Here is a 54,468-nt window from a genome sequence, read left to right on the forward strand (position 1 = left end):
CCCGTCCGCCTTCACCCGGGCCTTCACGTTGTAGTCAATCACCCGCTTCACGGGCACGAGGATCTTCATGGGTTATGCCCCCCTTATCTACGTGTCGGGGGCAGTGTTAACGGCTGGCCGGCGCGATGCACAATACAAAAGCGTCCCCCGACGCTGCGTTTGCGGCGGCCCCGGTGCGCGGGGGCGTCAGCGGCTGGCGCCCGGCACCCACAGGATGTCGTCGGCCCCGCCGTTGTTGGCGACGCGGGCCGCGACGAACAGCCAGTCCGACAGGCGGTTGAGGTAACGGACCGCCGCCCCGTTCACATCGCCGCCCGTCGCAAGATCGGTGGCGCGGCGCTCGGCCCGGCGGGCAACGGTGCGCGACAGATGCAGATGCGCGGCGAGGGCCGATCCGCCCGGCAGGATGAAGCTGCGCAGCGGGTTCAGGCCCGCATTCATCGCGTCGATCTCATGCTCCAGCCGGGTCACCTGCGCGTCGATGATGCGCAGCACCGGATAGCCCGCCTGACCGTCGGCCGCCATGTTCGGTCGCGCCAGGTCGGCGCCCAGATCGAACAGGTCGTTCTGGATCACCGCCAGCCGGTCGGCCAGTTCGCCCTCCGCATGAAGGCGGCAGAGGCCAAGGGTCGCGTTCAGCTCGTCCACGGTGCCATAGGCCTCGACCCGCGGGTCGTGCTTGGCCACGCGGCTGCCATCCGACAGGGCGGTGTCGCCCCCGTCGCCGGTGCGGGTATAGATCCGGTTCAGGACGACCATCAGCGGCCCCCCAGCCAGACGAACAGCATGATCAGCGCCACGGCAATCGCCTGCGCGATGAGCCGCCAGCGCATCATCCGGTTGCCGTGCCTGCGGTTCCATTCGCCGCCCTTGGCAAACCCGCCGATGCCGGTGGCCAGGATCACCAGCACCGCCAGCATGGCCAGCGCGATCACATAGAACAGGGGTTCGTCGGTCATGCTGCCGCCTTTCGTTGGCAAGGACCCTAGCCGTGGCGCATGAGCCAGTCCAGTGCGCGCGTGGGCAGGACCCTGCGGCTGATCCCCGAGATCCAGGTGGGCGTCGTCACGTAATAGCGCGTCCGCGGCCGCGGGGCGGTCAGCGCATGGACGATCCGGTCGCTGACGGCCGAGGGCGGCAGTTCGAACCTGTCCTTGCCCGAGGGCTCGTAAAGCCGCTTCAGCAGGCTGGCGCGATATTCGTCGGCCCGCGCGCTGTCCTGCCAGTTCACCCAGCGTTCGAAATGGGGGATGGCGTTCACGCGGATGCGGCTTGCGATCGGGCCGGGCTCGATCAGGATGACCTTGACGGGCGTGCCCTGCATCTCCAGCCGCAGGACATCGGTCAGTCCTTCCAGCGCGAACTTGGTCGCGACATAGGGCCCGCGCCAGCGGATGCCGACCAGACCCAGGACCGAGCTGATGTTGACGATCCGCCCACCCCCCTTGCGGAAATGCGGGATCAGCCGGACGGTCAGGTCATGGGTGCCGAACAGGTTGGTCTCGAAGATCGCGCGCAGGGCGCCGCGCGGCATGTCCTCGACCGCGCCGGGCAGGGCGAAGGCGGCGTTGTTGACCAGGGCGTCCAGCGGCCCGCCCGCCAGGACCTGATCGGTCAGCCGGGCCACGCTGTCGCCGTCGGACAGTTCCAGATGGTGACACTCCATCCCCTCTGCCCGGCGGGCGGCGATGTCCTCGGGGCGGCGGCAGGTGGCCACGACCTGCCAGCCGATCGCCTGCATCCGCCGCGCGGCATCCAGTCCGATGCCGGAGGAGCAGCCGGTGATCAGGACGCGTCCGCTCACGGGGCGGCCTGCGACAGGAAGCGGCTTGCGACATAGCCCACCCGGCCATCGGTGTCGCGGATATTGACCCATTCGGCATCCGTGGGTCCAAGCGGCTGGACCGCCGCACCGCGTGTCAGGGCCGTGACGACCCGGTCGCCGGTCGAGGGGCCCGCCCGCATGTTTACCCGGTCGCCGGTGACATAAAGCACCGGACCCTCGGGCAGGGGCGTGGCGACGGCGGCAGGGGCCTCGCCCGCGTGTTCGGGCGAGGGGCGCAGCACCGGGCCGGGAAAGCGCTGCACCTGCTGGGGGGTCTGCGTCGAGGCCTGCACCACGGCCGGAGCCGCCGGCGGTTGGGCGGCCGCCGGGGGGGGAGGAGCCTCCTGTTGCGCGGCGGGTTGCAGCGCGGGCGCGGGCGCGGGCGCGGGACGGCGTTCGGCGCGCAGGTTGCCGTCGCCCCAGATGGACAGGACCAGGAACAGCCCTGCCAGGGTGGCCAGCATCAGCGCGACCAGTCTGATCATCAATGCCCCCAGCGATCCCCTTGCGGGTCTTTTTATCCCATGATGCATCGCAACGCCAAAGCCCGCCCGGCCGTTCCGCGATTCACGCTGGACCGGGCGCGCGCTGCGTCCTATCTGATGGCGCATGTCCGAACCGCATATCGACCCCGACGACAACACCCAGTCCGAACCGCTGAGCCGCGCGATCGGCGAGCGTTATCTGACCTATGCGCTCTCCACCATCATGCACCGGGCGCTGCCCGATGCCCGCGACGGGCTGAAGCCGGTCCACCGCCGCATCCTTTATGCGATGCGGGAATTGCGGCTGGCGCCCAACGGGGCGTTCCGCAAATCGGCCAAGATCACCGGCGACGTGATGGGCAACTACCACCCCCACGGGGACGCGGCGATCTATGACGCCATGGCCCGCCTGGCCCAGGATTTCGCCATGCGCTATCCGCTGGTGAACGGGCAGGGGAACTTCGGCAACATCGACGGCGACAACCCGGCGGCCGCGCGATACACCGAGGCGCGGCTGGCGCTGGCATCCGAAAGCCTGATGGACGGACTGGCCGAGGACGCGGTCGATTTCCGCCCGAACTATGACGGCACGCTGCACGAACCGGTGGTCCTGCCCTCGGCCTTTCCGAACCTGCTGGCCAACGGCGCATCGGGGATCGCGGTCGGCATGGCCACGAACATTCCGCCGCACAACCTGCACGAGGTGATCGACGCCTGCCTGCACCTCATCAAGACGCCGGATGCGCGCGACGACACCCTGGCGGGCATCATCCAGGGGCCGGATTTCCCGACCGGCGGCGTCATCGTGGAAAACCGCGAGACGATCGCCGAGGCCTATCGCACGGGCCGCGGCGCCTTTCGCGTCCGCGCCCGCTGGATGCAAGAGGATCTGGGCCGGGGCCTGTGGCAGATCGTCGTGACCGAGATCCCCTATCAGGTCCAGAAGTCCAAGCTGATCGAACGCCTGGCGGAACTGATCCAGACCAAGCGCATCCCGATCCTGGCCGATGTCCGCGACGAATCCGCCGAGGATATCCGCATCGTGCTGGAGCCCAAGGCCCGCACGGTCGATCCCGAGCAGCTGATGGCCGCGCTGTTCCGGGTCAGCGACCTTGAGGTTCGTTTCAGCATGAACATGAACGTGCTGATCGACGGGCGCGTGCCCAAGGTCTGCTCGCTCAAGGAGGTTCTGCGCGCCTTCCTGGACCACCGGCGCGAGGTGCTGGTGCGCCGCGCGAATTACCGGCTGGACAAGATCGCCGCCCGGCTGGAGGTGCTGGAAGGCTATCTGATCGCCTATCTGAACCTTGACCGCGTGATCGAGATCATCCGCCACGAGGATGAGCCGAAGGCCGTGATGATGTCCGAATTCGCCCTGACCGAGGTGCAGGTCGAGGCGATCCTGAACATGCGTCTGCGCGCCCTGCGCAAGCTGGAGGAAATCGAGCTTCGCGCCGAACGCGATGCCCTGCTGGAGGAACGGCAGGGGCTGGAGGCGATGCTGGCGGACGAACGCGTGCAATGGGCGCGGATCGCCGACCAGCTGAAAGAGGTGCGCAACCTCTTCGGCAAGTCCAAGCCCGCAGGCCAGCGCCGCACGCAGATCGCCGAGGCGCAGGAGATCGCGCCCATCGACCTCGACTCCATGATCGAGCGTGAGCCGCTGACCGTGATCCTGTCGAAGATGGGCTGGATTCGCAGCATGAAGGGCCACCAGCCCCTGGATGCCGAGGTCAAGTTCAAGGATGGCGACGGCCCCGGCCTGGCTGTTCATGCCGAAACGACCGACAAGCTGATCATCTTTGCCAGCAATGGGCGTTTCTACACGCTGCCGGCCAACAACCTGCCCGGCGGCCGCGGCATGGGCGAGCCGCTGCGCCTGATGATCGACCTGCCGAACGAGGCCGAGGTGATCACCATATTCCCCTGGCGGGCGGACCAGAAATACCTGGTCGCCTCGAAGGCGGGGGACGGCTTCATCGTGGGGGCGGGCGACATTCTGGCCCAGACCAAGACCGGCAAGCAGGTGCTGAACGGCGACGCGCTGCTGTGCCGCCCTGTCAGCGGCGATCATGTCGCGGTGGTCGGCACGAACCGCAAGATGCTGGTGTTCCCCCTGTCCGAACTGCCCGAGATGTCCAGGGGCAAGGGCGTGCGTCTGCAGAAATACGGCAGCGGCGGCGGGCTGGTGGCGGGCGACACGTTGTCCGATGCGGCCTTCATCACCCTGGCCGACGGGCTGCGCTGGCAGGAAAGCGGCGGGCGCACGCGGACCGAACCTGATCTGACCGAATGGCTTGGCAAGCGCTCCAGCGCCGGGCGCATGGCACCACGCGGCTTTCCGCGCGACAACAGGTTCAACTGACGAAGGGCTGACGCCCTTCGGCGCCGGTTGGCCGGGGGGCTTCGCCCCGCCCGCCGGGGCGGGCTCCCCAGGATATTTACAACCAAGATGAAGGGGCGGCCCCCCGCCGCGCCGGCATGATGCAGCAGGCAGGGGGCTTTCACCTTGGACGGTCATCGGCGTCCCCGCCTGTACCGTGCCTTCAGGATGGACTCGAAATTCTTTCAGCTTGGTTAAGATATCCCCGCCGGAGGCAGGAATCTTCTGGCGCTACAGCCCCGCGCCGCCGACCGATCCGAAATACTCGCCGGTGATGTAGCTCGCCTCGTCGGACGCAAGCAGCACATAGATCGGCGCAAGCTCGACCGGCTGGCCGGGGCGGCCCAGGGGCTGCTTCTTGCCGTGTTCCGCCGCCTTTTCGGTCGGTTGCCCGCCCGAGATCTGCAGGGCCGTCCAGAAGGGGCCGGGGCAGACCGCGTTCACGCGGATCCCGCGCGGGGCAAGCTGCTTGGCCAGCGATTGCGCAAAGGCGACATTGGCGGCCTTGGTCTGCGCATAGTCGAACAGGATGTCGGATGGCGAGAAGGCCTGCACCGACGAGGTGATGATGATCGACGCGCCCGGCTTCAGATGCGGCAGCGCGGCACGGGTGACCCAGAACGGCGCATAGACATTCGTCTTCATGGTCGCGTCGAAATCCTCGGTCGTCAGATCCTCCAGCTTTTCGCAGAACTGCTGGCGGCCGGCATTGTTGACCAGGACGTCCAGACCACCCAGGCCTTCGGCCGCCTGGCTCACCAGGGACTTGCAGAAGGCCTCGTCCCGCAGATCGCCGGGGATGGCGATGGCCTTGCGGCCCTCGGCCTCGATCAGGGCGATGACCTTGTCGGCATCCTCCTGCTCCTCGGGCAGGTAGTTGATCGCGACATCCGCGCCTTCACGGGCAAAGGCGATGGCGGCAGCTGCGCCGATGCCGCTGTCGCCGCCGGTGATCAGCGCCCGCTTGCCCGACAGGCGGCCGGTGCCGCGATAGCTGGTCTCGCCATGGTCGGGCAGGGGATCCATGCGGCTGGCGAGGCCGGGGGCGGGCTGTTCCTGTTTGGGAAAATCAGGCCGGGGCAGGCGCGGATCTTCGATCGCGCCGCTGCGAAAGGGTTGGTCGGTGGTGTCGGAAGACATGGGCTTTCCTTTCCGGTTGCCCTGCCCAACATGCCGCGGCGGCAAGGGTTCCACCCTAGCGCCGCCGCACCCACTTCCAGCCGGTGATCATCGGATCGACCAGATTCTCGCGCTTCCACAGGCGATAGAAGAGGATCACCGCCCAGTGCAGCAGGACCAGGATCAGGATCAGGTCCGCCCCGCGATGGTGCCAGCGCAGGGCGGCGCGCGACGTGGCCGAACTGACCTGCGAGGCCAGCGGCCCGACATTGATATAGTCCTCGGGATCGGCGAACAGGCCGGTGATCACCTGCAGGATCAGCACCACCAGCATCGCCACCACGGCCAAGGCGCCAATCGGGCTGTGGCCCGGCCAGTTGCTGGGCCGCGGGCGGACCATCTCGCCGGCATAGGCCAGCACGGCGCGGGGGCCGCGGACGAACTGGCCGAAGCGCGCCGAGGGCGGGCCGACAAAGCCCCAGACCAGCCGGAACAGCAAAAGCCCGATCACGGCGTAGCCCAGCCAGAAATGCAAGGTCATGTCCGAGGGGCCGATCTTGCCCAGCAGCCAGTTGGCGACCACCAGGATCGCCAGCGTCCAGTGAAAGGCGCGCAGCGCCGGATCCCAGATCCGTTCGCGATGCGCAGGGCCGCCAGCCATCAGTCTTTCTTGCGGTAATCGTCGTGGCAGGCCTTGCAGGCGCCGCCCAACTTCTGCACCACCGCGCCTACATTGCCCTGGCCGCCCTTCACGGCATCCGGGCTGCCGGCCGCAGCCTTGCTCAAGTCCGCGAACTTGGCACCGAAATCATCGGGCTTTTCCCAGATGGCAGGCAGGGCATCGGACTCATCGATCTCCTCCGAGGAGGTGCCCGGGGTGAACAGCGCAGGCGCATCGTATTGCGTCAGGGCCAGGATATTGGCCGCGGCGCGGCTGGCCAAGGCCTCGTCATAGGCGACCTCGCCCTTCGCCATGCCCGCAAGCTGGCCCATGTTGATGCCCAGCATCGTCATGTAGCCATGCCGCGCCTCCAGCGCTTCCTTGGCGGCGTCGTCGGCGGACTGGGCGACGGCAAGGGTCGGCAGGGCAAGGACGGCGGCAAGGGTGAAGGCTTTGACGGGGATCATGACGGGCTCCTGCAAGGGCTGGCGGTGGGACTCTGACACGGAGAGTGGCAGAGGCAAAAGCCCGGATCAATCGTCCTGAAGTCGGTCACTTAATGGCGAAAGGGCCCCTTGCGGGGCCCCTTCGTGGATCAGGCCTGCGGCGCGGCGATCCCGACCTGATCGTGGATTTCCTGGACCGCCGGGCGATCAAGCTTCAGCGCCTGCGCCAGCCGGCCCAGGTAGCGGACCTCGTCCTCGTGATCCAGGTCGATGGCCAGAAGCGACATCAGGTAAACCTGCGATTCCAGGCCCTGCGGGACATCGCGGGCCAAGGCCTCGGGATCGACGGGTGCGGCCATCTGGTCGCGGATGAACTGGCGTTCCTCGTCATCCAGGTCATCGCCCAGCTTGCCCAGCAGGCGCTGCTTTTCCGCCTCGTCGATGGTGCCGTCGGACTTGGCCGCCTGGATCATCGCGCGCAGCATGAGGCCGGCGACCGCATTCTGTTCCGGAGTGGGCGCGACCTCGGGTTCGCCCTGCTTGACCACCGCGTCGTTGAACAACTCGCCAAAGCTTGCGTCATTCGTCGGCTGCGAGTCCTTGCGCGCGAGGTTGCCCGCCATGCCGCCCGCCGCGGCACCGCCCAGAAGGCCGCCCAGAATATCGCCAAGCCCCCCGCCGCTGCCGGCGCTCCGGGTCTTGCTGCCGCCGCCAAGCTGGCCCAGCAGGTCTCCAAGGCCGCCGCCGCCGCTGCTGCCGCTGCGGGCACGGGTCGTCAGACCATCCAGAAGCCCGCCAAGCCCGCCCGAGGCGCCGGAAGACTGAGGGCCGCCATAGCGCGTCCCGGTTCCGGGACGGCCGCCGCCGAGGACCTGGCCCAGCATGTCGTTCAGGCCGCCGCCCGCGCCCGGGCGGCTGTTGTTGCCGAACAGCTCGCCCAGAAGGCCGCCTTGGCTGCGGTTCCGGGTCACCTGGCCGGGCCGGCCCTGCTGGTGCTGCTGCATCGCCGCGCCGATGCCCTTGGCAAGAATGACGCCGGCTGCGACCCGGCCCAGGGTTTTCATCAGGCTCATGGAAAAACCTCCTCCGATACTCGGTGTACGGACGGCAACGCCGCCCCGTTCTGCGTTCCCCGAACAGAACTGTGCCGCGAATGGTTCCGGCGGGCAATCGGCGCGTGCCCCCTCCCAGCCACAAGGCACCCGCGCGCCCTTGATTTTTCCCGGTCCGGCTTATAAATCGCGGCGCACGTCAAATTCGGGGCCGTCTCGCCATGCCCCGCGATCAGGAGAGGCCGTAGATGGCAAAGGCAAAGTTTGAACGGACGAAACCGCACGTCAACATTGGCACGATTGGTCACGTTGACCACGGCAAGACGACGCTGACGGCTGCGATCACGAAGTATTTCGGTGAATTCAAGGCCTATGACCAGATCGACGGCGCGCCGGAAGAGCGTGCGCGCGGGATCACCATCTCGACGGCGCATGTGGAATACGAATCGGAAGCGCGCCATTATGCGCACGTGGACTGCCCGGGCCACGCCGACTACGTGAAGAACATGATCACCGGCGCGGCGCAGATGGACGGCGCGATCCTGGTGGTGAACGCCGCCGACGGCCCGATGCCGCAAACGCGCGAGCACATCCTGCTGGGCCGCCAGGTGGGCATTCCCTACATGGTCGTCTACCTCAACAAGGTCGACCAGGTCGACGACGAGGAGCTGCTGGAACTGGTCGAGATGGAAGTGCGCGAGCTGCTGAGCTCCTACGACTATCCGGGCGACGACATTCCGATCATCAAGGGCTCGGCGCTGGCGGCGCTGGAAGGCCGTGATCCGGAGATCGGCGAGAACTCGATCCGCGCGCTGATCGCCGCCGTGGACGAATACATCCCGACCCCCGAGCGGGCCATCGACCAGCCGTTCCTGATGCCGATCGAGGACGTGTTCTCGATCTCGGGCCGCGGCACGGTTGTGACGGGCCGGGTCGAGCGCGGCGCGGTCAACGTCGGCGACGAACTGGAGATCGTGGGCATCCGCGACACCCGCAAGACCACCTGCACGGGCGTCGAGATGTTCCGCAAGCTGCTGGACCGCGGGGAAGCCGGCGACAACATCGGCGCGCTGCTGCGCGGCGTCGACCGCGACGGCGTGGAGCGCGGCCAGGTGCTGTGCAAGCCGGGTTCGGTCAAGCCGCACACGACCTTCGAGGCCGAGGCCTACATCCTGACCAAGGAAGAGGGCGGCCGCCACACGCCGTTCTTCGCCAACTACCGCCCGCAGTTCTACTTCCGGACCACGGACGTGACCGGCACCGTGAAGCTGCCCGAGGGCACCGAGATGGTGATGCCGGGCGACAACCTGAAGTTCGAGGTCGAGCTGATCGCCCCGATCGCCATGGAAGAAAAGCTGCGCTTCGCCATCCGCGAAGGCGGCCGCACCGTCGGCGCCGGCGTGGTCTCGAAGATCCTGAAGTAAGGATCGCCGGGGCAGGGGTGCGTGTGAACACGCGCCCTGCGCCAAGCTTGCAGGCTGCGTGCTGGCACGCACCATGCCACAGGGCAAAGAGCCGCTCCCGAAAGGGGGCGGCTTTTTGCATCGGACAGAAGGATGGTCGTAAGGTGGGCCTGTGCCTCGCCCAAAAGGGAAGGATGCCATGACCGTCTTTCGGGCCGCCTTGATCTATTACGCCATCATCTTCGCCTGCGGCACGGTGCTGGGCATAGTGCGCAACATGCTGCTGGTGCCGCGCCTTGGTTCCACGGCAGCCGTTGCCTTGGAAATCCCCGTCATGCTGGCGCTGTCCTGGCTGGTCTGCGGCGCGATCCTGGGGCGGCTTGCCGTTCCCGCACCCATCCCCGCCCGCATCGCCATGGGCGCGACCGCCCTGGCATTGCTGTGGCTGTCCGAGGCGCTGCTTGCCATGGTCTTGGGCGCAGGCGCGTCCAGCTTCTTCACCGCGTTCACGACACCCGCGGGCGCGCTTGGTGCCCTTGCGCAGCTTGCCTTTGCGGCATTCCCGGTGCTGCGCCGCCAGACGGGCCGGGTGGCGCGGGATGACCAAAGGTTGCATTGACCCATCGCCCGTGATGCCGCAGGATCGGCCCACAGGAACTGCCGGATCAAGCCCATGTGCCAGATCTTCGCGGGGCAACGCCCCGAACGCTATGAAACCGTCACCCGCAGGCTGCGGCTGAACGGGCAATCCACCTCGATCCGGCTGGAACGGGCATTCTGGGGCATCCTTGACGAGATCGCCGCGCGCGAGGGGGTTTCCACCCCCGCCTTCATCTCCAAGCTGCATGCCGAGGTTCTTGAACTGCATGGCGAGGCGCGGAATTTCACGTCCTTGCTGCGTTGCGCCTGCACGATCCACCTTGGCGAGGACCAGCACCTGCCGCAGGCCTTCGCCGCCGAATAAATGCGCCTGTAGTAATCCGATACTACCCGCGCCCGCGTACGATCCCCTAGCCTTGGGAGAAGAAAAGGCTACGGAGGCTTGGCATGGCGAAATATGTCCACTCGATGATCCGCGTTCTGGACGAAGCGCGTTCGCTTGAATTCTACGACCGCTGCTTTGGACTGACGGTGGCCGAGCGGCTGGATTTCCCGGAATTCACGCTGATCTACCTGGCCAATGGCGAAAGCGAGGTCGAGCTGGAACTGACCGTCAACAAGGGCCGGACCGAGCCTTATGCGCTTGGCGACGGCTATGGCCATGTGGCCTTCACGGTCGATGACGTGGATGCCGAACACGCCCGCATCACGGACCTTGGCTATGCCCCGCGCAAGCTGGTCGATTTCGCGCCCGGCGGCGAGGTGATCGCAAGGTTCTTCTTCATCGCCGACCCGGACGGCTACCAGATCGAGGTGATCCAGCGGGGCGGCCGCTACAAGTAATCGCGCCGCCGCGGGAGGGGAGCCCGCCGCGCGCGACAATGACAGGGGAGGAGAGAATGTCCCAACTACGCAAACAGGGGCTGACCCGGCGTGCGCTGCTGTCGCGCGCCGTGGCGGCCGGGGCGCTGGCCGTTGCCGGGCCCGGTTTCATCGCGGCCCCGGACGCCGCCTGGGCGGTTGAGGTCGCTGCCATCAGCGAACACGAGATGGCGACGCTGCTGCAGATGACGCGCGACATCTTTCCGCACGACCGGGTGGGCGATCGGTATTATGCGGTCGCGGTCAAGGGCTATGACAGCGAGGACCAGAAGGCCGATGTCGCCCAGGGCATCGCCGCCCTGGATGCCGCCGCGAAACAGGCGGGCTTCGACAGCTATCTGTCGGTGGGGTGGGAAGCGGACCGCGTCGCCATCCTGCGGATGATCGAGGACACGCCCTTCTTCCAGACGGTGCGCGGCGGGCTGGTGACCGGACTCTACAACCAGAAAGAGGTCTGGCCGATCTTCGGATACGAGGGCGAGTCCTTCTCGCAGGGCGGCTATATCGCCCGCGGCTTCGACGACATCGACTGGCTGTAAGGGGGAGGACAGCAACCATGGCAAAGGCAGCCAAATTCGATCTGACCGACGACAGCGTGGTCGTCATCGTGGGCACCGGCGCGGGCGGCGGGGTGCTGGCCAACGAACTGGCGCAGAAGGGCGTCAAGGTCGTGGCCCTTGAAGCGGGCGGGCGCTATCTGCCCGAGGATTACGTCAACGACGAATGGGAAAGCTTCGGCCAGCTGGCCTGGACCGATCCGCGCACCACCAGCGGCGACTGGCGGGTGGCCAAGGATTTCTCGGGCCTGCCCGCCTGGATCGTCAAGGCCGTGGGCGGCACCAGCGTGCACTGGGCCGGCGCGTCCCTGCGGTTTCAGGACCATGAGTGGAAGGCGCTGTCGAATTACGGCACGGTCGAGGGCGCAAGCCTGCTGGACTGGCCCATCGACGGCGCCGAGATGGCGCCCTGGTATGACAAGGCTGAGACCAAGCTGGGCGTGACGGGCGTGGGCGGCCGGGCGCGCCTGCCGGGCAGCAACAACTACAAGGTGTTCGAGAAGGGCGCGCTGGCGGTGGGCTACAAGGACGTCCACACCGGCAACATGGCGATCAACAGCGCCGATTACGACGACCGGATGGCCTGCCAGCAGACCGGCTTCTGCTTCCAGGGCTGCAAATGGGGGGCAAAGTGGTCCACCGCCTATACCGACATCCCGCGCGGCGAGGCGACCGGCAACCTGGAGGTCCGCGACCACGCCCATGTCGCCCGCATCCTGCATGACGACAGCGGCAAGGTCACGGGCGTCGAGTACTTCGACAAGGACGGCAACCTGCAGATGCAGAAGGCCCGGATCGTCGCGGTCGCTGGCAACAGCTTCGAATCGCCGCGCCTGCTGCTGAATTCGCACAGCAGCATGTTCCCGGACGGGCTTGCCAACCGCTCGGGCCAGGTGGGCCGCAACTACATGCGCCACACCACCGGATCGGTCTATGCGACCTTCGAGCATCCCGTGCGGATGTGGCGCGGCACGACCATGGCAGGCATCATCCGGGACGAGGCCAAGCATGACCCGTCGCGTGGCTTCGTGGGCGGCTATGAACTGGAAACCCTGTCCCTGGGACTGCCCTTCATGGCGGCTTTCCTGGATCCCGGTGCCTGGGGGCGCGAGTTTACCACCGCGCTCGACAGCTATGAGAACATGGCGGGCATGTGGATCGTGGGCGAGGATATGCCCCAGGCCGAGAACCGGGTCACGCTGTCCGATACCGAGGACAAGTTCGGCCTGAAGGTCGCGAACGTCAACTTCAGCGACCATCCGAACGACATCGCGATGCGCAACCATGCCTATGCGCGGGGGCAGGCGATCTACAAGGCCGTGGGCGCGACGCGCACCCTGCCGACGCCGCCCTATCCCTCGACCCACAACCTGGGGACCAACCGCATGTCGGAAAAACCCGAGGACGGCGTGGTCAACAGACACGGGCAAAGCCACGACATCCCCAACCTGTTCGTCTCGGACGGCAGCCAGTTCACCACGGGGGCTGCGGAAAACCCGACGCTGACCATCGTGGCTCTGGCGATCCGCCAGGCCGATCACATCGCGAAGGAAATGGCGGCCGGAAACGTCTGAACCCCTGCTGACAGGATTTGTCAGGGCCGGCGGCCTATGCTGCCGGTCAGGAGGTTTCCGCCATGATCGACCATATCGGCATTCCGACGCGCGACAGCGGCGCGGCCCGAAGGTTCCACCAGACCGCGCTGGAGCCCTTGGGTATCCGTTTGACGAAAGAGGACAGGGACGCGCCTGTGCTGCATTTCGGCACGGCTCGTCCCGCCTTCCCGCCAAGGGCCGCCAAGCCGATCCATTTCGCCTTTGCCGCCCTGGATCGCGCGCCATGAGGACCTATCGCGGAAGCTGCTTCTGCGGTGCCGTCGCCTTCGAGGCGGATGGCGACCTGGCGGACGGGACCATGCGCTGCAACTGCCGGTTCTGCCGCAAGATGCGCTATTGGGAAATGCGCCTGCCCGATGCCGACGGGCTGCGGGTCCTGCGGGGCGGGGACGCCATTGCCGAAACGCCACGCGCGCAGGACGACAGCGTGGACATGCACCATGTCTTTTGCAGCCGATGCGGGACGCGGCTGTGGACGACGGGCGATATCGCGCAGATGGGCGGGCCCTTCACGATGATCTTCATCCCGGCCCTGGACGATGTTCCCGAGGCGGAACTGGCCACCGCGCCAGTCTTTTACGCCGATGGGGTGCATGATGACTGGTGGAACGAGGCCGCCGAGACACGGCATCTGTAGCACTTGCGCCGCAGCCTTGTGCCAGGGCTGCGGCGTATTAGCCCGATGGGCGCCTGTCAGCCGTTCGCCGCGGCCTGGTTGACGCCGCCCTCGGCGATGCGGGTCATGTGTTTGTCGCCTTCGCGCGTGTTGTCCAGGCAGTCCTGCAGGGCAGCGCCGTCATCGTCATGGCCCAGGCGATTGGCAAAGGTGCGAACGCAGCCATAGCCCGCGATCGCGTAATGGGTCAGGCGCTGATACTGGGTGATGATCGCCGCGTCCTGGGTATCCTCGTCGCCGAAGTCGGTCTCGATCGCGTGCTTGCGGGCCTCGACGACCAGCCCCTCCATTCCCCGGCAATGCTCGCCGGTGGGATCCGCATCGTGCCGGGCGCAAACGCTGGCCAGAACCTCCATGCCGCGGGCGATGCCCTGGTTGCCGGCGATCAGCGCCTCGGACAGTTCGCGCGACTTGGCGACGCGGCCCATTTCGGTGACCACCGCCATGGACTGCTTGCAGGCCGAGTAAAGGTCCTTCAGCTGGTGAAGGTAAAGGTCGTTCAGGTTCTTGATCGCCATGGCGGTGTCCTTTCGGGAGGCATCATTCTTCCTCTGTGCAACGTGCGGCCTGTCGCATCGTTCCAGAAGCGCGACTTGACATGCGACGCCGGAAGGTCCAGCAAACGCACCCTTGCCTGACCCCGTTCACGACATTCCGGTGACACCATGTTCTCGTGGTTCGAGCAACGCATTGATCCCTATCCGACCGAGACGCCGGACATGCCGCCCCGATCGCTGGTCCGCTTTGTCCTGTATTACAGCCAGGGCGCTATCCCTTGGCTGCTGCTGGTCGGCGTCAGTTCCGCGCTGATCGCGATCGTCGAGGTCGTGCTGTTCGGCTGGCTGGGGGATTTGATCGACCAGTTGTCGCGGGTTCCACGCGACCAGTTCTGGGACAGTCAGGGCGGGCGGCTGGCCTTCATGGCCGTGGTGCTGCTGGTGCTGCTGCCCGCGCTGCACCTGCTGGCGTCCCTGGTGCTGTACCAGGGCCTGATGGGCAATTTTCCGCAGCGCATCCGCTGGCGGGCGCATCGCTACCTGCTGCGCCAGTCGGTCGGCTATTTCCAGGACGAATTCGCGGGCCGGATCGCGCAGCGGCTGATGCAAACGGCGCTTGCGGTGCGCGAGGTCGCGATGAAGGCCATGGATGTCGGCAGCTATGTCGTAATCTATTTCCTGGGCGCGCTGATCCTGGCGGCCAGTCAGGACTTGCGGCTGGCGCTGCCCTTCCTGGCCTGGGCCACGGCCTACGGCGTCATGCTGTGGCAGATCGTCCCCCGCCTTGGCCGGGTCGCGCAGGAACAGGCGGATGCGCGCGCGCAGATGACGGGCCGCGTCGTGGACAGCTATACCAACATCGCCACCGTCAAGCTGTTCTCGCATTCCTCGCGGGAGGAGGGCTGGATGCGCGAAGGGATGGATGCCTTCCTGCGCACCGTCCATCTGCAGATGCGGCTGTCCTCGATCCAGGACATCGCGCTGAACACGATCAACGTGGCCCTTGTCGCCTCGGTGGCGGGACTGGGGTTGTGGCTCTGGACGCACGGCCTAGTCGAGGTGGGCGCAGTCGCCGTGGCCGTGCCCCTGGCGCTGCGGCTGAACAACATGGCCCACTGGATCATGTGGGAATTCGCAGCCCTGTTCGAGAACATCGGCACCGTCCGCGACGGCATCGCCAGCCTTGCCCTGCCGCGAGAGGTCAAGGACGCCCCTGACGCTAAACCTCTGGTCCGGGGTCCGGGCGCGGTCCGCTTCGACAACGTCACCTTTCGTTATCGCGGGGTCCGGGGCGCGCGGCCCATGGCGGTGCTGGACGACCTGACGCTGCATGTGGCCCCGGGCGAGCGGGTGGGGCTGGTCGGACGGTCCGGAGCGGGCAAATCGACGCTGATCAACCTGCTGCTGCGCTTCCACGACATCGAATCGGGCCGCATCACGATCGACGGGCAGGATGTGTCAAGGGTCACCCAGGACAGCCTGCGCGCGGCCATCGGCGTGGTCACGCAGGACAGCTCGCTTCTGCATCGCTCGGTCCGCGACAACATCGCCTACGGCCGCCCCGACGCTACCGAGGAGGAGATTGCCGCCGCCCTGCGCATGGCCGAGGCGCAGGACTTCGTGCCCCTGCTGTCGGACAGCCATGGCCGCCGGGGGCTGGACGCGCATGTGGGCGAACGCGGGGTGAAGCTCTCGGGCGGGCAGCGCCAGCGCATCGCCATCGCGCGGGTGGCGCTGAAGGACGCGCCGATCCTGATCCTGGACGAGGCCACGAGCGCGCTGGACAGCGAGGCCGAGGCCGCGATCCAGTCGCGGCTCGATGTACTGATGGCAGGCAAGACCGTGATCGCCATCGCGCACCGCCTGTCCACCATCGCCGCCATGGACCGCCTGATCGTGATGGACGGGGGCCGGATCATCGAGCAGGGCAGCCATGCCGAGCTGCTGGCCCGGGGCGGGCTTTACGCGCGGCTCTGGGCGCGCCAGTCGGGCGGTTTCCTTTTGGAGGATGTGGAGCTTGAGGGGGCTTGATCCGCATCCGCCGTCATGCGCTGATCGCCGGGCAGCGCCAGCCAGGAACCTGCCATGAGCCAGACGCAGCCGCCCGGTAGCCCGACGATCCGCACCATCGCCATGCCCGCCGACACCAACCCGGCGGGCGACATCTTCGGCGGCTGGCTGATGAGCCAGATGGACCTGGCCGCCGGATCCGTCGCCACCCAGGCAGCGCGCGGCCGCAGCGCCACCATCGCGGTCGAGGGGATGAAGTTCCACCGCCCCGTCAAGGTGGGCGACGAGGTCTCGCTTTACGCCGAGATCGTGCATGTCGGCCGCACCTCCATGCGCATCCATGTCGAGGCCTGGCGGCGCGAGCGTCACCGCGACGATGGCGAACAGGTGACCGAGGCGACCTTCACCTTTGTCGCGCTGGACGCGAACGGGGCCGCGCGCCCGGTCAAGGGTGACTAGGCCCGCTTTCCCCGCTTGACGCGGCGGGCGGCAGATCCTATCAGGACCGCACCGCAGGGGTTTAGCTCAGTTGGTAGAGCATCGGTCTCCAAAACCGAGGGTCGTGGGTTCGAGTCCCCCAACCCCTGCCAGTCGGACCTATCCGACAGGATTTCCCGCCATCAGTGCTTCAGGGTTCCGGTGATTCTCGGGACGCAGGCTTTCGCGGGCCAGCGCGGCGATCAGATCCGTCCGCGTGACGATGCCGACAAGCCGTTGATCATCCAGAACGGGCACCGCGTCGGTGTCGCTGGCGGCCAGCCAGGGCAGCAGGGCTGCAATCGGCGTATCGGGCGCGGCCACCGGCAGCCGGGCTTGCATGATATCGGCGGCCCGCAGGTCGTCATCGGCCCGCGACAGCCTGCCATCGGGGCGAAAGTCGGCATGGGCCTTCATGATCAGGTGAAGCTGGAAGATGACGCCCAGGTAGCGGTTGGTCCCGTCCACCACCGGCAGCGAGGTGAAGCTGTGGCGCACGAACAGCCCCGCGACATCGTGCAGCGGCGTATCCGGGCCAACGGTCACCAGATCGCGCGACATGATGTCGCCAGCGCTCTGCGCCCTTGTGTGGTGGCTGGCTGCCTGCAATTCGGCGGCGGCGATCAGGCGGGCCAGATCCTCCACGCCCAGGTTCAGCGACTGGTTGTAGCGCACAAGGATGCCTGACAGCTCGTCCTCGGTCAGGCCCAGCCGTTCAGGCGGCTCGGGATCGGCAGTGCCGTGCACGTTGGCTTCGCCGAACTGGCGGAAGGGATAGCGCCGCCCGGTCGCGTGGGCATAGACAAAGGCGATTGCCACCAGCAGCGTGGTTCCGGCAGCCACGGGCATGAAGGCGAAGCCCATGCCCATCGGGGCAATCGTCTCGGCCCCGATTGCGACGGTCATCGCCACAGCACCGCCCGGCGGATGCGTCGCGCGGCACAGCGCCATTGCGGTGATCGCAAGGCCCACCGAGGCAGGCACCGCGATCATGGGGTTGGCGACCATGCGGCAGACCAGCAGCGCGACCAGGGCCGAGATCGTGTTGCCGACGATCGCGGGCCAGGGCTGTGCCAAGGGGCTGTTCGGCGCGGCGAAGATCAGGACCGAAGTCGCGCCGAACGGGGCGATCAGATAGATGCCCAGCCACAGGTCGGGCGAAATCGCCAAGGCCAGCCCCGCCGCCGCCGCAAGGCCGATCAACGCGCCGATGCCGGCGCGCAAGGCCTCGGTCGCGGGGACGGCGGCGGTGGAAGGCCCGAGCGCGCGAAGACGGGAATGGCCATGAAAATCGGCAGAACTGCGCAAGTCCGGTTCCTTTCTGCTGGCGGAACGATCACTAGGAAGATGCGGGGCAGGCTGCAAGCAGCCTCGGGCCCGTCCGGGACCTTCGGCGGGGTGGCGCTTGAATTGCGGCGCCCGGCGCGCTATGTGCCGCGCTGCAAAGATCAAGGAGCGCCGCCGTGGCCAATCCCGTCCAGTTCATCAACCAGGTCCGCGCCGAGGCCGCAAAGATCGTCTGGCCGACGCGCCGCGAGGTGGTCACGACGACCATCATGGTGCTGATCCTGGCGGCGCTGTTCAGCGTCTTCTTCTCGCTGGTGGACCTGGCGATCCGTTTCGGGATCACCGAAGGGCTGCGTCTGATCAGCAACTGATCGGGTCTTGCATTTTGGACCGTGCGGGGGTATTTGCCCCCGACTGTCCGACAAGCGGCGTGCATCGAATCCGCATGCGCGCCGATTTCAATTTTGGCGGACATGCAGGAATTCAAGGGGTTGCCCGGCGTCCCGGGTGATTCCCCCGCAGATGAACAGGGGTCGATCGGAACATGGCAAAGCGTTGGTATTCGGTCAGCGTCCTGTCGAACTTCGAAAAGAAGGTCGCCGAGGCGATCAGGCAGGCCGTCGCCGAGAAGGGTCTGGAAGACCAGATCGACGAGGTCCTGGTCCCGACCGAGGAAGTGATCGAGATCCGGCGCGGCAAGAAGGTGACTTCGGAACGCCGCTTCATGCCGGGCTATGTTCTGGTCCACATGGACATGTCGGACCGGACCTATCACCTGGTGAACTCGATCAACCGGGTGACGGGCTTCCTGGGCGCGCAGGGCAAGCCGATGCCGATGCGCGATGATGAAGTGAACGCCATGCTGAACCGCAGCGGCGAGGGCGAGAAGGCGGCGCCGCGCAACCTGATCCGCTTCGACGTGGGCGAGAAGGTGAACGTGACCGACGGCCCGTTCGAAGGCTTCTCGGGCATGGTCGAGGAGGTGGACGAGGTGTCCTCGCGCATCAAGGTCACCGTGTCGATCTTTGGCCGGCCGACGCCGGTCGAACTGGAATTCACGCAGGTCGCCAAGACCGCGTGATGGGTCGCGGGAGGCGCGGGGTCCCCGGGACCCAAGCCGCACCGCTAAGTCGGCCCCGATCCGGGGCGTGATGATGAAGGAGAAGGCCAGATGGCCAAGAAAGTTGTCGGCAGCCTCAAGCTGCAAATCAAGGCGGGCCAAGCCAACCCGTCGCCCCCCGTCGGCCCGGCCCTGGGTCAGCGCGGGATCAACATCATGGCCTTCTGCAAGGAGTTCAACGCCCGCACGCAGGAGATGGAGCAGGGTTCCCCCGTTCCGGTCGTGATCACCTATTACGCCGACAAGTCGTTCAGCTTCGAGACGAAGACCGCGCCCGCGTCCTTCCTGCTGAAGAAGGCCGCTGGACTGAAGCCGGTCGGCAAGCGCAACCGCGCCAAGGGTTCGGACAAGCCGGGCCGCACTGTCGCCGGTTCCGTGACCGTCAAGCAGGTGCGCGAGATCGCCGAAGCCAAGATGGCCGACCTGTCGGCCAACGATGTGGATCAGGCGATGAAGATCATCCTCGGCTCGGCCCGGTCGATCGGTATCGAGGTGAAAGGCTAAGCCATGGCGAAGATTTCCAAGAAAAAAGCCGCCGCCCGCGCGCAGTTCGAAGGCAAGGTCAACCTGTCCGTCGAGGATGCGATCAACCTGGTGAAGGGCGCTGCCTCGGCCAAGTTCGACGAAACGGTCGAGATCGCGCTGAACCTGGGCGTCGATCCGCGCCACGCCGACCAGATGGTCCGCGGCGTCGTGACGCTGCCCGCAGGCACCGGCAAGGACGTCCGCGTCGCCGTCTTCGCCCGTGGTCCCAAGGCTGACGAAGCCCGCGCCGCCGGTGCGGACATCGTGGGTGCCGAGGACCTGATGGAGACGATCCAGTCCGGCAAGATCGAGTTCGACCGTTGCATCGCGACCCCGGACATGATGCCGCTGGTCGGGCGCCTGGGCAAGATCCTGGGCCCGCGCAACCTGATGCCGAACCCCAAGGTCGGCACCGTGACGGTTGACGTGAAGGCCGCCGTGGAAGCCGCCAAGGGTGGCGAGGTCCAGTTCAAGGCCGAGAAGGCGGGCGTCGTCCATGCCGGCATCGGCAAGGTGTCCTTCGACGCCGAGAAGCTGGCCGTGAACCTGCGCGCCTTCGTGGACGCGGTCAGCCGTGCCAAGCCCTCGGGCGCGAAGGGGACCTACATGAAGAAGGTCTCGATCAGCTCGACCATGGGGCCGGGCGTGTCGGTGGACGTGGCTTCGGCGACGGCGCAGTAAGAATTTTCCGGCGCCCGATTTGGTTCGGGACCGGGAATGGCGGGGCGCAAGCCGCCCCGTCCTGTCCGAGACGGAGGGCGCGGGGAAACCCGCTTAATATCCTTCCTGAGATGGGGAAGCATTTTTCCGGAGGTCTGACCTTCGGGTGATCTTGCCCTAGCGGACCCGACCTGCCTTCGGGCGGGAAAAGTGAGAGCCGGGGGGAAACCCCCAACTTGGAGTGAAACCGTGGATAGAGCACAAAAAGAACAGGTGGTCGAAGAACTCGGCCAGATCTTTGAAAGCTCTGGCGTCGTGGTGGTTGCCCACTACGAGGGAATGACGGTTGCACATATGCAGGACCTCCGCTCGCGCATGCGCGAAGCCGGCGGTTCGGTTCGCGTCGCCAAGAACAAGCTCGCCAAGATCGCCCTGGAAGGTAAGCCTTGCGCAAGCATCGCCGACTACCTGACGGGCATGACCGTGATCACCTATTCGGAGGATCCGACCGCTGCCGCGCGGATCGCCGACAAATACGCCAAGGACAACGATCGTTTCGTGATCCTGGGCGGTGCAATGGGTGATTCGGCCCTGGATCCGGCCGGTGTGAAAGCCGTCGCCTCGATGCCGTCGCGTGAAGAGCTCATCGCTCAGATCGTGTCCTGCCTCGGTGCGCCTGCCTCCAACATCGCCGGTGCCATTGGCGCGCCTGCATCGAACATCGCGAGCATCCTCACGACCCTCGAGGAACGTGAGGCTGCGTAAGCAACCCCCATCCCGCGTGTGGCTGAAAACCCGACGTTGGAACACTAACTGAAAGAACGGAAAAATGGCTGATCTGAAACAACTCGCCGAACAAATCGTGGGCCTGACCCTGCTGGAAGCCCAGGAACTGAAGACCATCCTGAAAGACGAATACGGCATCGAGCCGGCCGCCGGTGGCGCCGTCATGATGGCTGGCCCGGCTGCTGGCCCGGCTGAAGCCGCCGAAGAGAAAACCGAATTCGACGTCGTTCTGGTCGACGCCGGCGCCAACAAGATCAACGTGATCAAGGAAGTGCGCGGCATCACCGGCCTGGGCCTGAAAGAAGCCAAGGATCTGGTCGAAGCCGGTGGCAAGGTGAAGGAAGGCGCTTCCAAAGCCGACGCCGAAGAAATGAAGAAGAAGCTCGAAGCGGCTGGCGCCAAGGTCGAGCTGAAGTAATCGACTTCATTCATGCCGCCGGCCTCTGGTCGGCGGCATTTTTCCTGCCATTGAGGGATGATGGCGCGCTTTCTGTTCTACATACCTGGAACGGCAGTCCCTTGTGGCGGGGTAAGCGTCATTCTCGACTGGGTCCGCCTTCTGCGGCAGAACGGTTTCGAAGCGGATGCGATCTGCGAGACGCCGGGCTTCGACTACAAGTTCGGTCGCCAGGCTACTCCCGTCCTTTATTCTGCCGAAGTCGCCAGACTCCTCCGTTCACAAGAGCCGCTTTGGCGCAGGATCCGCCTTCCAGATTTCAGCGCTCCCAAGTCGGAGACCTTGAAACTTCGGGATGACGACATAATTGTTGTGCCGGAATACTCGGCATCATGGCTCCCTTCAGCTTTTCCGCGCCATCGCATGGTTCTTCTTGTGCAGGCCTTCGTGTGGCTGAAAGAGGCTGAAAAGCGCGCGGAATGGGATCCTGCCCGTTTCTGCGGTGCAGTTGCGATTTCGGAAATATGTCTCGGGTTCTCGCGCCTGATCGATTTGTCGCCGCTCTACAAGGTCCCCTTGGCCATCGATACGGCTCTGTTCAGCCCCGGGCGGAAGGAGAACATGATAGCCTACATGCCAAGGCGCCGCGCCGATGAGGTTGATCTGCTGGTAAGATCGTTGAAGGACCGGGGGCAGGTTTCTGATTACCAGTTTCAGCCTATCGACGGGCTGCCGCTGTCGGAGGTGGCCTCCCTTCTTGGGCGCGCTCGTATCTTTCTGTCGTTTTCCGAGGGGGAAGGCTTCGGTCTGCCACCGGCAGAGGCAATGGCCTCCGGCTGTATCGTTATCGGCTACACCGGCGGTGGCGGAGACGAGTTCTTCGATCCGGGCTGGTCCTTCCCTGTTCCGGACGGGAACTTGCCCCGATACCTGCAGAAGGTCGAAGATGTCGTCGCTGAGTATCGTCGTGATCCCCGGCGTTTGGAAGCAATGGCCCATCTTGCCTCGAGTGGCATCGCCGCTCGCTATGGGGCGGAAGTGCAGGAGAAGGAGTTGGTCAAGGTCTTTGGCGAGCTTGCCGGGTCTTGTGCTCGCGCCCCAGTATGCTAAAGGTGCGCGCTTGCGAATCGTTTTTTCTGAGGTTCCTGCGGGTTTCGTGGCCGATGGTGGGCCAGTCGAGGGACGCGTTGCTGCTGGTCATACCAAGTCCCGTCCGCGGGCCTTTGTAGGGTCAGCATTCTGGTTCGGGTGGGGCGCTGTGGGAAGCGCCCCTGGTATTGGGCCGAACTGACCGACAACCCTGCACCGCTCGCCATCCCCAGGCGTGCCGGTGCATGACGCGTTGAAAAGGGAAGTCATCCGCATGGCGCAAGCTTATGTCGGCCAGAAGCGTATCCGGCGCTATTATGGCAATATCCGCGAAGTCCTGGAAATGCCGAACCTCATCGAGGTTCAGAAATCCTCCTACGACCTTTTCCTGAACTCGGGTGAGGGCAAGAGCCATCACGACGGCGAGGGGATCCAGGGCGTGTTCCAGTCGGTCTTCCCGATCAAGGACTTCAACGAGACCGCGACGCTGGAGTTCGTCAAGTACGAGCTGGAACGCCCGAAATACGATGTCGAGGAATGCCAGCAGCGCGACATGACCTATGCCGCGCCGCTGAAGGTGACGCTGCGCCTGATCGTGTTCGATGTCGATGAAAACACCGGCGCGAAATCGGTCAAGGACATTAAGGAACAGGACGTCTTCATGGGCGACATGCCCTTGATGACCCAGAACGGGACCTTCATCGTGAACGGGACCGAGCGTGTTGTCGTGTCCCAGATGCACCGCTCGCCCGGCGTGTTCTTCGACCATGACCGTGGCAAGACCCATTCCTCGGGCAAGCTGCTGTTCGCCTGCCGCATCATTCCCTATCGCGGCTCGTGGCTGGACTTCGAATTCGACGCCAAGGACCTGGTCTTCGCGCGCATCGACCGCCGCCGCAAGCTGCCGGTGACGACGCTGCTTTACGCGCTCGGCATGGACCAGGAAGGCATCATGGATGCCTTCTATGAAACCGTGGGCTATACGCTGCGCCGCGAGGGCCGGTCGCAGGGCTGGGTCACGCGCTTCTTCCCCGAACGCGTGCGCGGCACCCGTCCGTCCTATGACCTGGTCAACGCCGACACCGGCGAGGTCATCGCCAAGGCCGGCGACAAGGTCACCCCGCGCCTGGTCAAGAAGCTGCAGGAATCGGGCGAGGCGCTGAACCTGCTGGTTCCCTTCGAGCGCATCATCGGCCGCTTCGTCGCCAAGGACATCGTCAACGACACCACCGGCTTCATCTATGCCGAGGCCGGCGACGAGATCACCGCGGAATACAACCGTGACGGCGACCTGAGCGGCGGTCTGCTGAAGGTCCTGCTGGACAACGGCATCACCGAGATCCCGGTGCTGGACATCGACCACGTCAATGTCGGCCCCTACATCCGCAACACGATGGCCGCCGACAAGAACATGGGCCGCGAGGGTGCCCTGATGGACATCTATCGCGTCATGCGTCCGGGCGAGCCCCCCACCGTGGAGGCCGCGCAGACCCTGTTCAACAGCCTGTTCTTCGACAGCGAGCGTTACGACCTGTCCGCCGTGGGCCGGGTCAAGATGAACATGCGCCTGGATCTGGATGCGCCGGACACCCAGCGGACCCTGCGCCCCGAGGATATCGTGGCCTGCGTTCGCGGATTGGTGGAACTGCGCGACGGCAAGGGCGAGATCGACGACATCGACCACCTGGGCAACCGCCGGGTGCGCTCGGTCGGCGAGTTGATGGAAAACCAGTATCGCGTCGGCCTGCTGCGCATGGAGCGTGCCATCCGCGAGCGCATGTCCGGCGTCGAGATCGACACCGTCATGCCGCAGGACCTGATCAACGCCAAGCCGGCGGCGGCTGCGGTGCGTGAATTCTTCGGCTCCAGCCAGCTGTCGCAGTTCATGGACCAGACCAACCCGCTGTCCGAAGTGACGCACAAGCGTCGCCTGTCGGCCCTCGGGCCGGGCGGTCTGACGCGCGAGCGTGCCGGCTTCGAGGTGCGCGACGTCCATCCGACCCATTATGGCCGGATGTGCCCGATCGAAACGCCGGAAGGCCAGAACATCGGCCTGATCAACTCGCTGGCCACCTTCGCCCGCGTGAACAAGTACGGCTTCATCGAGACCCCCTACCGCAAGGTGATCGAGGGTCGCGTGACCGACGACGTGGTCTACATGTCCGCGACCGAGGAAATGCGCCACACCGTGGCCCAGGCCAACGCGACGCTGGATGCCGACGGTCGCTTCGTGGACGAGCTGATCTCGACCCGTCAGGCGGGCGACTTCACGCTGAACCCGGTCGATGCGATCGACCTGATCGACGTGTCGCCCAAGCAGCTGGTCTCGGTCGCCGCGGCGCTGATCCCGTTCCTCGAGAACGACGACGCCAACCGCGCGCTGATGGGCTCGAACATGCAGCGTCAGGCGGTTCCACTGCTGCGGGCCGAGGCGCCGTTCGTGGGCACCGGCATGGAAGCGACCGTTGCCCGTGACTCGGGTGCCGCCATCATGGCGCGCCGGGGCGGCGTCATCGACCAGGTCGATGCGCAGCGGATCGTCGTGCGCGCGACCGAGGGTCTTGAAGCGGGCGATGCCGGGGTGGACATCTATCGTCTGCGCAAGTTCAAGCGGTCCAACCAGTCCTCGACCATCAACCAGCGTCCGCTGGTCAAGGTGGGCGACAAGGTCGTGGGCGGCCAGGTCATCGCGGACGGTCCCTCGACCGACCAGGGCGAACTCGCCATCGGCCGGAACGTGGTCGTGGCCTTCATGCCCTGGAACGGCTACAACTACGAGGACTCGATCCTGATCTCCGAGCGGATCCACCGCGACGACGTGTTCACCTCGATCCATATCGATGAATACGAGGTTGCGGCCCGCGACACCAAGCTCGGGCCCGAGGAGATCACCCGCGACATCCCGAACGTCGGCGAGGAAGCCCTGCGCAACCTCGACGAGGCCGGCATCGTCTATATCGGCGCCGAAGTCGGGCCGGGCGACATCCTAGTGGGCAAGATCACGCCCAAGGGCGAAAGCCCGATGACGCCGGAAGAAAAGCTTCTGCGTGCCATTTTCGGCGAAAAGGCATCCGACGTGCGCGACACCTCGCTGCGTCTGCCGCCGGGGGCCTACGGGACCATCGTGGAAGTCCGCGTCTTCAACCGCCATGGCGTGGACAAGGACGAACGCGCCCTGCAGATCGAGCGCGAGGAAGTCGAGCGTCTGGCCCGTGACCGGGACGACGAACAGGCGATCCTTGACCGCAACATCTATGCCCGCCTGAAGTCTCTGGTCATGGGCAAGACCGCCGTGAAGGGTCCGAAGGGGGTCAAGGCCAACACCGAGATCACCGAGGATCTGCTGGGCACGCTGTCGCGCGGCCAGTGGTGGCAGCTTGCCGTCAGCGAGGAAGACACCGCCAAGGAAGTCGAGGCGCTGAACCATCAGTATGACGCCCAGAAGAAGGCCCTCGAGGCCCGCTTCGAGGACAAGGTCGAGAAGGTCCGCCAGGGCGACGACCTGCCGCCGGGCGTGATGAAGATGGTCAAGGTCTTTGTCGCCGTGAAGCGCAAGCTGCAGGCGGGCGACAAGATGGCAGGCCGTCACGGCAACAAGGGTGTGGTGTCCAAGGTCGTCCCGATCGAGGACATGCCGTTCCTGGCGGATGGCACCCCGGTCGACCTGGTGCTGAACCCGCTGGGCGTGCCGTCGCGCATGAACGTCGGTCAGATCCTGGAAACCCACATGGGTTGGGCATCGCGCGGTCTTGGCATCAAGATCGACGAGGCGCTGGAGGATTATCGCCGCAACGGCGACATGGCTCCGGTCCGCGAGGCGATGCGCATCGGCTATGGCGACGACCTGTATGCCGAAACCTTCGACGGCATGGATGACGACCTGCTGGTCGAACACGCCAACACGGTCCGCACCGGCGTTCCGATCGCCACGCCCGTCTTCGACGGCGCGAAGGAGGCGGACGTGAACGACGCGCTGCGCCGGGCGGGCTTCGACACCTCGGGTCAGTCCGTGGTCTTCGACGGCCGCACGGGCGAGCAGTTCTCGCGCAAGGTGACGGTGGGCATGAAGTATGTCCTGAAGCTGCACCACCTTGTCGACGACAAGATGCACGCGCGTTCGACCGGGCCGTACTCGCTTGTCACGCAGCAGCCGCTGGGCGGCAAGGCGCAGTTCGGTGGCCAGCGTCTGGGTGAGATGGAGGTCTGGGCTCTTGAAGCCTATGGCGCCGCCTATACCTTGCAGGAGATGCTGACGGTCAAGTCGGACGACGTCGCGGGCCGCACCAAGGTCTACGAGTCCATCGTCAAGGGCGACGACAACTTCGAAGCCGGCGTGCCGGAATCGTTCAACGTGCTGGTCAAGGAGGTCCGGGGTCTGGGCCTCAACATGGAACTCCTGGATGCGGAGGAGGAGGAATAAGGGCGAACCGAGTGGTGGGGCTGGACCCCTCCGTTTGACGCCCGGCAGGGTGGGGTTTGCCCCATCCTGCGCCTCCCCCGCGCCCCTCATTAGGAATCGAGAATGAACCAGGAACTTGCCACCAATCCCCTGAACCCGCTGGCCCCGCCGCGGCAGTTCGATGAAATCAAGATCTCGCTGGCCTCGCCCGAGGAAATCCTCGCCTGGTCCTATGGCGAGGTGAAGAAGCCCGAAACGATCAACTACCGCACGTTCAAGCCCGAGCGTGACGGGTTGTTCTGCGCGCGCATCTTCGGTCCGATCAAGGACTATGAATGCCTTTGCGGCAAGTACAAGCGCATGAAGTATCGCGGCCTCGTCTGCGAGAAGTGCGGCGTGGAAGTGACCCTGCAGAAGGTCCGCCGCGAGCGCATGGGCCATATCGAACTGGCCGCGCCGGTCGCGCATATCTGGTTCCTGAAGTCGCTGCCGTCCCGCATCGGCCTGATGCTGGACATGACGCTGCGCGATCTGGAACGGATCCTGTACTTTGAAAACTATGTCGTCATCGAGCCGGGCCTGACCGACCTGACCTATGGCCAGCTGCTGACCGAGGAAGAATTCCTCGACGCGCAGGACCAGTACGGCGCCGACGCCTTCAGCGCCGATATCGGGGCCGAGGCGATCCGCGCGATGCTGGCCAATATCGACCTGGCGGCGACTGCCGACCAGCTGCGCGAGGACCTGAAGGAAGCCACGGGCGAGCTGAAGCCGAAGAAGATCATCAAGCGGCTGAAGATCGTCGAATCCTTCCTGGAATCGGGCAACCGTCCCGAATGGATGGTGCTGACCGTGATCCCGGTCATTCCGCCGGAACTGCGCCCGCTGGTCCCGCTGGATGGCGGCCGGTTCGCCACGTCCGACCTGAACGACCTGTATCGCCGCGTCATCAACCGCAACAACCGCCTGAAGCGCCTGATCGAGCTTCGTGCGCCCGACATCATCGTGCGCAACGAAAAGCGGATGCTGCAGGAATCCGTTGACGCGCTGTTCGACAACGGCCGTCGCGGCCGCGTCATCACGGGCAACAACCGTCGCCCGCTGAAGTCGCTGTCCGACATGCTGAAGGGCAAGCAGGGCCGCTTCCGCCAGAACCTTCTGGGCAAGCGCGTGGACTTCTCGGGCCGTTCGGTCATCGTGACCGGGCCGGAGCTGAAGCTGCACCAGTGCGGCCTGCCGAAGAAGATGGCGCTCGAGCTGTTCAAGCCGTTCATCTATTCGCGGCTTGAGGCGAAGGGCCTGTCCTCGACCGTCAAGCAGGCGAAGAAGCTGGTCGAGAAGGAACGCCCCGAAGTCTGGGACATCCTGGACGAGGTTATCCGCGAGCATCCGGTCCTGCTGAACCGCGCGCCGACGCTGCACCGCCTGGGCATCCAGGCCTTTGAACCTATCCTGATCGAAGGCAAGGCGATCCAGCTGCACCCGCTGGTCTGCTCGGCCTTCAACGCCGACTTCGACGGCGACCAGATGGCCGTGCACGTCCCGCTGAGCCTTGAGGCACAGCTGGAAGCGCGCGTCCTGATGATGTCCACGAACAACGTGCTGTCGCCCGCCAACGGCGCGCCGATCATCGTGCCGTCGCAGGACATGGTTCTGGGCCTGTACTACGTCTCGATGCAGCGCGATGGCATGAAGGGCGAGGGCATGGCCTTCGCCAACGTGAACGAAGTCGAGCACGCCCTGGCCGCAGGCGAGGTGCATCTGCACGCCAAGATCACCGCGCGCATCAAGCAGATCGACGAGAACGGCAACGAGGTCGTCAAGCGGTACGAAACCACGCCGGGCCGCGTCCGGCTGGGCGCGCTGCTGCCGATGAACGCCAAGGCGCCGTTCGAGCTGGTCAATCGCCTGCTGCGCAAGAAGGACGTGCAGCACGTCATCGACACCGTCTACCGCTACTGCGGGCAGAAGGAATCGGTGATCTTCTGCGACCAGATCATGGGTCTGGGCTTCCGCGAGGCGTTCCGTGCCGGCATCAGCTTCGGCAAGGACGACATGGTGGTGCCCGACAACAAGTGGTCCATCGTCGAGGAAGTCCAGGAGCAGGTGAAGGAGTTCGAGCAGCAGTATCTCGACGGCCTGATCACCCAGGGCGAGAAGTACAACAAGGTCGTCGATGCCTGGTCGAAGTGCAACGACCGCGTCACCGATGCCATGATGTCCACCATCTCGGCCACCAAGAAGGACGAGAACGGCGCCGAGATGGAGCCGAACTCGGTCTACATGATGGCGCATTCGGGTGCGCGGGGCTCGACCAACCAGATGAAGCAGCTGGGCGGCATGCGCGGCCTGATGGCCAAGCCCTCGGGCGAGATCATCGAGACGCCGATCATCTCGAACTTCAAGGAAGGCCTGACCGTTCTTGAATACTTCAACTCGACCCACGGCGCCCGGAAGGGTCTGTCGGACACCGCGTTGAAGACCGCCAACTCGGGCTACCTGACCCGCCGCCTGGTCGACGTGGCGCAGGACTGCATCATCCGCGAGCATGACTGCGGAACCGAGCAGGCCATCACGGCATCCGCCGCCGTCAACGATGGCGAGGTCATCAGCCCGCTGTCCGAACGCGTGCTGGGCCGGACCGCGGCCGAGGACGTGCTGGTTCCGGGCGGGGACGAGATCATCGTCCGCAAGAACGAGCTGATCGACGAACGCAAGGCCGACGCCATCGAGCAGGCTGGCGTTCAGGCGGTCCGCATCCGTTCGGCCCTGACCTGCGAGTCCGAGGACGGCGTCTGCGCGCTGTGCTATGGCCGTGACCTGGCCCGCGGCACGCTGGTCAACATCGGCGAGGCTGTCGGCATCATTGCCGCGCAGTCGATCGGCGAACCCGGCACACAGCTGACGATGCGGACCTTCCACATCGGCGGCATCGCGCAGGGTGGCCAGCAGTCGTTCCAGGCCGCCTCGCACGAGGGCACGGTCCAGTTCCGCAACGAGAACATCCTGACCAACGCCAATGGCGAACAGGTCGTGATGTCGCGCAACATGCAGTTGCTGATCCTGGACGACCAGGGCCAGGAACGCGCCAGCCACAAGCTGTTCTACGGCTCGAAGCTGTTCGTGAAGGAAGGCGAGCGGGTCATCCGTGGTGCCAAGCTGTTCGAATGGGACCCCTATACCCTGCCGATCATTGCCGAAAAGGCGGGTCTCACGAAGTTTGTCGACCTTCTCTCGGGGATCTCGGTCCGCGACGAGACGGACGATGCGACCGGCATGACGCAGAAGATCGTGACCGATTGGCGTTCCGCGCCGAAAGGCAACGACCTGAAGCCCGAGATCATCATCATGGATGAGAACGGCGAGCCGGTCCGCAACGAACAGGGCAACCCGATCAGCTATCCGATGTCGGTGGACGCGATCCTGTCGGTCGAAGACCAGCAGGAAATCCGCGCGGGCGACGTGGTGGCGCGTATCCCGCGGGAAGGCGCACGGACCAAGGACATCACCGGGGGTCTTCCCCGCGTGGCCGAACTCTTCGAGGCCCGTCGTCCCAAGGACCACGCGATCATCGCCGAGATCGATGGCTATGTGCGCTTCGGCAAGGACTACAAGAACAAGCGCCGCATCACCATCGAGCCGTCGGAAGAGGGCGTGACGCCGGTTGAATACATGGTGCCGAAAGGCAAGCACATCCCGGTGCAGGAAGGCGACTTCGTGCAGAAGGGTGACTACATCATGGACGGCAACCCGGCCCCGCACGACATCCTGCGGATCATGGGGATCGAGGCGCTGGCGGACTATCTGATCGACGAGGTGCAGGACGTCTATCGACTGCAGGGTGTGAAGATCAACGACAAGCACATCGAGGTGATCGTTCGCCAGATGCTGCAGAAGATCGAGATCACCGACAGCGGCGATACGACCCTGCTGAAGGGCGAGCATGTCGAGCGCGACGAGTTCGAGGAAGAGAACGCCAAGATCGAAGCCAAGGGTGGCCGTCCGGCCACGGGCGAGCCGGTGCTTCTGGGTATCACCAAGGCATCGCTGCAGACCCGCAGCTTCATCTCGGCGGCCTCGTTCCAGGAAACGACCCGCGTGCTGACCGAGGCCGCCGTTCAGGGCAAGCGCGACAAGCTGCTTGGCCTGAAGGAGAACGTCATCGTCGGCCGTCTGATCCCGGCCGGGACGGGTGGCGCCACCGCCCGCGTCCGCCGCATCGCGACCGAGCGTGACAACGAGGTGATCGAGGCCCGCCGCGCCGAGGCCGAGGCCACCGCGGCCCTGATCGCCCCCGCGCTGGACGAGGCCGCGACCGGCATGGTCGCCGACCTGCCCGAGAACCGCGGCGACGAGTGATCGCATCCCTTTGAAAACCCGAAAGGCCCGGCCCCGCGCCGGGCCTTTTCACATCCGGGCCTGCTTGACAGCGCTGCCGGATTGACCCTCTCTCGCAGGGACAGGCACGAGGTTTCCATGCGCACGCCCATCATGTCGCCGATCCGCCGGGTCAAACCGGCGTCGGTCCTGCCGCACCAGCATCAGCCGGGTGACAATTTGCGGGGGGCCTCGATCATGACGCTGTGCATGGTCACCTTTGGCCTGAACGACACGGTGATGAAGTTCGTCGCGCAGGAGATGCCCTTGTACCAGGCGATCACCCTGCGCGGGCTGTTCGTGATGGCCTTCATCGCTGCCGTGGCGCCGCGCCTTGGGGGGATTGCCCTGCGCATCCCGCCTGCTGCCCGCAGGCCAATGGCCTGGCGCATGGTGGGCGAGGTCGCCTCGACCCTTCTGTTCCTGAATGCCCTGCAGAACATGGCCATGGGCAATGTCTCGGCGATCATGCAGGCGCTGCCACTGGTCGTCATGGTGGGGGCTGCCACGTTCTTCGGCGAAACGCTGGGCTGGCGGCGGATCAGCGCGGTGGTCCTGGGGTTCCTGGGCGTGCTGCTGATCCTGCGGCCCGGGGGCGATGTCTTCGGCATCTGGGCGGTCGTCGCCGTCAGCGCGATGGCCATGGTCGCGCTGCGCGATCTGGCGACGCGGGGCTTTGGCCGGGACATCACCTCCGCCACGATCGCCTTCTATGCCGCGGCAGGGGTGACGGCGACCGGCTTCGTCTTCAGCTTGGGGCAGGGATGGATCATGCCCAGCCCGGCGCAGGTGCTGCTGCTGGCCCTGGGCGCGGCCTTCCTGACGGTGGGCTATGTCAGCGCCGTGGCCTCGATGCGGGTGGGCGAGATTTCCTATGTCGCGCCCTTCCGCTATACCTCGCTGCTGGTCGCCATCGCCATGGGGCTGGTGGTCTTTGGCGAATGGCCCGACTTCTGGACCTGGGCAGGCTCGGCCCTGGTCGTCGCGGCAGGCACCTATACCATCTGGCGCGAGGCGCAGCTGGGCAAGGTGCGCTGATGCGCGTGCAGATGCTTGGCCTCTGCCGGTTTTCCTATGTCGGCCTGCGCGGCTATCAGCAGGACCATGCCACGTTCGACGAACGCCGGGCCTTCCTGTACGACCCCGGTCGGCTGGCCCGCCGCTGGAGGTGGTTCGCCACGCTGGCGCTGCCCGGCTGGCTGGCCCAGACGGACCCCGATTTCACCCTGGTCATCATGACCGGGCCGGACCTGCCCGAACCATACATGTCGCGCCTGCGCGACCTTGCGGAGGCGACGCCGCAACTGCGGCTTGAACTGGTCCCGCCGATGGAGCTCCACCTGGACGCCTGCCGCGCGGCAATCGCGCCCCATGTCGATCCCCGCGCGGATGTCGTGGGCCACTTCCGCCACGACGACGACGACGCCGTGGCGCTGGACTATGTCGCCTCGGCCCGCCGCGACTTCGCGCAGGTCCAGGGGTTGTGGCAAGCCGAGGGGAAGCTGTCGCTGGATCATTCGCGCGGGCTGATGCTGCGGGCCGGGGCAGGGGGCGCCGAATTCGTCCCGCGCATCGCCCATAACATGGGCGTGGCGCTGACGATCTTCCTGCGCCCCGACCAGCCCCAGACTGCGCTGCATTTCAACCATATGAAGCTGCCCCTGTGGATGCCGGTGGTGGCGGTCACGCGGCCGTTGATGTTCATCCGCTCGATCCATGCCGACAGCGACTCGGGGGACATGGGGCCGGGCATTCCCTGGCGTATCGAGGAGGCCGAACTGGACCGCCAGCTGTCCCGCCGCTTCGGGCTGACCCGCGCCGACCTGGAAAGCCTTGCGCGCGCAGGCAGCTGAAGGGCGGTCATGTTGACACCTCAGGCGATTCCCCATATATGCCCCACACCCGGCGGGAAACCGCTTGGGGGCCAGAACCTTTTGTGGTCACGATCCGGGCCTTCGACTGCCCCGATCCTCTGGAATTTTCCCGTCCACCCCGGAAACCGGGGCCGGATGGGTTTGGCGTTTCGTGATTCGCACGGAATGCCGTCGAGAAGCGGCGCAACCGGTCTGGTTGCGAGTATTGACAGAGCAAGACGGGGAACCGAATGCCGACGATCCAACAGCTGATCCGCAAACCGCGGCAGCCGAAAGTGCAGCGCTCGAAGTCGCAGCACCTTCAGGGCTGCCCGCAGAAGCGCGGCGTCTGCACGCGCGTCTATACCACGACGCCAAAGAAACCGAACTCCGCTATGCGTAAGGTGGCCAAGGTCCGCCTGACGAATGGCTTCGAGGTCATCTCCTATATCCCGGGCGAAAAGCACAACCTGCAGGAACACAGCGTCGTGCTGATCCGCGGCGGCCGCGTGAAAGACCTTCCGGGTGTCCGTTACCACATCCTGCGCGGTGTGTTGGATACCCAGGGCGTCAAGGATCGTCGCCAGCGTCGTTCGAAATACGGCGCGAAGCGTCCGAAGTAAGGAGAGGCATCAATGTCCCGTCGTCACGCCGCTGAAAAGCGCGAAGTCCTGCCCGACGCCAAATTTGGCGATCGCGTGCTGACCAAATTCATGAACAACCTGATGGTTGACGGCAAGAAATCGGTTGCCGAGCGCATCGTTTATTCGGCCCTGGACCGCGTCCAGTCCCGCCTGAAGCGCGAGCCGATCGAAGTCTTCCACGAGGCCCTCGAAAACGTGAAACCTTCTGTCGAGGTGCGTTCGCGCCGCGTCGGTGGTGCCACCTATCAGGTTCCCGTCGAAGTTCGCCCGATCCGCCGCGAGGCCCTGGCCATCCGCTGGCTGATCACGGCTGCCGCCAAGCGCAACGAACACACGATGGAAGAGCGTCTTGCGGGCGAGCTGGCCGATGCCGTGAACGGCCGCGGCACCGCCGTCAAGAAACGCGAAGACACGCACAAGATGGCCGACGCCAACAAGGCGTTCAGCCACTACCGCTGGTAAGGCAAAAGGATCCAGACCATGGCACGCGAATATCCGCTGCAGCGTTACCGTAACTTCGGCATCATGGCCCACATCGATGCCGGCAAGACGACAACGACCGAGCGCATCCTTTACTACACCGGCAAGTCGCACAAGATCGGCGAAGTGCATGACGGCGCCGCGACCATGGACTGGATGGAGCAAGAGCAGGAGCGCGGCATCACGATCACGTCTGCCGCGACCACCACGTTCTGGCAGCGCCAGGAAGACCCGACCTCGGAAGGGACTTCGGACACCAAGTACCGCTTCAACATCATCGACACGCCGGGCCACGTGGACTTCACCATCGAGGTGGAACGTTCGCTGGCCGTTCTGGATGGCGCGATCTGCCTGCTGGACGCCAACGCGGGTGTTGAACCCCAGACCGAGACCGTCTGGCGCCAGGCCGACCGCTACAAGGTTCCGCGGATCGTGTTCGTCAACAAGATGGACAAGATCGGCGCCGACTTCTTCAACTGCGTCAAGATGATCAAGGACCGCACCGGCGGCACCCCGTGCCCGATCGCCCTGCCGATCGGCGCCGAGGACAAGCTGGAAGGCATCGTCGATCTAGTGAAGATGGAAGAGTGGGTCTACAAGGGTGAAGACCTGGGCGCGAGCTGGGTCCGCCAGCCGATCCGCGACGACCTGAAGGACGTGGCCGACGAATGGCGCTCGAACCTGATCGAACTGGCCGTCGAACAGGACGACACCGCCATGGAAGCCTATCTGGAAGGCAACGAGCCTGACGAGGCGACCCTGCGCAGTCTGATCCGCAAGGGCACGCTGTCGCTGTCCTTCTTCCCGGTGACCGCTGGATCGTCGTTCAAGAACAAGGGTGTGCAGCCCCTGTTGAACGCCGTGATCGATTATCTGCCTTCGCCGCTGGACGTGCCGGCCTATCTGGGCTTCGCGCCGGGCGACGAGACGGAAACCCGCAACATCGAGCGGAACGCGGACGACGCGCAGCCCTTCTCGGGCTTGGCGTTCAAGATCATGAACGACCCCTTCGTGGGCTCGCTGACCTTCACGCGGATCTATTCTGGCCAGCTCAAGAAGGGCGACCAGATGCTGAATGCGACCAAGGGCAAGCGCGAGCGCGTCGGCCGGATGATGATGATGCACTCGATCAACCGCGAGGAGATCGAGGAAGCCTTTGCAGGCGACATCATCGCGCTGGCGGGCCTGAAGGACACCACCACGGGCGACACGCTGTGCGATCCCGCCAAGCCGGTGGTTCTGGAAACCATGACCTTCCCTGAGCCGGTGATCGAGATCGCCGTGGAACCGAAGTCGAAGGCCGACCAGGAGAAGATGGGCCTCGCCCTTCAGCGCCTGTCCGCCGAGGACCCGTCCTTCCGCGTCGAAACCGATCTGGAATCGGGCCAGACGATCATGAAGGGGATGGGCGAACTTCACCTCGACATCCTGGTCGACCGCATGAAGCGCGAGTTCAAGGTCGAGGCGAACATCGGCGCCCCCCAGGTGGCCTACCGTGAAACGATCAGCCAGCCGGCCGAGATCGACTACACGCACAAGAAACAGACCGGCGGTACCGGCCAGTTCGCGCGCGTGAAGCTGCAGATCGACCCGACCGAGCCTGGCGAGGGTTACTCGTTCGAATCGAAGATCGTCGGCGGTGCGGTTCCGAAGGAATACATCCCGGGCGTCGAGAAGGGCATCAAGTCGGTCATGGACTCGGGTCCGCTGGCGGGCTTCCCGGTGATCGACTTCAAGGTCGCCCTGCTGGACGGTGCGTTCCACGACGTCGACTCCTCGGTCCTGGCCTTCGAGATCGCTTCGCGCGCTGCGATGCGTGAAGGCCTGCGCAAGGCCGGCGCCAAGCTGCTGGAGCCGATCATGAAGGTCGAGGTCGTGACGCCGGAGGAATACACCGGTTCGATCATCGGCGACCTGACCAGCCGTCGCGGCATGGTCCGCGGGCAGGACTCGCGCGGCAACGCCAACGTCATCGACGCCTTCGTGCCGCTGGCCAACATGTTCGGCTACATCAACAACCTGCGCTCGATGTCCTCGGGCCGCGCGGTGTTCACGATGCAGTTCGACCATTACGAGGCCGTGCCGCAGAACATCTCTGACGAGATCCAGAAGAAATACGCCTGACATGCGCGGCGGGGCGAAAGCCCCGCCCGCATCACATGAACAAGACGAACCAAGGAGCCCTGCGCCATGGCAAAGGCAAAGTTTGAACGGACGAAACCGCACGTCAACATTGGCACGATTGGTCACGTTGACCACGGCAAGACGACGCTGACGGCTGCGATCACGAAGTATTTCGGTGAATTCAAGGCCTATGACCAGATCGACGGCGCGCCGGAAGAGCGTGCGCGCGGGATCACCATCTCGACGGCGCATGTGGAATACGAATCGGAAGCGCGCCATTATGCGCACGTGGACTGCCCGGGCCACGCCGACTACGTGAAGAACATGATCACCGGCGCGGCGCAGATGGACGGCGCGATCCTGGTGGTGAACGCCGCCGACGGCCCGATGCCGCAAACGCGCGAGCACATCCTGCTGGGCCGCCAGGTGGGCATTCCCTACATGGTCGTCTACCTCAACAAGGTCGACCAGGTCGACGACGAGGAGCTGCTGGAACTGGTCGAGATGGAAGTGCGCGAGCTGCTGAGCTCCTACGACTATCCGGGCGACGACATTCCGATCATCAAGGGCTCGGCGCTGGCGGCGCTGGAAGGCCGTGATCCGGAGATCGGCGAGAACTCGATCCGCGCGCTGATCGCCGCCGTGGACGAATACATCCCGACCCCCGAGCGGGCCATCGACCAGCCGTTCCTGATGCCGATCGAGGACGTGTTCTCGATCTCGGGCCGCGGCACGGTTGTGACGGGCCGGGTCGAGCGCGGCGCGGTCAACGTCGGCGACGAACTGGAGATCGTGGGCATCCGCGACACCCGCAAGACCACCTGCACGGGCGTCGAGATGTTCCGCAAGCTGCTGGACCGCGGGGAAGCCGGCGACAACATCGGCGCGCTGCTGCGCGGCGTCGACCGCGACGGCGTGGAGCGCGGCCAGGTGCTGTGCAAGCCGGGTTCGGTCAAGCCGCACACGACCTTCGAGGCCGAGGCCTACATCCTGACCAAGGAAGAGGGCGGCCGCCACACGCCGTTCTTCGCCAACTACCGCCCGCAGTTCTACTTCCGGACCACGGACGTGACCGGCACCGTGAAGCTGCCCGAGGGCACCGAGATGGTGATGCCGGGCGACAACCTGAAGTTCGAGGTCGAGCTGATCGCCCCGATCGCCATGGAAGAAAAGCTGCGCTTCGCCATCCGCGAAGGCGGCCGCACCGTCGGCGCCGGCGTGGTCTCGAAGATCCTGAAGTAAGGATCGCCGGGGCAGGGGTGCGTGTGAACACGCGCCCTGCGGCAGCTGCTGCAGATGAAGGGCCGCTCCGGAAGGGGCGGCCTTTTTCATGGGGTGCGGCACTACCGATCGGGCTTGACGGCTGCCTTCCAAAGGCGCTATAGGCCCGCATCGCAGCCGAATCCGCCGCGTGCCGAGATTCGCCTGCCTTGCGCATGGCCGCCATCCAAAGGCGGCCTGCACTTTTTTATACGGTTCGACGCTGGTCCCGCGTGGTGCGAGGTCAGCCTCTCAACTGGAACTCCCCGTCAGAGGGATGACTTATGCAAAGTCAGAATATCCGTATCCGGCTGAAGGCGTTTGACTACCGCGTGCTGGAAGCCAGCACCCAGGAAATCGTCAACACGGCCAAGCGCACCGGTGCGACCGTTCGCGGCCCGATTCCGCTGCCGAACAAGATCGAGAAATTCACCGTCCTGCGCGGCCCGCACATCGACAAGAAGTCGCGCGACCAGTGGGAAATCCGCACCCACAAGCGTCTGCTGGACATCGTCGATCCGACCCCGCAGACCGTTGACGCGCTGATGAAGCTCGACCTCGCCGCCGGCGTGGACGTCGAGATCAAGGTGTAAGGAGGGCGGATGATGCTGCGTACTGGTGTTATCGCCAAGAAACTGGGCATGACCCGGCTGTTCATGGAAGACGGCCGTCAGGTTCCCGTCACCGTTCTGCAACTGGACAACCTGCAGGTTGTTGACCAGCGCACCGCTGCGCGCGACGGCTATACCGCCGTCCAGCTGGGCGCAGGGGTTGCCAAGGCCAAACGCACGACCGCCGCGATGCGCGGTCATTTCGCGAAGGCCTCGGTCGCGCCCAAGCGCAAGATCGCGGAATTCCGCGTCGCCGAAGAAAACCTGATCAACGTCGGTGAGGAAATCACGGCTGACCACTACTTTGCGGGTCAGTTCGTGGACATCGCCGGCACCTCGATCGGTAAGGGCTTCGCGGGCGCCATGAAGCGCCACAACTTCGGCGGTCTGCGCGCCTCGCACGGCGTGTCGATCAGCCACCGTTCGCACGGTTCGACCGGCCAGTGCCAGGACCCCGGCAAGGTGTTCAAGGGCAAGAAGATGGCGGGTCACCTGGGTGCGGTCCGTGTGACCACGCAGAACCTGCAGGTCGTGCGCACCGACGCGGACCGCGGCCTGATCATGGTCAAGGGCTCGGTCCCCGGCTCGAAAGGTGGCTGGGTCACCATCAAGGACGCCGTGAAAAAAGCGACGCCCGAGAACGTGATCTACCCCGCCGCGCTGAAATCGGCTGCCGAAGAAGCGAAGCGCCTGGCTGAAGCCGCCGCTGCCGAAGCTGCCGCCGCCGAGGAAGCCGCCCGCGAGGCTGCTGCTGCCGAGGCCGCCGCTGCCGAGGAAGCCGCGCTGGCCGAGGCTCAGGCTTCCATCCAGGCCGACAAGGCTTCGGATGGCGACGCTGCGCCCGAAGGAGACAAGTGATGAAACTCGATGTGATCAAGCTGGACACCGGCAAGGCCGGTGAAATCGAGCTGGCCGACGAGATCTTCGGGCTGGAGCCGCGCGGCGACATCCTGCAGCGCGTCGTCCGCTGGCAGCGCGCCAAGGCGCAGGCGGGCACCCACTCGGTGCTGGGCAAGTCGGATGTCAGCTATTCGACGAAGAAGATCTATCGCCAGAAGGGCACCGGCGGCGCTCGCCACGGGTCCCGCAAGGCGCCGACCTTCCGTCACGGCGGCACCTACAAGGGCCCGACCCCGCGCTCGCACGCCTTCGACCTGCCGAAGAAGGTGCGCGCACTGGGCCTCAAGCACGCCCTGTCCGCCAAGGCTACTGCGGGTGAACTGGTCATCGTCGAGGATCTGAACCTCGCCGACGCCAAGACCGCCGCCGTCGCCAGGGCCGTCAAGGAAAACGGCTGGAAGCGCGTCCTGGTGATCGACGGGACCGAGGTCAACGAAGGCTTCGCCCGCGCCGCCCGCAACATCGAAGGCGTGGACATCCTGCCCTCGATCGGCGCCAACGTGTATGACATCCTGAAGCGCGACACGCTTGTGATCACGCGGTCGGGTGTCGAAGCTCTGGAGGCTCGTTTGAAATGAGCGCGAAAGCTGAACATTACGACGTGATCGTCAAGCCGATCATCACCGAGAAAGCCACCATGACGTCCGAGAACAACGGCGTGGTGTTTCAGGTGGCGAAGGACGCCAACAAGCCGCAGATCAAGCAAGCGGTCGAGGCCCTGTTCGGCGTCAAGGTGAAGGCCATCAACACGACCATCACCAAGGGCAAGCAGAAGCGGTTCCGGGGCATCCTCGGCCGCCGCAGCGACGTCAAGAAGGCCTATGTCACCCTCGAAGAGGGCAACACTATCGACGTGTCCACCGGACTCTGATAGTAGGCGCGAATCTGCGGCCCCGGTTCATCCGGGGCCGCTGATCTTTTGGAAGTAACGGACCAAACCTGGTCCAAAGCAACGGAAGACAGAAAGATGGCATTGAAGTCGTATAAACCGACGACGCCTGGCCAGCGCGGGCTGGTTCTGATCGACCGTTCGGAGCTTTGGAAAGGTCGCCCGGTCAAGGCCCTTACCGAAGGCCTGACCAAGAACGGCGGTCGGAACAACACCGGACGGATCACCATGCGCCGCAAGGGCGGCGGGGCGAAGCGCCTGTATCGCATCGTCGATTTCAAGCGCAACAAGTTCGATATGGCCGCCACGGTCGAGCGGATCGAATACGATCCCAACCGCACCGCCTTTATCGCGCTGGTCTCCTATGAAGACGGCGAGCGCGCCTATATCATCGCGCCGCAGCGCCTGGCCGTGGGCGACAAGGTCATCGCCGGCGCCAAGGTCGACGTGAAGCCCGGCAACGCCATGCCCTTCAGCGGCATGCCGATCGGCACGATCGTCCACAACGTCGAGCTGAAGCCCGGCAAGGGCGGCCAGATCGCCCGTTCGGCTGGCACCTATGCCCAGTTCGTCGGCCGTGACGGCGGCTATGCCCAGATCCGCCTGTCCTCGGGCGAGCTGCGCCTGGTGCGTCAGGAATGCATGGCGACCATCGGCGCCGTGTCGAACGCCGACCACTCGAACCAGAACCTGGGCAAGGCTGGTCGCAACCGCCACAAGGGCATCCGTCCCAGCGTTCGCGGTGTTGCCATGAACCCGATCGACCACCCGCATGGTGGTGGTGAGGGCCGGACCTCGGGCGGCCGTACGCCGGTCACGCCCTGGGGCAAGGACACCAAGGGCAAGAAGACCCGCTCGAACAAGGCGACCGACAAGTACATCTTGCGTTCGCGTCACGCGAAGAAGAAGGGGCGCTGACCTATGGCACGTTCTATCTGGAAAGGCCCCTTTGTTGACGCCTATGTGCTCAAGAAGGCGGAAAAGGCCCGTGACTCGGGAAAATCCGACGTCATCAAGATTTGGTCGCGTCGTTCGACCATCCTGCCGCAATTCGTCGGCCTGACCTTCGGCGTCTACAACGGGCAGAAGCACATCCCCGTTGCGGTGACCGAGGAAATGATCGGCCAGAAATTCGGTGAATATTCGCCCACGCGGACCTATTACGGCCACGCGGCGGACAAGAAAGCCAAGAGGAAGTAATCGTCATGGGTAAGGAACAGAATCCGCGCCGCGTGGCGGAGAACGAGGCGTTCGCGAAAACGAAGATGCTTCGCACCTCGCCGCAGAAACTGAACCTCGTCGCGCAGCTGATCCGCGGCAAGAAGGTGGACAAGGCCCTGGCCGACCTGACCTTCTCGCACAAGCGCATCGCGGGCGACGTGAAGAAGTGCCTGCAGTCGGCGATTGCGAACGCTGAAAACAACCACGGTCTGGACGTCGACAACCTGGTCGTCGCCGAAGCCTGGGTCGGCAAGAACCTGGTGATGAAGCGCGGCCGCCCGCGGGCGCGTGGCCGTTATGGCAAGATCATGAAGCCGTTTTCGGAAATCACCATCAAGGTGCGCCAAGTCGAGGAGCAAGCGTAATGGGTCAGAAGGTCAATCCGATCGGCATGCGCCTGCAGGTCAACCGCACCTGGGACAGCCGCTGGTATGCCGACGACAAGGACTATGGCAATCTGCTGCTTGAAGACCTGAAGATCCGGGACTTCATCAAGAAGGAAGCCAAGCAGGCCGGCGTCAGCCGCGTCATCATCGAGCGTCCGCACAAGAAGTGCCGCGTCACGATCCATGCTGCGCGTCCGGGCGTGATCATCGGCAAGAAAGGCGCCGATATCGAGGTCCTGCGCAACAAGCTGGCGAACCTGACCAAGTCGGAAGTTCACCTGAACATCGTCGAAGTCCGCAAGCCGGAAGTCGATGCGGCCCTGGTCGCCGAGTCGATCGCCCAGCAGCTGGAGCGCCGGGTTTCGTTCCGCCGCGCCATGAAGCGTGCGGTGCAGAACTCGATGCGCATGGGTGCCCTGGGCATCCGCGTGAACGTGTCGGGCCGCCTTGGCGGCGCCGAGATCGCGCGGACGGAATGGTACCGCGAAGGCCGTGTGCCGCTGCACACCCTGCGCGCCGACATCGACTATTCGCTGGCCGAAGCTTCGACCCCCTACGGGATCATCGGAGTGAAGGTGTGGATCTTCAAGGGCGAGATCATGGAGCATGACCCCCAGGCCCGCGACCGCAAGGCCGCCGAGGCCCAGGAAGGTCCGGCTCCCCGTGGTCCGCGCCGTGACCGCGACGCGCGCTAAGGAGCAATAAGATGCTGCAACCGAAACGGACCAAGTTCCGCAAACAGCACAAGGGCCGGATCCACGGCGAAGCCAAGGGCGGCTTCGCCCTGAACTTCGGGTCCTACGCGCTGAAGGCCACCGAGCCCGAGCGTGTTACCGCCCGTCAGATCGAAGCGGCCCGCCGCGCGATCACCCGTCACATGAAGCGTCAGGGCCGGGTCTGGATCCGGGTGTTCCCGGACGTTCCGGTTTCGTCGAAGCCGACGGAAGTCCGGATGGGTAAGGGCAAGGGTTCGGTCGATTTCTGGGCCGCCCGCGTCCATCCCGGCCGCATCATGTTCGAGATCGACGGCGTGTCCGACGAGATCGCGCGTGAAGCCCTGCGTCTTGGCGCGAACAAGCTGCCGGTGCTGACCCGCATCGTGGCGCGCGAAGACTGGTAAGTCCGGTGCGTGCAGGCACGCACCTTATGTGACACGACCCCGCCGGAAGACCGGCGGGGTTTTCCTTTTCCTGGCGGGAAAAGGGTTGCACGAAACCGGCATTGCCTGTATGGGCAGGCCTTCATCATGAAACTCCACCGGGAATCAGGGTGGCCCTGCGTGCAGGGGCTCTCCGGTGATGTTGAAAGGAACAGGCGCATGAAAGCGCAGGATCTGACGTCGAAGACGCCCGACCAGCTGAAAGACCAGCTTGTCGCGCTGAAGAAGGAGGCCTTCAACCTCCGTTTCCAGCAGGCCACCGGCCAGCTTGAAAGCACCGCCCGCATGCGCGCCGTTCGCCGCGACGTGGCCCGTGTGAAGACCATTCTGAACCAGAAAGCGGCGGAAGCCGCGGCCTCGAACTAAGGAGCCTGGCCCATGCCCAAACGCATCCTGCAAGGCCGCGTCACCAGCGACAAGAACGAACAGACCATCACCGTCCTGGTCGAGCGTCGCTTCAAGCACCCGCTGCTGCACAAGACCGTTCGTTCGTCCAAGAAATACCGGGCGCATGACGAGAACAACCAGTTCAAGGTGGGCGATGTCGTTCGCATCGTCGAATGTGCGCCCATCTCGAAGACGAAACGCTGGACTGTCCTGACGGACGAAGCGGTTTCCGCGTAAGTCCATCATCACAGATCAGAAATGATCGAAACCCTGGGGCCGCAAGTCGCGGTCCCCAAAGGTCGGGAGAAACCAAATGATCCAGATGCAGACCAATCTGGATGTTGCTGACAACTCCGGCGCTCGCCGGGTTCAGTGCATCAAGGTCCTGGGTGGTTCGCACCGTCGCTATGCGTCGGTGGGCGACATCATTGTCGTTTCCGTCAAGGAAGCCATCCCGCGGGGCCGGGTCAAGAAAGGCGACGTCCGCAAGGCCGTGGTCGTTCGGACCGCCAAGGAAGTGAAGCGCGAAGACGGAACCTCGATCCGCTTCGACCGCAACGCCGCCGTCATCCTGAACAACCAGGGCGAACCGGTCGGCACCCGTATTTTCGGGCCGGTCGTCCGCGAGCTGCGCGCGAAGAACTTCATGAAGATCATCTCGCTCGCTCCGGAGGTGCTGTAATGGCTGCCAAGCTGAAAAAAGGCGACAAGGTCGTCGTCCTTGCCGGCAAGGACAAGGGCAAGCAGGGCGAAATCACCGCCGTGTTCCCTAAGGACAACAAGGCAGTCGTTGACGGCGTCAACATCGCGATCCGTCACCAGCGCCAGACCCAGACGACCCAGGGCGGCCGCACGCCGAAGGCGATGCCGATCGACCTGTCGAACCTCGCGCTGCTGGACAAGAACGGCAAGGCGACCCGCGTCGGTTTCCGCATGGAAGGCGACCAGAAGGTCCGTTTCGCCAAGACCACGGGAGACGTGATCTGATGCTGGACGCAACCAAGTACACGCCGCGCCTCAAGGCGGTCTATCGCGAGCAGGTCCGCGCCGCTCTCAAGGAAGAGTTCGGCTACAAGAACGACATGCAGATCCCGCGTCTGGACAAGATCGTCCTGAACATGGGCATCGGCGAAGCCGTGAAAGACACCAAGAAGGTGAAGCAGGGCGCCGAGGAGCTGTCGCTGATTGCCGGCCAGAAGGCCGTCATCACGAAAGCCAAGAACTCGATCGCGGGCTTCCGCGTCCGGGAAGAAATGCCGCTGGGCGCCAAGGTGACCCTGCGCGGCGACCGGATGTACGAATTCCTGGACCGCCTGATCAACATCGCGCTGCCGCGCGTCCGCGACTTCCGCGGCGTTAAGGGCACCTCTTTCGACGGCCGCGGCAACTATGCCATGGGCCTGAAAGAGCACATCGTGTTCCCGGAAATCAACTTCGACAAGGTCGACGAAGTTCTGGGGATGGACATCATCATCTGCACCACCGCGCCGACCGACGCGGAAGCGAAAGCGCTGTTGAAGCATTTCAACATGCCCTTCAACAGCTGATCGCGGAGGTAAGTGATATGGCAAAGAAATCCATGGTCGAGCGCGAGAAGAAGCGCGAGCGTCTGATCGCGAAATTCGCGACCAAGCGTGCCTCCCTCAAGGAGGTCATCAACGACCAGTCCCGTCCGATGGAAGAGCGGTTCAAGGCTTCGCTGAAGCTGGCCGAACTGCCGCGCAATTCGTCGGAAACGCGCCTGCGCAACCGGTGCCAACTGACCGGCCGCCCGCGCGCGTATTACCGCAAACTGAAACTGTCGCGGATCATGCTGCGCGAGCTTGGCTCGAACGGTCAGATCCCCGGCCTCGTCAAGTCCAGCTGGTAAGGGGGCAACATGTCGATGAACGATCCTCTCGGCGATATGCTGACCCGCATCCGCAATGCGCAGATGCGTGGCAAATCGACCGTGCGCACCCCGGCCTCCAAGCTGCGCGCTTGGGTTCTGGACGTGCTGAAAGCCGAAGGTTACATCCGCGGCTATGAAGAAGTGACCACCGAAGCCGGCCATGCCGAGCTGGAGATCGGTCTGAAGTACCACGACGGCGCTCCGGTCATCCGCGAGCTGTCGCGTGTCTCGAAGCCTGGCCGCCGCGTTTACGCGGGCGCCAAGGAAATCCCGCAGGTCCGCCAGGGTCTGGGCGTCTCCATCGTCTCGACGCCCAAGGGCGTCATGTCGGATGCAGCGGCTCGCAATGCCAATGTCGGCGGCGAAGTCCTCTGCACCGTGTTCTAAGGAGGGCAGCAGATGTCTCGGATTGGTAAGAAGCCGGTCGCTCTGCCCAAGGGCGTGTCGGCCGAGATCAAGGGTCAGACCATTGAAGTGAAGGGTCCGAAAGGCACCCGCAGCTTCACGGCGACTGACGATGTGGATCTGGTGCTGGACGAGGGTTCCGTTGCGGTGAAACCGCGCGGCACCTCGAAGCGCGCGCGCCAGCAGTGGGGCATGACTCGCTCGATGATCGAGAACCTGACCGTCGGTGTGTCGGAAGGCTTCAAGAAAGAGCTGGAAATCCAGGGCGTGGGTTACCGCGCCACCATGCAGGGCAAGACCCTGAAGCTGGCTCTGGGCTATTCGCACGACGTGAACTTCGAAACGCCGGAAGGCGTGACGATCACGGCGCCGAAGCAGACCGAAATCGTCGTGGAAGGCATCGACCAGCAGCTGGTTGGTCAGGTGGCCGCGAACATCCGCGAGTGGCGCCGTCCCGAACCCTACAAGGGCAAGGGCATCCGCTACAAGGGCGAGTTCGTCTTCCGCAAGGAAGGCAAGAAGAAGTAAGGGGCGCATGAAATGGCACTGAAAAAGCAAGAGCTGTTCCAGAAGCGCCGCCTGCGCGTTCGGAACAAACTGCGGGCGATGTCGAACGGCCGTCCGCGTCTGTCGGTTCACCGTTCTTCGAAGAACATCTCGGTTCAGGTCATCGACGACCTGAACGGCGTGACGCTGGCTTCGGCCAGCACGCTGGAGAAGGACTTTGGCCTGGTCGGCAAGAACAACGTCGAGGCTGCCGCCAAGATTGGCGCTGCGATTGCCGAGCGTGCGAAGGCTGCCGGTGTTGAAGAGGTTGTCTTCGACCGCGGCGGCTTCATCTTCCACGGCAAGGTGAAGGCTCTGGCCGACGCCGCCCGTGAAGGTGGCCTGAAGTTCTGATGATGCGGGTGGCGTTTGCGCCACCCCGATGATCCGGGGGGCGGCCTTTCGGGGCTGCCCCACCTGGATTGAAACAATCGGCGCAAGCGAAGCGCCACCTTACAAGGAATGCCTCATGGCAGAACGTGATAACCGTCGGGGCCGCCGCGAAGAGCGCGAGGAAAACCCGGAATTCCAGGATCGCCTGGTTGCAATCAACCGCGTGTCGAAGACCGTCAAGGGTGGCAAGCGCTTCGGCTTTGCTGCTCTGGTCGTTGTCGGCGACCAGCGTGGCCGCGTCGGCTTCGGCAAGGGCAAGGCCAAGGAAGTGCCGGAAGCGATCCGCAAGGCGACCGAGCAGGCGAAGCGTTCGCTGGTTCGCGTCCCGCTGCGTGACGGCCGCACCCTGCACCACGACATCGAGGGCCGTCATGGCGCCGGCAAGGTGATCATGCGGACCGCCGTTCCGGGGACCGGGATCATCGCCGGTGGTCCGATGCGCGCCGTGTTCGAGATGCTGGGCGTTCAGGACGTCGTGGCGAAGTCGCAGGGTTCGCAGAACCCCTACAACATGATCCGCGCCACGCTGGACGGCCTGAAAAAGGAAGCCAGCCCCCGTTCGGTCGCGCAGCGTCGCGGCAAGAAGGTGGCCGACATCCTGCCGCAGGACAACAAGCCGGCTGCTGAAGCCGTCGAAGCGTAAGGAGACAGGCGAATGGCAACTATCGTCGTCAAGCAGATCGGCAGCCCGATCCGCCGCCCCGCCATCCAGCGCGAAACGCTGAAGGGCCTGGGCCTGAACAAGATGAACCGCACCCGCGAACTGCAGGACACCCCTGCGATCCGCGGCATGGTCGCCAAGATCCCGCATCTGGTGAAGATCATCGAAGAAAAGGCGTGATCCGCGAGGATTGCCCAGGAAGAACGCCCCGGAGAAATCCGGGGCGTTTTGTTTTGTCCCGGCCTGTCCTTGCTGCCGTTAACCTTGTGCTAACCATTTCTCCCTTACGGTCGGCGGCGACTTCAACCGGACGGGACGATCCCTGTGACGCGCGTTATCGCCGGCTGCATTGTCTGGCTTCTTCTTGCGGCGATGGGCCATGCCGGTCCCTGGCCGCGGGACGCCGGGCATTCCTTCGTCTCCTTGTCGGGCGAGCGCGATAAGGACGGCAATTCCTATACGGGGCTTTATGCCGAATACGGGTTGAGCCGCCGCAGGACGCTGGGGCTGGAGGTCAGCTATACCAACGTCGGCGAGACCGCCGCGCTCGTCTGGTATCAGAAGCCGCTGGACAGCGGTGAGGGCGCGAACAAGCTGTCCTATTCCTTGGGCTTTGGTGCAATCCGGCGCGACGGAGAAGTGCTGCCGCTGGGGCAGGCGGCCCTGATGTGGGGGCGCAGCTTTTCGGGCCTTTGGGATGGCGGCTGGCTCAGCGCCGAGGCTCGGATCAAGGTCGCGGGCAAGACCGAGGAAGTGACTGTCCGGGACGGCCTCACCGAAGTCGAATATGCCTACCTGACGCCCGAGACGATAGCCAAGCTGGACCTGACCGTCGGCCTGCGCCCGACGCCTTCCTGGGCCCTGGTGAACCAGCTTCGGCTAGAGGCGCGCAAGGACAGCGATTTCTCGGCCAAGCTCGCCAGTTCGGTCGTCTATGAGCTGTCGGACCCCATCCGTTTGGAGATCGGGTTTGTCGCGCCCTTCGCAGGCCCGGGCGAGCCTGCTCTCAGGATCGGCACCTGGCTGGAGTTCTGAGCGCTACTCGCGGCAGGCATAGACCGCGCCTCCGACCGCCACGACCGACACCGCGGCACCCGCCACGATCGCCGGAGAGGAGGCCAGGGCCGCCGCCGCGCCGCCCATCGAGGACAGGGCGCCGGTGATATAGCTCTGCGATCCGCTGAGGATCACGGCGCCCGATCCGTCGGGCAGGGCCCGGGCGCCCTTGGCCGCGCCGCGCGCCGCGGCCCCGCTGATCGCCACCGCAGCGTTCTTGGTCTGGTTGACCCGCTGGCACACGGTCGTGGCGGGCGCCTCGCAGCGGCCATAGGCATCGCGGCTTCCCAGGTCGTAGCCGATGATCGAATCGCTGGCCTTGTCGTGGCGCAGGCAGAAAGGGCCGCGCTGGTCGTCCGTCAGGTCCGGCGTCAGGCTGCGCAACACGACATAGCTGGGGCACGTGTCGCGGCCCCAGGAGGTGAACAGGATCTCGCGCCGGCTGAAATGGTCGCGCAACCCCGGCTCGTCCTTGTCATAGGCCAGCGGCACGTCCTGGCCGTTGATCCGGGCGGTGCAGAAGGTCGGCTCGGCCTGCGCGGCAAAAGCTGTGGAGAAAAGGACGGCAAAAGCAAGGGTAATGCGATTCATGGGCCAGGATCCGAAAGCTGATGCGGCCTGTGATAGGGCGGCGGCCGGCAACGGCAACTCACATCCGCTTGTCCGGGGCGCAAAGCAGGACTTGCCCCGCGCGGCCCTTCCGTTTATACGCCCGCGGGTGCCGCAGGGCACCGACTCACGAAACAAGACATGCCGTGTCCGCCCCACTTTCGCTTCGGGGGCGCGTCCGGCTTAGGAGAAGCGACATGAAACTGCATGAAATCCGCGACAACGAAGGCGCGAACCGCAAGAAGAAGCGCGTGGCGCGTGGTCCCGGCTCGGGCAAGGGCAAGACCGCCGGCCGTGGTATCAAGGGTCAGTCCTCGCGTTCCGGCGTTGCGCTGAACGGATACGAAGGCGGCCAGATGCCGCTGTATCGCCGCCTGCCGAAGCGCGGCTTCAGCGTGCCGAACCCCAAGTCCTTCGCGGTGATCAACCTGGGCCAGCTCCAGACCTTCATCGACGCGGGCAAGATCGACGCCTCGGCCGAGCTGACCGAGGATTCGCTGGTCGCATCGGGCCTGGTGCGCCGCAAGCTGGACGGCGTCCGCCTGCTGGGCAAGGGCCAACTGACCTCGGCCGTGACCATCTCGGTCACCGGCGCGTCGAAATCGGCGGTCGAGGCGGTCGAGAAGGCCGGCGGCAAGGTGACGCTGCCTGCTGTGGCCGCGGCGGCGGAATAAGCTGTTGATCGGGGCGCCCGCGCCCCATAGATAGCGAGCAGGTTTTCCTGGCGCCGCCGGTCCCGGAAACGGGTCGGCGGCGCTGTCATGACACGGGACGGAAACACATGGCGTCAGCCGCAGAACAGATGGCCGCGAACCTCTCATGGAGCGCGTTCGGCAAGGCCACGGAACTTCGCCAGCGCATCTGGTTCACGATCGGGCTGCTGATCATTTACCGGCTTGGCACCTATATCCCGGTGCCGGGAATCGACGGCGCCGCGCTGCGCAACTTCATGGACCAGGCGCAATCGGGCATCGGCGGCATCCTGTCGATGTTCACCGGCGGCGCGCTTGGCCGGATGGGCGTCTTCGCGCTTGGGATCATGCCCTATATCTCGGCTTCGATCATCGTGCAGCTTCTGACCTCGATGGTGCCTTCGCTGGAACAGCTGAAGAAGGAAGGCGAGCAGGGGCGCAAGAGGATCAACCAGTACACGCGCTATGGCACCGTCGCGCTGGCGCTGTTCCAGGCTTACGGCCTGGCGAAGTCGCTGGAGGCCGGCGGTCTGGCACATGATCCGGGCGTCTTCTTCCAGGCATCCGTCGTGATCACCCTGGTGGGCGGCACCATGTTCCTGATGTGGCTGGGCGAGCAGATCACCGCGCGCGGCATCGGCAACGGCATCTCGTTGATCATCTTCGTGGGCATCGTCGCGGAAATCCCGGCGGCGCTGGCGAACTTCTTCGCGCAGGGCCGGTCGGGTGCGATCTCGACCCCGGTGATCCTGGGCGTGATCGTGATGGTCGTGGCCGTGATCGCCTTCGTGGTCTTCATGGAACGCGCATTGCGCAAGATCCGCATCCAGTATCCCCGGCGCCAGGTCGGCATGAAGATCTATGACGGCCAGTCCTCGCACCTGCCGATCAAGGTCAACCCGGCGGGCGTCATCCCGGCGATCTTCGCCAGTTCGCTGCTGCTGCTGCCGATCACGATCTCGACCTTCTCGGGCAACCAGACGGGTCCGATCATGTCCACGATCCTGGCCTATTTCGGTCCCGGCCAGCCGCTCTACCTGATCTTCTTCGCGGCGATGATCGTGTTCTTCGCCTACTTCTATACCCAGAACGTCAGCTTCAAATCCGACGAAGTGGCCGAGAACCTGAAGAACCAGGGCGGCTTCATCCCTGGCATCCGTCCCGGCAAGCGGACCGAGGAATACCTGGACTACGTCGTCAACCGGGTGCTGGTGATCGGTGCGGCCTATCTGGCGGCGGTCTGCCTGCTGCCCGAGATCATCCGCCATCAGTGGTCGGTGCCGTTCTATTTCGGCGGCACTTCGGTCCTGATCGTGGTTTCGGTCACCATGGACACCATCAACCAGGTGCAAAGCCATCTTCTGGCCCATCAATACGAAGGCCTGATTGAGAAATCCCAATTGCGTGGTAAACGCAAAGAGGGAAGCGCTAAGCCGCGTCGCGCGCCGTCGCGCCGCTAACGGGCTGACGAGGGGGACAGACCTTAGATGACGATCAATATCATTCTGCTGGGGCCGCCCGGTGCCGGCAAGGGAACGCAGGCCCGCAAGCTGGTCGATGATCGCGGCCTCGTGCAGTTGTCCACGGGCGACATGCTGCGGGCGGCGCGCTCCTCGGGGACCGAGATGGGCAAGCGCGTGGCCGAGGTCATGGATCGCGGCCAGCTGGTCACGGACGAGATCGTCATCGGGCTGATCCGCGAGAAACTGTCCGAGGGCGGCAACGGCTTCATCTTCGACGGCTTCCCGCGCACGCTGGCCCAGGCCGATGCGCTTGGACATCTGCTGGATGAAACCGGCATGGTGCTGGACGCGGTGATCGAGATGCAGGTCGATGACCAGGCGCTGGTCCGTCGCATCACCGGTCGATATACCTGCGGCAACTGCGGCGAGGTGTATCATGACGACACCAAGCCCACCAGGCGGGCGGGTGTTTGCGATGTCTGCGGCTCGACCGACCTGCGCCGCCGGGCCGACGACAACGAGGACAGCCTGAAGACGCGGCTTCTGGAATACTACAAGAAGACCTCGCCCCTGATCGGCTATTACTATGCCAAGGGCAAGCTTGCCCCGGTGGACGGACTGGCCGAAATGGACCAGGTTGCAGCCCAGATCGAGGGTGTGCTGCCCGTGTCAAGTGAAATCGCCACGGGCACTTGACGCCGCAGACAGCCGCCTATAAGTCACGGCATCTCGAAAGAGAATCGCCTGCGGAAGCGGGCGGACCGATCATCGGCCCGAAGGCATGGCTTTCGGGCCTTACGTTGTGAAAAAAGGTTCCGGCGCTACGGAACCGCAACCGATAAAGGAAAACGCGTGGCTCGTATTGCTGGCGTCAACATTCCGACCGGGAAACGCGTCCCGATCGCCCTGACCTATATCCATGGCATCGGCCCGATGTATGCCGAACAGATCTGCGAAGCCGTCGGCATTGACCGCGCGCGGCGCGTCAACGACCTGTCGGACGCCGAAGTTCTTCAGATCCGCGAGTACATCGACGCAAACCTGTCCGTCGAGGGCGACCTGCGCCGCGAAACCCAGATGAACATCAAGCGCATGATGGATCTGGGTTCGTATCGCGGCCTGCGTCACCGCCGCGGCCTGCCGGTTCGCGGTCAGCGCACCCACACCAATGCCCGCACCCGCAAAGGTCCGGCGAAGCCCATCGCTGGCAAGAAGAAATAAGGGGTAGAGGATATGGCACGCGACAAAACCCGCATGAAGCGCAAGGAACGCAAGAACATCGCCACCGGCGTTGCGCATGTGAACTCCTCCTTCAACAACACCAAGATCCTGATCTCGGACGTGCAGGGCAACGCGATCTCGTGGTCGTCAGCCGGCACCATGGGCTTCAAGGGCTCGCGCAAGTCGACCCCCTACGCCGCGCAGATGGCCGCCGAAGACGCGGGCCGCAAGGCGCAGGAACATGGCGTCCGCACGCTGGAAGTCGAAGTCCAGGGCCCCGGCTCGGGCCGCGAATCGGCTTTGCGCGCACTGGCGTCGGTCGGCTTCAACATCACCGCGATCCGCGACGTGACGCCGATCGCGCATAACGGCTGCCGCCCCCCGAAGCGCCGCCGCGTCTGATCGCAGATCACACTTACCCGGACCGCGCCTTGGGCGCGGTTCGGTCTTTACGTTTTCAACCTCGGGCGTTTCCGGCCAAGGACATGGGGCGGGGACAAGAATGGAGGCAAACGCATGATCCACAAGAATTGGGCCGAGCTGATCAAGCCGACTCAGCTGGTCGTCAAGCCGGGCGCGGATGCCACCCGCACCGCCACGCTGGTGGCCGAGCCCCTGGAGCGCGGCTTCGGCCTGACGCTGGGCAACGCGCTGCGCCGCGTGCTGCTGTCGTCGCTGCAGGGCGGGGCGATCACCTCGGTCCAGATCGACAACGTCCTGCATGAATTCAGCAGCGTCGCCGGCGTCCGCGAGGACGTGACCGACATCGTCCTGAACCTCAAGGGCGTGACGCTGAAGATGGACGTGGAAGGGCCCAAGCGGCTGACCCTGTCCGCCAAGGGCCCGGGCGAGGTCAAGGCCTCCGACATCCAGGAGACCGCCGGCATTACCGTCCTGAACCGCGACCACGTCATCTGCCACCTGGACGACGGCGCCGAGCTGAACATGGAACTGACGGTCCAGACCGGCAAGGGCTATGTCGCCGCCGACAAGAACCGCCCCGAGGATGCGCCCATCGGCCTGATCCCGATCGACGCCATCTTCTCGCCCGTGAAGCGCGTCAGCTACGAAGTCACGCCGACCCGCGAGGGCCAGGTGCTGGACTATGACAAGCTGACCATGAAGATCGAAACAGACGGCTCGCTGACCCCGGAAGACGCCGTGGCCTATGCCGCGCGCATCGTCCAGGACCAGCTGTCGGTCTTCGTGAACTTCGACGAGCCCGAGTCGGCCAACCGCCAGGACAGCGACGAGGGTCTGGAGTTCGATCCGCGCCTGCTGAAGAAGGTGGACGAGCTGGAACTGTCGGTGCGTTCGGCCAACTGCCTGAAGAACGACAACATCGTCTATATCGGCGACCTGATCCAGAAGACCGAAGCGGAGATGCTGCGCACCCCGAACTTCGGCCGCAAGTCGCTGAACGAGATCAAGGAAGTCCTGTCGGGCATGGGCCTGCACCTGGGCATGGATGTCGTCGACTGGCCGCCGGAGAACATCGAGGACCTGGCCAAGCGTTTCGACGACCAGTTTTAAGGTAGCGGTGCGTGTGAACACGCACCCTGCCTGAAGCCTGTAGGGTGCGTGCTTGCACGCGCCTTGCGACAAGAAGGGCATCCCGCCCCAAGGAGAGCGGCCCGCACGCATGGGCTGCCGGACAAAGCAAAAGACGTAAACGGAGAATCATCATGCGTCACGCCCGTGGCTATCGCCGCCTCAACCGCACCCACGAACACCGCAAGGCGCTGTTCGCCAACATGGCCGGCTCGCTCATCGAGCACGAGCAGATCAAGACCACCCTGCCCAAGGCCAAGGAACTGCGCCCGATCGTCGAGAAGCTGATCACGCTCGCCAAGCGCGGTGACCTGCACGCCCGCCGCCAGGCCGCTGCCCAGCTGAAGCAGGACCAGCACGTCGCCAAGCTGTTCGAGGTTCTGGGCGCGCGCTACAAGGACCGTCAGGGCGGCTATGTCCGCGTGCTGAAGGCCGGCTTCCGCTATGGCGACATGGCACCGATGGCGATCATCGAGTTCGTGGATCGCGACACCTCGGCCAAGGGCGCCGCGGACCGCGCCCGTGTCGAGGCCGAGTCGGCCGACGCCGAATAAGCGCATCCCCTCGCGAATCATGCGCCCCGCGGCTTTTCAGCCTGCGGGGCATTTTTCGTCATGCTGCGACAAATTGCACATCTTTTCCGAAGCTGCCGCCATCTGCACCAAGGCTTGCGCAACGTCATTCTTCTCGTCGGATGTCAGGGGCATCGCCAGCAACTGCTGGCGAAGATCGGCTGG

Annotated in this window: 65 protein-coding genes and 1 tRNA gene; 55 read left to right on the plus strand and 11 right to left on the minus strand. The window is 64.9% G+C overall.

Annotated elements, in window-relative coordinates:
* Nucleotides 1–186 precede the first annotated feature (186 nt).
* The 4 genes from OU682_RS07255 to OU682_RS07270 are packed head-to-tail and all read right to left on the minus strand — an operon-like array spanning nt 187 to nt 2,310.
* A complete protein-coding gene (locus OU682_RS07255) occupies nt 187–759 on the minus strand; it encodes a cob(I)yrinic acid a,c-diamide adenosyltransferase (protein ID WP_268941412.1) in 573 nt (190 codons plus the stop codon).
* Nucleotides 759–959 carry a twin transmembrane helix small protein gene (locus tag OU682_RS07260; RefSeq protein ID WP_268941413.1) on the minus strand — a complete coding sequence of 67 codons (201 nt, stop codon included), beginning with the start codon at nt 957–959 and terminating at the stop codon, nt 759–761. Before OU682_RS07260 ends, OU682_RS07255 begins: the two co-directional genes overlap by 1 nt.
* 26 nt (nt 960–985) lie before the next feature.
* A complete protein-coding gene (locus tag OU682_RS07265) occupies nt 986–1,804 on the minus strand; it encodes an SDR family NAD(P)-dependent oxidoreductase (RefSeq protein WP_268941414.1) in 819 nt (272 codons plus the stop codon).
* Nucleotides 1,801–2,310, minus strand: coding sequence for an SH3 domain-containing protein (locus OU682_RS07270; protein WP_268941415.1), 510 nt, complete (start codon nt 2,308–2,310; stop codon nt 1,801–1,803). The genes OU682_RS07265 and OU682_RS07270 overlap by 4 nt, the downstream gene beginning before the upstream one ends.
* Before the next feature lie 124 nt (nt 2,311–2,434).
* Between OU682_RS07270 and parC the strand changes: the two genes are divergently transcribed.
* Nucleotides 2,435–4,675 carry a DNA topoisomerase IV subunit A gene (parC, locus tag OU682_RS07275; protein ID WP_268941416.1) on the plus strand — a complete coding sequence of 747 codons (2,241 nt, stop codon included), beginning with the start codon at nt 2,435–2,437 and terminating at the stop codon, nt 4,673–4,675.
* Nucleotides 4,676–4,924: 249 nt separating this feature from the next.
* On the opposite strand, the gene OU682_RS07280 is transcribed toward parC, so the two are convergent.
* The 4 genes from OU682_RS07280 to OU682_RS07295 all read right to left on the minus strand — a co-directional run bounded on the left by OU682_RS07280 (nt 4,925) and on the right by OU682_RS07295 (nt 7,992).
* On the minus strand, nt 4,925–5,833 hold the full coding sequence (locus tag OU682_RS07280; protein WP_268941417.1) for an SDR family oxidoreductase: 909 nt from the start codon (nt 5,831–5,833) through the stop codon (nt 4,925–4,927).
* Between the two features lie 55 nt (nt 5,834–5,888).
* Nucleotides 5,889–6,473: a cytochrome b/b6 domain-containing protein gene (locus OU682_RS07285; protein WP_268941418.1), complete on the minus strand. Its 585-nt coding sequence runs from the start codon at nt 6,471–6,473 to the stop codon at nt 5,889–5,891.
* Nucleotides 6,473–6,940 (minus strand): c-type cytochrome, encoded by a 468-nt coding sequence (locus tag OU682_RS07290; protein ID WP_268941419.1) that lies wholly within the window; start codon nt 6,938–6,940, stop codon nt 6,473–6,475. Before OU682_RS07290 ends, OU682_RS07285 begins: the two co-directional genes overlap by 1 nt.
* A gap of 128 nt (nt 6,941–7,068) precedes the next feature.
* Nucleotides 7,069–7,992 carry a tellurite resistance TerB family protein gene (locus tag OU682_RS07295; RefSeq protein WP_268941420.1) on the minus strand — a complete coding sequence of 308 codons (924 nt, stop codon included), beginning with the start codon at nt 7,990–7,992 and terminating at the stop codon, nt 7,069–7,071.
* A 227-nt stretch (nt 7,993–8,219) separates the two neighbouring features.
* Here OU682_RS07295 and tuf (OU682_RS07300) point away from each other — a divergent pair, with 227 nt between their 5' ends.
* The 8 genes from tuf (OU682_RS07300) (at nt 8,220) to OU682_RS07335 (ending at nt 13,666) form a co-directional block, all read left to right on the plus strand.
* The gene (gene tuf / locus OU682_RS07300) at nt 8,220–9,395 is read left to right on the plus strand and encodes an elongation factor Tu (RefSeq protein WP_268941421.1); all 1,176 of its coding nucleotides are present in this window, start codon (nt 8,220–8,222) and stop codon (nt 9,393–9,395) included.
* 178 nt (nt 9,396–9,573) lie between these two features.
* Nucleotides 9,574–9,993, plus strand: coding sequence for a hypothetical protein (locus OU682_RS07305; RefSeq protein ID WP_268941422.1), 420 nt, complete (start codon nt 9,574–9,576; stop codon nt 9,991–9,993).
* Between the two features lie 54 nt (nt 9,994–10,047).
* Complete coding sequence (locus OU682_RS07310) at nt 10,048–10,338, plus strand: ribbon-helix-helix domain-containing protein (protein WP_268941423.1); 291 nt, start codon at nt 10,048–10,050, stop codon at nt 10,336–10,338.
* Nucleotides 10,339–10,421: 83 nt separating this feature from the next.
* Entirely contained in the window at nt 10,422–10,817 is a 396-nt protein-coding gene (locus OU682_RS07315; protein WP_268941424.1) for a VOC family protein, read from the plus strand.
* A gap of 56 nt (nt 10,818–10,873) precedes the next feature.
* A complete protein-coding gene (locus OU682_RS07320) occupies nt 10,874–11,395 on the plus strand; it encodes a Twin-arginine translocation pathway signal (protein WP_268941425.1) in 522 nt (173 codons plus the stop codon).
* Nucleotides 11,396–11,412: 17 nt separating this feature from the next.
* Nucleotides 11,413–12,987 carry a GMC family oxidoreductase gene (locus OU682_RS07325; RefSeq protein WP_268941426.1) on the plus strand — a complete coding sequence of 525 codons (1,575 nt, stop codon included), beginning with the start codon at nt 11,413–11,415 and terminating at the stop codon, nt 12,985–12,987.
* Between the two features lie 62 nt (nt 12,988–13,049).
* Entirely contained in the window at nt 13,050–13,256 is a 207-nt protein-coding gene (locus OU682_RS07330; protein WP_268941427.1) for a VOC family protein, read from the plus strand.
* Nucleotides 13,253–13,666, plus strand: a complete 414-nt coding sequence (locus OU682_RS07335; protein ID WP_268941428.1) for a GFA family protein — start codon at nt 13,253–13,255, stop codon at nt 13,664–13,666. The genes OU682_RS07330 and OU682_RS07335 overlap by 4 nt, the downstream gene beginning before the upstream one ends.
* Nucleotides 13,667–13,722: 56 nt before the next feature.
* On the opposite strand, the gene OU682_RS07340 is transcribed toward OU682_RS07335, so the two are convergent.
* Nucleotides 13,723–14,223: a ferritin-like domain-containing protein gene (locus OU682_RS07340; RefSeq protein WP_268941429.1), complete on the minus strand. Its 501-nt coding sequence runs from the start codon at nt 14,221–14,223 to the stop codon at nt 13,723–13,725.
* 147 nt (nt 14,224–14,370) lie between these two features.
* On the opposite strand from OU682_RS07340, the gene OU682_RS07345 reads away from it, so the two are divergent.
* The 3 genes from OU682_RS07345 (at nt 14,371) to OU682_RS07355 (ending at nt 16,802) form a co-directional block, all read left to right on the plus strand.
* Nucleotides 14,371–16,233 (plus strand): ABC transporter ATP-binding protein, encoded by a 1,863-nt coding sequence (locus OU682_RS07345; RefSeq protein WP_268941430.1) that lies wholly within the window; start codon nt 14,371–14,373, stop codon nt 16,231–16,233.
* Nucleotides 16,234–16,287: 54 nt separating this feature from the next.
* Entirely contained in the window at nt 16,288–16,671 is a 384-nt protein-coding gene (locus OU682_RS07350; protein ID WP_268941431.1) for an acyl-CoA thioesterase, read from the plus strand.
* A gap of 55 nt (nt 16,672–16,726) precedes the next feature.
* Nucleotides 16,727–16,802, plus strand: a tRNA-Trp gene (locus OU682_RS07355).
* Nucleotides 16,803–16,809: 7 nt separating this feature from the next.
* On the opposite strand, the gene OU682_RS07360 is transcribed toward OU682_RS07355, so the two are convergent.
* Entirely contained in the window at nt 16,810–17,997 is a 1,188-nt protein-coding gene (locus OU682_RS07360) for an HPP family protein (protein ID WP_268941432.1), read from the minus strand.
* Nucleotides 17,998–18,152: 155 nt separating this feature from the next.
* Between OU682_RS07360 and secE the strand changes: the two genes are divergently transcribed.
* The 36 genes from secE (at nt 18,153) to OU682_RS07540 (ending at nt 48,174) form a co-directional block, all read left to right on the plus strand.
* Complete coding sequence (gene secE, locus OU682_RS07365; protein ID WP_268941433.1) at nt 18,153–18,347, plus strand: preprotein translocase subunit SecE; 195 nt, start codon at nt 18,153–18,155, stop codon at nt 18,345–18,347.
* A 173-nt stretch (nt 18,348–18,520) separates the two neighbouring features.
* Nucleotides 18,521–19,057, plus strand: coding sequence for a transcription termination/antitermination protein NusG (nusG, locus tag OU682_RS07370; protein ID WP_268941434.1), 537 nt, complete (start codon nt 18,521–18,523; stop codon nt 19,055–19,057).
* A gap of 90 nt (nt 19,058–19,147) precedes the next feature.
* Entirely contained in the window at nt 19,148–19,600 is a 453-nt protein-coding gene (gene rplK, locus OU682_RS07375; RefSeq protein ID WP_268941435.1) for a 50S ribosomal protein L11, read from the plus strand.
* A 3-nt stretch (nt 19,601–19,603) separates the two neighbouring features.
* A complete protein-coding gene (gene rplA / locus OU682_RS07380) occupies nt 19,604–20,302 on the plus strand; it encodes a 50S ribosomal protein L1 (RefSeq protein ID WP_268941436.1) in 699 nt (232 codons plus the stop codon).
* A gap of 228 nt (nt 20,303–20,530) precedes the next feature.
* Complete coding sequence (gene rplJ, locus OU682_RS07385; protein WP_126155987.1) at nt 20,531–21,046, plus strand: 50S ribosomal protein L10; 516 nt, start codon at nt 20,531–20,533, stop codon at nt 21,044–21,046.
* Nucleotides 21,047–21,110: 64 nt separating this feature from the next.
* Nucleotides 21,111–21,485 carry a 50S ribosomal protein L7/L12 gene (gene rplL / locus OU682_RS07390; protein WP_268941437.1) on the plus strand — a complete coding sequence of 125 codons (375 nt, stop codon included), beginning with the start codon at nt 21,111–21,113 and terminating at the stop codon, nt 21,483–21,485.
* 60 nt (nt 21,486–21,545) lie between these two features.
* Complete coding sequence (locus OU682_RS07395; protein WP_268941438.1) at nt 21,546–22,574, plus strand: glycosyltransferase family 4 protein; 1,029 nt, start codon at nt 21,546–21,548, stop codon at nt 22,572–22,574.
* 253 nt (nt 22,575–22,827) lie between these two features.
* Nucleotides 22,828–26,973 carry a DNA-directed RNA polymerase subunit beta gene (gene rpoB / locus OU682_RS07400; RefSeq protein WP_268941439.1) on the plus strand — a complete coding sequence of 1,382 codons (4,146 nt, stop codon included), beginning with the start codon at nt 22,828–22,830 and terminating at the stop codon, nt 26,971–26,973.
* A 102-nt stretch (nt 26,974–27,075) separates the two neighbouring features.
* A complete protein-coding gene (rpoC, locus tag OU682_RS07405) occupies nt 27,076–31,311 on the plus strand; it encodes a DNA-directed RNA polymerase subunit beta' (RefSeq protein ID WP_268941440.1) in 4,236 nt (1,411 codons plus the stop codon).
* A 117-nt stretch (nt 31,312–31,428) separates the two neighbouring features.
* Nucleotides 31,429–32,367, plus strand: coding sequence for a DMT family transporter (locus OU682_RS07410; protein ID WP_268941441.1), 939 nt, complete (start codon nt 31,429–31,431; stop codon nt 32,365–32,367).
* Nucleotides 32,367–33,182 carry a glycosyltransferase gene (locus OU682_RS07415; protein ID WP_268941442.1) on the plus strand — a complete coding sequence of 272 codons (816 nt, stop codon included), beginning with the start codon at nt 32,367–32,369 and terminating at the stop codon, nt 33,180–33,182. The genes OU682_RS07410 and OU682_RS07415 overlap by 1 nt, the downstream gene beginning before the upstream one ends.
* Before the next feature lie 251 nt (nt 33,183–33,433).
* The gene (gene rpsL, locus OU682_RS07420; protein ID WP_022705687.1) at nt 33,434–33,805 is read left to right on the plus strand and encodes a 30S ribosomal protein S12; all 372 of its coding nucleotides are present in this window, start codon (nt 33,434–33,436) and stop codon (nt 33,803–33,805) included.
* 12 nt (nt 33,806–33,817) lie between these two features.
* A complete protein-coding gene (rpsG, locus tag OU682_RS07425) occupies nt 33,818–34,288 on the plus strand; it encodes a 30S ribosomal protein S7 (protein WP_268941443.1) in 471 nt (156 codons plus the stop codon).
* Between the two features lie 18 nt (nt 34,289–34,306).
* Nucleotides 34,307–36,430: an elongation factor G gene (gene fusA / locus OU682_RS07430; protein ID WP_268941444.1), complete on the plus strand. Its 2,124-nt coding sequence runs from the start codon at nt 34,307–34,309 to the stop codon at nt 36,428–36,430.
* A 66-nt stretch (nt 36,431–36,496) separates the two neighbouring features.
* Nucleotides 36,497–37,672, plus strand: coding sequence for an elongation factor Tu (gene tuf, locus OU682_RS07435; protein WP_268941421.1), 1,176 nt, complete (start codon nt 36,497–36,499; stop codon nt 37,670–37,672).
* Nucleotides 37,673–37,974: 302 nt separating this feature from the next.
* Nucleotides 37,975–38,283: a 30S ribosomal protein S10 gene (gene rpsJ, locus OU682_RS07440; RefSeq protein ID WP_089386317.1), complete on the plus strand. Its 309-nt coding sequence runs from the start codon at nt 37,975–37,977 to the stop codon at nt 38,281–38,283.
* A gap of 12 nt (nt 38,284–38,295) precedes the next feature.
* Nucleotides 38,296–39,159 carry a 50S ribosomal protein L3 gene (gene rplC, locus OU682_RS07445; RefSeq protein WP_268941545.1) on the plus strand — a complete coding sequence of 288 codons (864 nt, stop codon included), beginning with the start codon at nt 38,296–38,298 and terminating at the stop codon, nt 39,157–39,159.
* Nucleotides 39,159–39,779: a 50S ribosomal protein L4 gene (gene rplD, locus OU682_RS07450; protein WP_268941445.1), complete on the plus strand. Its 621-nt coding sequence runs from the start codon at nt 39,159–39,161 to the stop codon at nt 39,777–39,779. Before rplC ends, rplD begins: the two co-directional genes overlap by 1 nt.
* Complete coding sequence (locus OU682_RS07455) at nt 39,776–40,072, plus strand: 50S ribosomal protein L23 (protein ID WP_268941446.1); 297 nt, start codon at nt 39,776–39,778, stop codon at nt 40,070–40,072. The genes rplD and OU682_RS07455 overlap by 4 nt, the downstream gene beginning before the upstream one ends.
* A 96-nt stretch (nt 40,073–40,168) precedes the next feature.
* On the plus strand, nt 40,169–41,008 hold the full coding sequence (rplB, locus tag OU682_RS07460) for a 50S ribosomal protein L2 (protein ID WP_268941447.1): 840 nt from the start codon (nt 40,169–40,171) through the stop codon (nt 41,006–41,008).
* Nucleotides 41,009–41,011: 3 nt separating this feature from the next.
* Entirely contained in the window at nt 41,012–41,290 is a 279-nt protein-coding gene (rpsS, locus tag OU682_RS07465; protein WP_126155998.1) for a 30S ribosomal protein S19, read from the plus strand.
* 5 nt (nt 41,291–41,295) lie between these two features.
* On the plus strand, nt 41,296–41,676 hold the full coding sequence (gene rplV, locus OU682_RS07470; protein ID WP_207101257.1) for a 50S ribosomal protein L22: 381 nt from the start codon (nt 41,296–41,298) through the stop codon (nt 41,674–41,676).
* Nucleotides 41,676–42,392, plus strand: a complete 717-nt coding sequence (gene rpsC / locus OU682_RS07475) for a 30S ribosomal protein S3 (protein WP_268941448.1) — start codon at nt 41,676–41,678, stop codon at nt 42,390–42,392. Before rplV ends, rpsC begins: the two co-directional genes overlap by 1 nt.
* Before the next feature lie 11 nt (nt 42,393–42,403).
* Nucleotides 42,404–42,817: a 50S ribosomal protein L16 gene (gene rplP / locus OU682_RS07480; RefSeq protein ID WP_268941449.1), complete on the plus strand. Its 414-nt coding sequence runs from the start codon at nt 42,404–42,406 to the stop codon at nt 42,815–42,817.
* 198 nt (nt 42,818–43,015) lie between these two features.
* Nucleotides 43,016–43,222 (plus strand): 50S ribosomal protein L29, encoded by a 207-nt coding sequence (gene rpmC, locus OU682_RS07485; RefSeq protein WP_167623482.1) that lies wholly within the window; start codon nt 43,016–43,018, stop codon nt 43,220–43,222.
* 12 nt (nt 43,223–43,234) lie between these two features.
* Entirely contained in the window at nt 43,235–43,480 is a 246-nt protein-coding gene (gene rpsQ / locus OU682_RS07490; RefSeq protein WP_268941450.1) for a 30S ribosomal protein S17, read from the plus strand.
* Between the two features lie 76 nt (nt 43,481–43,556).
* Nucleotides 43,557–43,925 (plus strand): 50S ribosomal protein L14, encoded by a 369-nt coding sequence (gene rplN / locus OU682_RS07495; protein WP_010400243.1) that lies wholly within the window; start codon nt 43,557–43,559, stop codon nt 43,923–43,925.
* The gene (gene rplX, locus OU682_RS07500) at nt 43,925–44,230 is read left to right on the plus strand and encodes a 50S ribosomal protein L24 (protein WP_268941451.1); all 306 of its coding nucleotides are present in this window, start codon (nt 43,925–43,927) and stop codon (nt 44,228–44,230) included. The genes rplN and rplX overlap by 1 nt, the downstream gene beginning before the upstream one ends.
* The gene (rplE, locus tag OU682_RS07505) at nt 44,230–44,790 is read left to right on the plus strand and encodes a 50S ribosomal protein L5 (RefSeq protein ID WP_268941452.1); all 561 of its coding nucleotides are present in this window, start codon (nt 44,230–44,232) and stop codon (nt 44,788–44,790) included. The genes rplX and rplE overlap by 1 nt, the downstream gene beginning before the upstream one ends.
* Nucleotides 44,791–44,807: 17 nt before the next feature.
* Nucleotides 44,808–45,113, plus strand: coding sequence for a 30S ribosomal protein S14 (gene rpsN, locus OU682_RS07510; protein ID WP_268941453.1), 306 nt, complete (start codon nt 44,808–44,810; stop codon nt 45,111–45,113).
* A 9-nt stretch (nt 45,114–45,122) separates the two neighbouring features.
* Complete coding sequence (gene rpsH / locus OU682_RS07515; protein WP_268941454.1) at nt 45,123–45,521, plus strand: 30S ribosomal protein S8; 399 nt, start codon at nt 45,123–45,125, stop codon at nt 45,519–45,521.
* A gap of 12 nt (nt 45,522–45,533) precedes the next feature.
* Nucleotides 45,534–46,067: a 50S ribosomal protein L6 gene (gene rplF, locus OU682_RS07520; RefSeq protein WP_268941455.1), complete on the plus strand. Its 534-nt coding sequence runs from the start codon at nt 45,534–45,536 to the stop codon at nt 46,065–46,067.
* Nucleotides 46,068–46,079: 12 nt separating this feature from the next.
* Nucleotides 46,080–46,439 carry a 50S ribosomal protein L18 gene (gene rplR / locus OU682_RS07525; RefSeq protein WP_154763369.1) on the plus strand — a complete coding sequence of 120 codons (360 nt, stop codon included), beginning with the start codon at nt 46,080–46,082 and terminating at the stop codon, nt 46,437–46,439.
* 115 nt (nt 46,440–46,554) lie between these two features.
* Nucleotides 46,555–47,121, plus strand: coding sequence for a 30S ribosomal protein S5 (gene rpsE / locus OU682_RS07530; RefSeq protein ID WP_268941456.1), 567 nt, complete (start codon nt 46,555–46,557; stop codon nt 47,119–47,121).
* A gap of 12 nt (nt 47,122–47,133) precedes the next feature.
* Nucleotides 47,134–47,319, plus strand: coding sequence for a 50S ribosomal protein L30 (gene rpmD, locus OU682_RS07535; protein ID WP_268941457.1), 186 nt, complete (start codon nt 47,134–47,136; stop codon nt 47,317–47,319).
* Between the two features lie 144 nt (nt 47,320–47,463).
* Nucleotides 47,464–48,174 carry a hypothetical protein gene (locus tag OU682_RS07540; RefSeq protein ID WP_268941458.1) on the plus strand — a complete coding sequence of 237 codons (711 nt, stop codon included), beginning with the start codon at nt 47,464–47,466 and terminating at the stop codon, nt 48,172–48,174.
* 3 nt (nt 48,175–48,177) lie between these two features.
* Here the strand turns inward: OU682_RS07540 and OU682_RS07545 are convergent, their stop codons facing one another.
* The gene (locus OU682_RS07545; protein WP_268941459.1) at nt 48,178–48,786 is read right to left on the minus strand and encodes a hypothetical protein; all 609 of its coding nucleotides are present in this window, start codon (nt 48,784–48,786) and stop codon (nt 48,178–48,180) included.
* Nucleotides 48,787–49,001: 215 nt separating this feature from the next.
* Here OU682_RS07545 and rplO point away from each other — a divergent pair, with 215 nt between their 5' ends.
* The 7 genes from rplO (at nt 49,002) to rplQ (ending at nt 54,285) form a co-directional block, all read left to right on the plus strand.
* The gene (rplO, locus tag OU682_RS07550) at nt 49,002–49,478 is read left to right on the plus strand and encodes a 50S ribosomal protein L15 (protein WP_268941460.1); all 477 of its coding nucleotides are present in this window, start codon (nt 49,002–49,004) and stop codon (nt 49,476–49,478) included.
* A gap of 107 nt (nt 49,479–49,585) precedes the next feature.
* Nucleotides 49,586–50,956 carry a preprotein translocase subunit SecY gene (gene secY, locus OU682_RS07555; RefSeq protein ID WP_268941461.1) on the plus strand — a complete coding sequence of 457 codons (1,371 nt, stop codon included), beginning with the start codon at nt 49,586–49,588 and terminating at the stop codon, nt 50,954–50,956.
* A 27-nt stretch (nt 50,957–50,983) separates the two neighbouring features.
* Nucleotides 50,984–51,655, plus strand: coding sequence for an adenylate kinase (locus OU682_RS07560; protein WP_268941462.1), 672 nt, complete (start codon nt 50,984–50,986; stop codon nt 51,653–51,655).
* Between the two features lie 156 nt (nt 51,656–51,811).
* Nucleotides 51,812–52,180 (plus strand): 30S ribosomal protein S13, encoded by a 369-nt coding sequence (gene rpsM, locus OU682_RS07565; protein WP_207469462.1) that lies wholly within the window; start codon nt 51,812–51,814, stop codon nt 52,178–52,180.
* 12 nt (nt 52,181–52,192) lie between these two features.
* Nucleotides 52,193–52,582: a 30S ribosomal protein S11 gene (gene rpsK / locus OU682_RS07570; protein ID WP_089386342.1), complete on the plus strand. Its 390-nt coding sequence runs from the start codon at nt 52,193–52,195 to the stop codon at nt 52,580–52,582.
* 114 nt (nt 52,583–52,696) lie between these two features.
* Nucleotides 52,697–53,713 (plus strand): DNA-directed RNA polymerase subunit alpha, encoded by a 1,017-nt coding sequence (locus OU682_RS07575; protein ID WP_268941463.1) that lies wholly within the window; start codon nt 52,697–52,699, stop codon nt 53,711–53,713.
* 152 nt (nt 53,714–53,865) lie between these two features.
* Complete coding sequence (gene rplQ, locus OU682_RS07580) at nt 53,866–54,285, plus strand: 50S ribosomal protein L17 (protein WP_268941464.1); 420 nt, start codon at nt 53,866–53,868, stop codon at nt 54,283–54,285.
* Nucleotides 54,286–54,468 lie beyond the last annotated feature (183 nt).

Source organism: Paracoccus benzoatiresistens (genome assembly GCF_026913015.1).
In the GTDB taxonomy this organism is placed as follows: Bacteria; Pseudomonadota; Alphaproteobacteria; order Rhodobacterales; family Rhodobacteraceae; genus Paracoccus; species Paracoccus benzoatiresistens.

Bases quoted from the DNA above. Each gene is read 5' to 3' on its own strand.
- OU682_RS07255 (WP_268941412.1), bottom strand. From the start codon at position 759: ATGGTCGTCCTGAACCGGATCTATACCCGCACCGGCGACGGGGGCGAC.
- OU682_RS07260 (WP_268941413.1), bottom strand. From the start codon at position 959: ATGACCGACGAACCCCTGTTCTATGTGATCGCGCTGGCCATGCTGGCG.
- OU682_RS07270 (WP_268941415.1), bottom strand. From the start codon at position 2,310: ATGATCAGACTGGTCGCGCTGATGCTGGCCACCCTGGCAGGGCTGTTC.
- parC (WP_268941416.1), top strand. From the start codon at position 2,435: ATGTCCGAACCGCATATCGACCCCGACGACAACACCCAGTCCGAACCG.
- OU682_RS07280 (WP_268941417.1), bottom strand. From the start codon at position 5,833: ATGTCTTCCGACACCACCGACCAACCCTTTCGCAGCGGCGCGATCGAA.
- OU682_RS07285 (WP_268941418.1), bottom strand. From the start codon at position 6,473: ATGGCTGGCGGCCCTGCGCATCGCGAACGGATCTGGGATCCGGCGCTG.
- OU682_RS07290 (WP_268941419.1), bottom strand. From the start codon at position 6,940: ATGATCCCCGTCAAAGCCTTCACCCTTGCCGCCGTCCTTGCCCTGCCG.
- OU682_RS07295 (WP_268941420.1), bottom strand. From the start codon at position 7,992: ATGAGCCTGATGAAAACCCTGGGCCGGGTCGCAGCCGGCGTCATTCTT.
- tuf (WP_268941421.1), top strand. From the start codon at position 8,220: ATGGCAAAGGCAAAGTTTGAACGGACGAAACCGCACGTCAACATTGGC.
- OU682_RS07305 (WP_268941422.1), top strand. From the start codon at position 9,574: ATGACCGTCTTTCGGGCCGCCTTGATCTATTACGCCATCATCTTCGCC.
- OU682_RS07310 (WP_268941423.1), top strand. From the start codon at position 10,048: ATGTGCCAGATCTTCGCGGGGCAACGCCCCGAACGCTATGAAACCGTC.
- OU682_RS07315 (WP_268941424.1), top strand. From the start codon at position 10,422: ATGGCGAAATATGTCCACTCGATGATCCGCGTTCTGGACGAAGCGCGT.
- OU682_RS07320 (WP_268941425.1), top strand. From the start codon at position 10,874: ATGTCCCAACTACGCAAACAGGGGCTGACCCGGCGTGCGCTGCTGTCG.
- OU682_RS07325 (WP_268941426.1), top strand. From the start codon at position 11,413: ATGGCAAAGGCAGCCAAATTCGATCTGACCGACGACAGCGTGGTCGTC.
- OU682_RS07330 (WP_268941427.1), top strand. From the start codon at position 13,050: ATGATCGACCATATCGGCATTCCGACGCGCGACAGCGGCGCGGCCCGA.
- OU682_RS07335 (WP_268941428.1), top strand. From the start codon at position 13,253: ATGAGGACCTATCGCGGAAGCTGCTTCTGCGGTGCCGTCGCCTTCGAG.
- OU682_RS07340 (WP_268941429.1), bottom strand. From the start codon at position 14,223: ATGGCGATCAAGAACCTGAACGACCTTTACCTTCACCAGCTGAAGGAC.
- OU682_RS07345 (WP_268941430.1), top strand. From the start codon at position 14,371: ATGTTCTCGTGGTTCGAGCAACGCATTGATCCCTATCCGACCGAGACG.
- OU682_RS07350 (WP_268941431.1), top strand. From the start codon at position 16,288: ATGAGCCAGACGCAGCCGCCCGGTAGCCCGACGATCCGCACCATCGCC.
- nusG (WP_268941434.1), top strand. From the start codon at position 18,521: ATGGCAAAGCGTTGGTATTCGGTCAGCGTCCTGTCGAACTTCGAAAAG.
- rplK (WP_268941435.1), top strand. From the start codon at position 19,148: ATGGCCAAGAAAGTTGTCGGCAGCCTCAAGCTGCAAATCAAGGCGGGC.
- rplA (WP_268941436.1), top strand. From the start codon at position 19,604: ATGGCGAAGATTTCCAAGAAAAAAGCCGCCGCCCGCGCGCAGTTCGAA.
- rplL (WP_268941437.1), top strand. From the start codon at position 21,111: ATGGCTGATCTGAAACAACTCGCCGAACAAATCGTGGGCCTGACCCTG.
- OU682_RS07395 (WP_268941438.1), top strand. From the start codon at position 21,546: ATGGCGCGCTTTCTGTTCTACATACCTGGAACGGCAGTCCCTTGTGGC.
- rpoB (WP_268941439.1), top strand. From the start codon at position 22,828: ATGGCGCAAGCTTATGTCGGCCAGAAGCGTATCCGGCGCTATTATGGC.
- rpoC (WP_268941440.1), top strand. From the start codon at position 27,076: ATGAACCAGGAACTTGCCACCAATCCCCTGAACCCGCTGGCCCCGCCG.
- OU682_RS07410 (WP_268941441.1), top strand. From the start codon at position 31,429: ATGCGCACGCCCATCATGTCGCCGATCCGCCGGGTCAAACCGGCGTCG.
- OU682_RS07415 (WP_268941442.1), top strand. From the start codon at position 32,367: ATGCGCGTGCAGATGCTTGGCCTCTGCCGGTTTTCCTATGTCGGCCTG.
- rpsL (WP_022705687.1), top strand. From the start codon at position 33,434: ATGCCGACGATCCAACAGCTGATCCGCAAACCGCGGCAGCCGAAAGTG.
- rpsG (WP_268941443.1), top strand. From the start codon at position 33,818: ATGTCCCGTCGTCACGCCGCTGAAAAGCGCGAAGTCCTGCCCGACGCC.
- fusA (WP_268941444.1), top strand. From the start codon at position 34,307: ATGGCACGCGAATATCCGCTGCAGCGTTACCGTAACTTCGGCATCATG.
- tuf (WP_268941421.1), top strand. From the start codon at position 36,497: ATGGCAAAGGCAAAGTTTGAACGGACGAAACCGCACGTCAACATTGGC.
- rpsJ (WP_089386317.1), top strand. From the start codon at position 37,975: ATGCAAAGTCAGAATATCCGTATCCGGCTGAAGGCGTTTGACTACCGC.
- rplC (WP_268941545.1), top strand. From the start codon at position 38,296: ATGCTGCGTACTGGTGTTATCGCCAAGAAACTGGGCATGACCCGGCTG.
- rplD (WP_268941445.1), top strand. From the start codon at position 39,159: ATGAAACTCGATGTGATCAAGCTGGACACCGGCAAGGCCGGTGAAATC.
- OU682_RS07455 (WP_268941446.1), top strand. From the start codon at position 39,776: ATGAGCGCGAAAGCTGAACATTACGACGTGATCGTCAAGCCGATCATC.
- rplB (WP_268941447.1), top strand. From the start codon at position 40,169: ATGGCATTGAAGTCGTATAAACCGACGACGCCTGGCCAGCGCGGGCTG.
- rpsS (WP_126155998.1), top strand. From the start codon at position 41,012: ATGGCACGTTCTATCTGGAAAGGCCCCTTTGTTGACGCCTATGTGCTC.
- rplV (WP_207101257.1), top strand. From the start codon at position 41,296: ATGGGTAAGGAACAGAATCCGCGCCGCGTGGCGGAGAACGAGGCGTTC.
- rpsC (WP_268941448.1), top strand. From the start codon at position 41,676: ATGGGTCAGAAGGTCAATCCGATCGGCATGCGCCTGCAGGTCAACCGC.
- rplP (WP_268941449.1), top strand. From the start codon at position 42,404: ATGCTGCAACCGAAACGGACCAAGTTCCGCAAACAGCACAAGGGCCGG.
- rpmC (WP_167623482.1), top strand. From the start codon at position 43,016: ATGAAAGCGCAGGATCTGACGTCGAAGACGCCCGACCAGCTGAAAGAC.
- rpsQ (WP_268941450.1), top strand. From the start codon at position 43,235: ATGCCCAAACGCATCCTGCAAGGCCGCGTCACCAGCGACAAGAACGAA.
- rplN (WP_010400243.1), top strand. From the start codon at position 43,557: ATGATCCAGATGCAGACCAATCTGGATGTTGCTGACAACTCCGGCGCT.
- rplX (WP_268941451.1), top strand. From the start codon at position 43,925: ATGGCTGCCAAGCTGAAAAAAGGCGACAAGGTCGTCGTCCTTGCCGGC.
- rplE (WP_268941452.1), top strand. From the start codon at position 44,230: ATGCTGGACGCAACCAAGTACACGCCGCGCCTCAAGGCGGTCTATCGC.
- rpsN (WP_268941453.1), top strand. From the start codon at position 44,808: ATGGCAAAGAAATCCATGGTCGAGCGCGAGAAGAAGCGCGAGCGTCTG.
- rpsH (WP_268941454.1), top strand. From the start codon at position 45,123: ATGTCGATGAACGATCCTCTCGGCGATATGCTGACCCGCATCCGCAAT.
- rplF (WP_268941455.1), top strand. From the start codon at position 45,534: ATGTCTCGGATTGGTAAGAAGCCGGTCGCTCTGCCCAAGGGCGTGTCG.
- rplR (WP_154763369.1), top strand. From the start codon at position 46,080: ATGGCACTGAAAAAGCAAGAGCTGTTCCAGAAGCGCCGCCTGCGCGTT.
- rpsE (WP_268941456.1), top strand. From the start codon at position 46,555: ATGGCAGAACGTGATAACCGTCGGGGCCGCCGCGAAGAGCGCGAGGAA.
- rpmD (WP_268941457.1), top strand. From the start codon at position 47,134: ATGGCAACTATCGTCGTCAAGCAGATCGGCAGCCCGATCCGCCGCCCC.
- OU682_RS07545 (WP_268941459.1), bottom strand. From the start codon at position 48,786: ATGAATCGCATTACCCTTGCTTTTGCCGTCCTTTTCTCCACAGCTTTT.
- rplO (WP_268941460.1), top strand. From the start codon at position 49,002: ATGAAACTGCATGAAATCCGCGACAACGAAGGCGCGAACCGCAAGAAG.
- secY (WP_268941461.1), top strand. From the start codon at position 49,586: ATGGCGTCAGCCGCAGAACAGATGGCCGCGAACCTCTCATGGAGCGCG.
- OU682_RS07560 (WP_268941462.1), top strand. From the start codon at position 50,984: ATGACGATCAATATCATTCTGCTGGGGCCGCCCGGTGCCGGCAAGGGA.
- rpsK (WP_089386342.1), top strand. From the start codon at position 52,193: ATGGCACGCGACAAAACCCGCATGAAGCGCAAGGAACGCAAGAACATC.
- OU682_RS07575 (WP_268941463.1), top strand. From the start codon at position 52,697: ATGATCCACAAGAATTGGGCCGAGCTGATCAAGCCGACTCAGCTGGTC.
- rplQ (WP_268941464.1), top strand. From the start codon at position 53,866: ATGCGTCACGCCCGTGGCTATCGCCGCCTCAACCGCACCCACGAACAC.